This window comes from Bacillus haynesii (genome assembly GCF_001969855.1).
In the GTDB taxonomy this organism is placed as follows: domain Bacteria; phylum Bacillota; class Bacilli; order Bacillales; family Bacillaceae; genus Bacillus; species Bacillus haynesii.
In genome coordinates, this window is record NZ_MRBL01000020.1 from 1 (window position 1) to 57298 (window position 57298).

Annotated in this window: 61 protein-coding genes and 1 pseudogene (1 of these 62 cut by a window edge); 36 read left to right on the forward strand and 26 right to left on the reverse strand. The window is 44.2% G+C overall.

Going from position 1 to position 57298, the window contains the following annotated elements; translation table 11 throughout:
• Positions 1–371: 371 nt before the first annotated feature.
• The 5 genes from BTA31_RS23095 (at position 372) to BTA31_RS17350 (ending at position 3872) form a co-directional block, all read left to right on the forward strand.
• The gene (locus tag BTA31_RS23095; protein WP_023857597.1) at positions 372–512 is read left to right on the forward strand and encodes a hypothetical protein; all 141 of its coding nucleotides are present in this window, start codon (positions 372–374) and stop codon (positions 510–512) included.
• Complete coding sequence (locus tag BTA31_RS17335) at positions 505–1338, forward strand: prohibitin family protein (protein WP_043926438.1); 834 nt, start codon at positions 505–507, stop codon at positions 1336–1338. The genes BTA31_RS23095 and BTA31_RS17335 overlap by 8 nt, the downstream gene beginning before the upstream one ends.
• Before the next feature lie 88 nt (positions 1339–1426).
• Complete coding sequence (locus BTA31_RS17340; protein ID WP_076793307.1) at positions 1427–2188, forward strand: hypothetical protein; 762 nt, start codon at positions 1427–1429, stop codon at positions 2186–2188.
• Between the two features lie 59 nt (positions 2189–2247).
• Positions 2248–3087: a thymidylate synthase gene (locus tag BTA31_RS17345; RefSeq protein ID WP_076793389.1), complete on the forward strand. Its 840-nt coding sequence runs from the start codon at positions 2248–2250 to the stop codon at positions 3085–3087.
• Between the two features lie 356 nt (positions 3088–3443).
• The gene (locus BTA31_RS17350) at positions 3444–3872 is read left to right on the forward strand and encodes a NucA/NucB deoxyribonuclease domain-containing protein (RefSeq protein WP_043926440.1); all 429 of its coding nucleotides are present in this window, start codon (positions 3444–3446) and stop codon (positions 3870–3872) included.
• 191 nt (positions 3873–4063) lie between these two features.
• Here the strand turns inward: BTA31_RS17350 and lexA are convergent, their stop codons facing one another.
• Positions 4064–4687, reverse strand: a complete 624-nt coding sequence (gene lexA, locus BTA31_RS17355) for a transcriptional repressor LexA (protein WP_020451591.1) — start codon at positions 4685–4687, stop codon at positions 4064–4066.
• 152 nt (positions 4688–4839) lie between these two features.
• On the opposite strand from lexA, the gene yneA reads away from it, so the two are divergent.
• The 6 genes from yneA (at position 4840) to BTA31_RS17385 (ending at position 9181) form a co-directional block, all read left to right on the forward strand.
• Positions 4840–5151: a cell division suppressor protein YneA gene (gene yneA, locus BTA31_RS17360; protein ID WP_076793308.1), complete on the forward strand. Its 312-nt coding sequence runs from the start codon at positions 4840–4842 to the stop codon at positions 5149–5151.
• 18 nt (positions 5152–5169) lie between these two features.
• Positions 5170–5817 (forward strand): YneB family resolvase-like protein, encoded by a 648-nt coding sequence (locus BTA31_RS17365; RefSeq protein WP_043926443.1) that lies wholly within the window; start codon positions 5170–5172, stop codon positions 5815–5817.
• A 65-nt stretch (positions 5818–5882) separates the two neighbouring features.
• Entirely contained in the window at positions 5883–6116 is a 234-nt protein-coding gene (locus tag BTA31_RS17370; RefSeq protein ID WP_003182231.1) for a DUF896 domain-containing protein, read from the forward strand.
• A gap of 166 nt (positions 6117–6282) precedes the next feature.
• The gene (gene tkt, locus BTA31_RS17375) at positions 6283–8286 is read left to right on the forward strand and encodes a transketolase (RefSeq protein WP_076793309.1); all 2004 of its coding nucleotides are present in this window, start codon (positions 6283–6285) and stop codon (positions 8284–8286) included.
• 154 nt (positions 8287–8440) lie between these two features.
• Complete coding sequence (sirA, locus tag BTA31_RS17380; protein ID WP_076793310.1) at positions 8441–8878, forward strand: sporulation inhibitor of replication protein SirA; 438 nt, start codon at positions 8441–8443, stop codon at positions 8876–8878.
• Between the two features lie 84 nt (positions 8879–8962).
• Positions 8963–9181 (forward strand): YneF family protein, encoded by a 219-nt coding sequence (locus BTA31_RS17385; RefSeq protein WP_003182236.1) that lies wholly within the window; start codon positions 8963–8965, stop codon positions 9179–9181.
• A gap of 80 nt (positions 9182–9261) precedes the next feature.
• Here BTA31_RS17385 and BTA31_RS17390 read toward each other — a convergent pair whose 3' ends face one another.
• Positions 9262–9423: an aspartyl-phosphate phosphatase Spo0E family protein gene (locus BTA31_RS17390; RefSeq protein ID WP_154495889.1), complete on the reverse strand. Its 162-nt coding sequence runs from the start codon at positions 9421–9423 to the stop codon at positions 9262–9264.
• 242 nt (positions 9424–9665) lie between these two features.
• Here BTA31_RS17390 and BTA31_RS17395 point away from each other — a divergent pair, with 242 nt between their 5' ends.
• From BTA31_RS17395 to BTA31_RS17405, 3 genes are all read left to right on the forward strand, one after another.
• Positions 9666–10373, forward strand: a complete 708-nt coding sequence (locus BTA31_RS17395) for a cytochrome c biogenesis protein CcdA (protein ID WP_043926447.1) — start codon at positions 9666–9668, stop codon at positions 10371–10373.
• Positions 10374–10455: 82 nt separating this feature from the next.
• Positions 10456–10827, forward strand: coding sequence for a response regulator (locus BTA31_RS17400; RefSeq protein ID WP_043926448.1), 372 nt, complete (start codon positions 10456–10458; stop codon positions 10825–10827).
• A 73-nt stretch (positions 10828–10900) separates the two neighbouring features.
• The gene (locus BTA31_RS17405; protein WP_094777448.1) at positions 10901–11395 is read left to right on the forward strand and encodes a CcdC family protein; all 495 of its coding nucleotides are present in this window, start codon (positions 10901–10903) and stop codon (positions 11393–11395) included.
• A gap of 35 nt (positions 11396–11430) precedes the next feature.
• On the opposite strand, the gene BTA31_RS17410 is transcribed toward BTA31_RS17405, so the two are convergent.
• The 4 genes from BTA31_RS17410 to sspO form a co-directional block, all read right to left on the reverse strand.
• Positions 11431–11859: a DUF2621 family protein gene (locus BTA31_RS17410; protein ID WP_076793311.1), complete on the reverse strand. Its 429-nt coding sequence runs from the start codon at positions 11857–11859 to the stop codon at positions 11431–11433.
• A gap of 203 nt (positions 11860–12062) precedes the next feature.
• Positions 12063–12470: an Hsp20/alpha crystallin family protein gene (locus BTA31_RS17415; protein WP_076793312.1), complete on the reverse strand. Its 408-nt coding sequence runs from the start codon at positions 12468–12470 to the stop codon at positions 12063–12065.
• 143 nt (positions 12471–12613) lie between these two features.
• Complete coding sequence (locus BTA31_RS17420; RefSeq protein WP_003182250.1) at positions 12614–12760, reverse strand: small acid-soluble spore protein P; 147 nt, start codon at positions 12758–12760, stop codon at positions 12614–12616.
• Between the two features lie 41 nt (positions 12761–12801).
• Positions 12802–12948 (reverse strand): small acid-soluble spore protein O, encoded by a 147-nt coding sequence (gene sspO, locus BTA31_RS17425; protein WP_043926452.1) that lies wholly within the window; start codon positions 12946–12948, stop codon positions 12802–12804.
• A gap of 234 nt (positions 12949–13182) precedes the next feature.
• Between sspO and acnA the strand changes: the two genes are divergently transcribed.
• The 7 genes from acnA to BTA31_RS17460 all read left to right on the forward strand — a co-directional run bounded on the left by acnA (position 13183) and on the right by BTA31_RS17460 (position 17982).
• The gene (gene acnA, locus BTA31_RS17430) at positions 13183–15909 is read left to right on the forward strand and encodes an aconitate hydratase AcnA (protein WP_076793313.1); all 2727 of its coding nucleotides are present in this window, start codon (positions 13183–13185) and stop codon (positions 15907–15909) included.
• A gap of 71 nt (positions 15910–15980) precedes the next feature.
• A complete protein-coding gene (locus BTA31_RS17435; RefSeq protein ID WP_076793314.1) occupies positions 15981–16487 on the forward strand; it encodes a redoxin domain-containing protein in 507 nt (168 codons plus the stop codon).
• 71 nt (positions 16488–16558) lie between these two features.
• Positions 16559–16684 (forward strand): FbpB family small basic protein, encoded by a 126-nt coding sequence (locus BTA31_RS17440; RefSeq protein WP_003182259.1) that lies wholly within the window; start codon positions 16559–16561, stop codon positions 16682–16684.
• A gap of 68 nt (positions 16685–16752) precedes the next feature.
• On the forward strand, positions 16753–16896 hold the full coding sequence (locus BTA31_RS17445; RefSeq protein ID WP_003182261.1) for an acid-soluble spore protein N: 144 nt from the start codon (positions 16753–16755) through the stop codon (positions 16894–16896).
• 25 nt (positions 16897–16921) lie between these two features.
• A complete protein-coding gene (gene tlp, locus BTA31_RS17450) occupies positions 16922–17158 on the forward strand; it encodes a small acid-soluble spore protein Tlp (protein ID WP_076793315.1) in 237 nt (78 codons plus the stop codon).
• Between the two features lie 105 nt (positions 17159–17263).
• Positions 17264–17680, forward strand: a complete 417-nt coding sequence (locus BTA31_RS17455; protein ID WP_076793316.1) for a YbgC/FadM family acyl-CoA thioesterase — start codon at positions 17264–17266, stop codon at positions 17678–17680.
• Positions 17680–17982, forward strand: a complete 303-nt coding sequence (locus tag BTA31_RS17460) for a hypothetical protein (protein WP_043926457.1) — start codon at positions 17680–17682, stop codon at positions 17980–17982. Before BTA31_RS17455 ends, BTA31_RS17460 begins: the two co-directional genes overlap by 1 nt.
• A 266-nt stretch (positions 17983–18248) precedes the next feature.
• Here the strand turns inward: BTA31_RS17460 and BTA31_RS17470 are convergent, their stop codons facing one another.
• From BTA31_RS17470 to plsY, 4 genes are all read right to left on the reverse strand, one after another.
• A complete protein-coding gene (locus BTA31_RS17470; protein WP_043926458.1) occupies positions 18249–18608 on the reverse strand; it encodes a YxeA family protein in 360 nt (119 codons plus the stop codon).
• 582 nt (positions 18609–19190) lie between these two features.
• Positions 19191–20222: a YdcF family protein gene (locus BTA31_RS17475; RefSeq protein WP_076793318.1), complete on the reverse strand. Its 1032-nt coding sequence runs from the start codon at positions 20220–20222 to the stop codon at positions 19191–19193.
• Positions 20223–20544: 322 nt separating this feature from the next.
• Positions 20545–20832, reverse strand: a complete 288-nt coding sequence (locus BTA31_RS17480) for a HesB/YadR/YfhF family protein (protein WP_076793319.1) — start codon at positions 20830–20832, stop codon at positions 20545–20547.
• 101 nt (positions 20833–20933) lie between these two features.
• Complete coding sequence (gene plsY / locus BTA31_RS17485; RefSeq protein ID WP_043926460.1) at positions 20934–21527, reverse strand: glycerol-3-phosphate 1-O-acyltransferase PlsY; 594 nt, start codon at positions 21525–21527, stop codon at positions 20934–20936.
• Between the two features lie 178 nt (positions 21528–21705).
• Here plsY and BTA31_RS17490 point away from each other — a divergent pair, with 178 nt between their 5' ends.
• From BTA31_RS17490 to parC, 3 genes are all read left to right on the forward strand, one after another.
• Positions 21706–22119 carry a CoA-binding protein gene (locus BTA31_RS17490; protein WP_076793320.1) on the forward strand — a complete coding sequence of 138 codons (414 nt, stop codon included), beginning with the start codon at positions 21706–21708 and terminating at the stop codon, positions 22117–22119.
• A 322-nt stretch (positions 22120–22441) separates the two neighbouring features.
• Positions 22442–24409: a DNA topoisomerase IV subunit B gene (gene parE, locus BTA31_RS17495; RefSeq protein ID WP_076793321.1), complete on the forward strand. Its 1968-nt coding sequence runs from the start codon at positions 22442–22444 to the stop codon at positions 24407–24409.
• A 4-nt stretch (positions 24410–24413) separates the two neighbouring features.
• Complete coding sequence (gene parC, locus BTA31_RS17500) at positions 24414–26828, forward strand: DNA topoisomerase IV subunit A (protein WP_076793322.1); 2415 nt, start codon at positions 24414–24416, stop codon at positions 26826–26828.
• A 377-nt stretch (positions 26829–27205) separates the two neighbouring features.
• On the opposite strand, the gene BTA31_RS17505 is transcribed toward parC, so the two are convergent.
• A complete protein-coding gene (locus tag BTA31_RS17505) occupies positions 27206–28297 on the reverse strand; it encodes a GntR family transcriptional regulator (RefSeq protein WP_076793390.1) in 1092 nt (363 codons plus the stop codon).
• Between the two features lie 352 nt (positions 28298–28649).
• Here BTA31_RS17505 and BTA31_RS17510 point away from each other — a divergent pair, with 352 nt between their 5' ends.
• From BTA31_RS17510 to BTA31_RS17530, 5 genes and pseudogenes are all read left to right on the forward strand, one after another.
• Positions 28650–30257: a xylulokinase gene (locus BTA31_RS17510; RefSeq protein WP_076793323.1), complete on the forward strand. Its 1608-nt coding sequence runs from the start codon at positions 28650–28652 to the stop codon at positions 30255–30257.
• 13 nt (positions 30258–30270) lie between these two features.
• Entirely contained in the window at positions 30271–30966 is a 696-nt protein-coding gene (locus tag BTA31_RS17515) for an L-ribulose-5-phosphate 4-epimerase (RefSeq protein WP_043928967.1), read from the forward strand.
• A gap of 55 nt (positions 30967–31021) precedes the next feature.
• Positions 31022–32446 (forward strand): L-arabinose isomerase, encoded by a 1425-nt coding sequence (gene araA / locus BTA31_RS17520; RefSeq protein ID WP_076793324.1) that lies wholly within the window; start codon positions 31022–31024, stop codon positions 32444–32446.
• A gap of 285 nt (positions 32447–32731) precedes the next feature.
• A complete protein-coding gene (locus tag BTA31_RS17525) occupies positions 32732–34126 on the forward strand; it encodes a sugar porter family MFS transporter (RefSeq protein ID WP_076793325.1) in 1395 nt (464 codons plus the stop codon).
• Positions 34127–34244: 118 nt separating this feature from the next.
• Positions 34245–34421, forward strand: a pseudogene (locus BTA31_RS17530) (hypothetical protein); the annotation flags it as partial.
• An 83-nt stretch (positions 34422–34504) separates the two neighbouring features.
• Here BTA31_RS17530 and BTA31_RS17535 read toward each other — a convergent pair.
• The 3 genes from BTA31_RS17535 to BTA31_RS17540 form a co-directional block, all read right to left on the reverse strand.
• Positions 34505–35287: a (S)-acetoin forming diacetyl reductase gene (locus BTA31_RS17535; protein ID WP_043928961.1), complete on the reverse strand. Its 783-nt coding sequence runs from the start codon at positions 35285–35287 to the stop codon at positions 34505–34507.
• Between the two features lie 305 nt (positions 35288–35592).
• The gene (locus tag BTA31_RS23580; RefSeq protein WP_255204407.1) at positions 35593–35718 is read right to left on the reverse strand and encodes a hypothetical protein; all 126 of its coding nucleotides are present in this window, start codon (positions 35716–35718) and stop codon (positions 35593–35595) included.
• Between the two features lie 28 nt (positions 35719–35746).
• Positions 35747–36091, reverse strand: coding sequence for a hypothetical protein (locus BTA31_RS17540; protein ID WP_076793327.1), 345 nt, complete (start codon positions 36089–36091; stop codon positions 35747–35749).
• A gap of 327 nt (positions 36092–36418) precedes the next feature.
• On the opposite strand from BTA31_RS17540, the gene BTA31_RS17545 reads away from it, so the two are divergent.
• Complete coding sequence (locus tag BTA31_RS17545) at positions 36419–37831, forward strand: alanine/glycine:cation symporter family protein (protein ID WP_076793328.1); 1413 nt, start codon at positions 36419–36421, stop codon at positions 37829–37831.
• 43 nt (positions 37832–37874) lie between these two features.
• Here the strand turns inward: BTA31_RS17545 and BTA31_RS17550 are convergent, their stop codons facing one another.
• From BTA31_RS17550 to BTA31_RS17590, 9 genes are all read right to left on the reverse strand, one after another.
• On the reverse strand, positions 37875–38219 hold the full coding sequence (locus BTA31_RS17550) for a hypothetical protein (RefSeq protein WP_043928958.1): 345 nt from the start codon (positions 38217–38219) through the stop codon (positions 37875–37877).
• A gap of 111 nt (positions 38220–38330) precedes the next feature.
• Positions 38331–39017, reverse strand: coding sequence for a respiratory nitrate reductase subunit gamma (gene narI / locus BTA31_RS17555; protein ID WP_043928957.1), 687 nt, complete (start codon positions 39015–39017; stop codon positions 38331–38333).
• Entirely contained in the window at positions 39014–39556 is a 543-nt protein-coding gene (gene narJ, locus BTA31_RS17560; RefSeq protein ID WP_076793329.1) for a nitrate reductase molybdenum cofactor assembly chaperone, read from the reverse strand. The genes narI and narJ overlap by 4 nt, the downstream gene beginning before the upstream one ends.
• A 17-nt stretch (positions 39557–39573) precedes the next feature.
• Positions 39574–41043 (reverse strand): nitrate reductase subunit beta, encoded by a 1470-nt coding sequence (gene narH, locus BTA31_RS17565; RefSeq protein WP_020451629.1) that lies wholly within the window; start codon positions 41041–41043, stop codon positions 39574–39576.
• Complete coding sequence (locus tag BTA31_RS17570) at positions 41033–44719, reverse strand: nitrate reductase subunit alpha (protein WP_076793330.1); 3687 nt, start codon at positions 44717–44719, stop codon at positions 41033–41035. The genes narH and BTA31_RS17570 overlap by 11 nt, the downstream gene beginning before the upstream one ends.
• A gap of 173 nt (positions 44720–44892) precedes the next feature.
• Positions 44893–46134, reverse strand: a complete 1242-nt coding sequence (locus BTA31_RS17575; RefSeq protein ID WP_076793331.1) for a DUF438 domain-containing protein — start codon at positions 46132–46134, stop codon at positions 44893–44895.
• Complete coding sequence (locus BTA31_RS17580; protein ID WP_043928972.1) at positions 46131–46373, reverse strand: DUF1858 domain-containing protein; 243 nt, start codon at positions 46371–46373, stop codon at positions 46131–46133. The genes BTA31_RS17575 and BTA31_RS17580 overlap by 4 nt, the downstream gene beginning before the upstream one ends.
• Positions 46374–46461: 88 nt before the next feature.
• Complete coding sequence (locus BTA31_RS17585) at positions 46462–47565, reverse strand: TIGR04053 family radical SAM/SPASM domain-containing protein (protein WP_076793332.1); 1104 nt, start codon at positions 47563–47565, stop codon at positions 46462–46464.
• Positions 47566–47679: 114 nt separating this feature from the next.
• Positions 47680–48147, reverse strand: coding sequence for a cyclic nucleotide-binding domain-containing protein (locus BTA31_RS17590; RefSeq protein WP_076793333.1), 468 nt, complete (start codon positions 48145–48147; stop codon positions 47680–47682).
• A gap of 149 nt (positions 48148–48296) precedes the next feature.
• Here BTA31_RS17590 and BTA31_RS17595 point away from each other — a divergent pair, with 149 nt between their 5' ends.
• Entirely contained in the window at positions 48297–49019 is a 723-nt protein-coding gene (locus BTA31_RS17595) for a YwiC-like family protein (protein ID WP_043928164.1), read from the forward strand.
• Between the two features lie 45 nt (positions 49020–49064).
• Here BTA31_RS17595 and BTA31_RS17600 read toward each other — a convergent pair whose 3' ends face one another.
• On the reverse strand, positions 49065–49778 hold the full coding sequence (locus tag BTA31_RS17600; protein WP_076793334.1) for a Crp/Fnr family transcriptional regulator: 714 nt from the start codon (positions 49776–49778) through the stop codon (positions 49065–49067).
• Between the two features lie 144 nt (positions 49779–49922).
• On the reverse strand, positions 49923–51119 hold the full coding sequence (locus tag BTA31_RS17605; RefSeq protein ID WP_076793335.1) for a nitrate/nitrite transporter: 1197 nt from the start codon (positions 51117–51119) through the stop codon (positions 49923–49925).
• Between the two features lie 221 nt (positions 51120–51340).
• Between BTA31_RS17605 and BTA31_RS17610 the strand changes: the two genes are divergently transcribed.
• The 3 genes from BTA31_RS17610 to BTA31_RS17620 all read left to right on the forward strand — a co-directional run bounded on the left by BTA31_RS17610 (position 51341) and on the right by BTA31_RS17620 (position 54803).
• Entirely contained in the window at positions 51341–51580 is a 240-nt protein-coding gene (locus BTA31_RS17610; RefSeq protein WP_076793336.1) for a DUF2164 domain-containing protein, read from the forward strand.
• A 43-nt stretch (positions 51581–51623) separates the two neighbouring features.
• A complete protein-coding gene (locus tag BTA31_RS17615; RefSeq protein ID WP_043928168.1) occupies positions 51624–52292 on the forward strand; it encodes a Crp/Fnr family transcriptional regulator in 669 nt (222 codons plus the stop codon).
• A 156-nt stretch (positions 52293–52448) separates the two neighbouring features.
• Positions 52449–54803 (forward strand): nitric-oxide reductase large subunit, encoded by a 2355-nt coding sequence (locus BTA31_RS17620; protein WP_076793337.1) that lies wholly within the window; start codon positions 52449–52451, stop codon positions 54801–54803.
• Positions 54804–54847: 44 nt separating this feature from the next.
• On the opposite strand, the gene ric is transcribed toward BTA31_RS17620, so the two are convergent.
• Positions 54848–55561: an iron-sulfur cluster repair di-iron protein gene (ric, locus tag BTA31_RS17625; protein WP_076793338.1), complete on the reverse strand. Its 714-nt coding sequence runs from the start codon at positions 55559–55561 to the stop codon at positions 54848–54850.
• 165 nt (positions 55562–55726) lie between these two features.
• On the opposite strand from ric, the gene BTA31_RS17630 reads away from it, so the two are divergent.
• Together BTA31_RS17630 and BTA31_RS17635 are read left to right on the forward strand one after the other, a co-directional pair.
• Positions 55727–56098, forward strand: a complete 372-nt coding sequence (locus tag BTA31_RS17630) for a DUF1360 domain-containing protein (protein WP_003182336.1) — start codon at positions 55727–55729, stop codon at positions 56096–56098.
• A gap of 428 nt (positions 56099–56526) precedes the next feature.
• Positions 56527–57298, forward strand: partial view of a cellulase family glycosylhydrolase gene (locus tag BTA31_RS17635; RefSeq protein ID WP_076793391.1) — the start only. It continues 773 nt past the right edge of the window; the window shows 772 of its 1545 coding nt (coding positions 1–772); the start codon lies at positions 56527–56529; the stop codon falls past the right edge of the window.

Genomic DNA, 57298 nt, shown 5'->3' on the forward strand with positions numbered 1-57298 from the left:
ATTGGACAAAAATAGGTCGGATTATAAAAATCCGACCTATTTTGTCAACGGTCTGAAAAGAGCCAATCATTTGGCTCTTTTTTTAGTATGTGCTCAGGCTTATAGTTGCTTCCGCTGAATAAAGGCAGCATGCCGCTTCTCTTAGTTTGTGCGAACACGCCATGATATACGCGGCATAAAGAGTAACATATCCGACATATCCTATAACGATGCCATATAGGAGGAATAACTGCTGATTTCGCACTGATCAATTTTTTTCTATTAAATTTTAAAAAAATGAAACTTTAAGTTCATATGAACGTAAACATAAGTGAAATGATTTTATTTTAGTCATACGATCAATCAACAAATGCAAAAGGGGTGAAACAAAAGTGAAAGTCATGATTGGTTCGATCATATTGCTATCCATTATAGGGTTTGGCGTATGGCTTATGTTAAGCCCGCTTTTTAAAAAAGTCGGAAGCGGGGCGAGCAAAATAAAGAAAACGCTGGAGGATGACAAAGATGAATGAAAAACAACCAAAGAAAAATAAAAGCAAAACGCTGCTCGGCGGAATCATTGTCGCTGCCGCTTTAATTATTGGAGGATTCACGGCTTCCCTGTTCATCGAGAAAATTCCGAACGGATATGTCGGCGTCGTTTATTCCCCGAATGGCGGGGTGAAATCGGAAACGCTGGATCAAGGCTGGCATTTAGTCGGGCTGTTTGACAAAGTCACAAGATATCCGGTGCGGATGCAGACTGTAAACAATCAGGATATTCAAGTGGCTACTTCTGACGGCAAAAACATCTCAATGGACATCGCCTACAACTATGTCGTTCAGCCTGATAAAGTCGTAGAATTGTTTAATAAATTCGGAGCGGTCGATATTGAATCAATCGAAAACAGCTACTTGAAAACAAGGCTGTGGGACGCTGCAAGAAAGTCGATTTCCAAATACTCCGTCATTGATACATACGGACAAAAATCATCAGATGCCGCTGCAGAAATCCAAAAAACATTTGCAGATGATATGAAGGGACTCGGCTTCGTCATTGACGATTTAACACTCGGTGTGCCAAAGCCTGATAAAGCGACCCAGGAAGCGATTGACGCGCGCGTGAAGTCGTCGCAGGAACTGGAAAGAACGCAGACAGAGCTGAAGATCGCCGAAGCAGAAGCGAAAAAGAAAAAGATCGAAGCCCAAGGTATTGCCGAGTACAACGAAATTATTAAAAAGTCGATGTCAGATGAAATGATCAAGTATCAATGGATCCAAAAATGGGACGGAAAAATGCCTAAAGCGACCGGATCCAATTCCCTGATCCAGATTCCGACCGATGAAAAAGGAAAATAAAACGAAAAAATCCCTTGCCAAGGGATTTTTTTCATCTCGGGCGCCCGTATATAATGGTGTTGACAATCACTTCTGAACAGGGGGGAAGATGATGTTTGCTCCGGACGCCATTCTCCGTACGTGGAGAAAATTCGATGCTTTTCCGATGGAAACGCTGACAAAGGCATGGTTTTATCATCAGGCCGGGGATAAGAAACAGCGGAATGTATCGATGATGAAGGAACACTATCAACAATACGGCATTTCCGGCAATTGTTTTGACCTTTCGATTTGGCTGCTGGATGAGTTTACAAAAGACGGAGTGGAAGCTTTTCCGATCGGCTGTTCGTTCAAAACAGAACGCGCGCATGCCGCAGTCATCGCTCTTGATGAAAGAGGGCGGCGCTTTTTGTGTGACCTGGGAGACCAATGGCTGCAGCCGATTCTGATCGACTGCGAAAGTGAAGATTATACCAATGAAAAGCTGGGCGATTTTTTCCCGGCTGCACAAGTTCAAGTTATGCCGACAGCCGGCGGAGTTGAGGTCCTTTACCATCGGCCGAACGGAAAGGTGTCAACTCAAGCCTACTCTGCAGACCCTGTTGACATGTCCGTTTTTTTGGAGGCGGCTGAATACTCGCAAGCGGAATTGAAACCTGCGCCTTTACTGGAATGCAGAATACAGTTTCAACATGAAATCGCGCATTGGGAATTCAGCGGCTGGGACATATATCTTAGCACGAGCAAAGGATTATACAGAGAAGCGAAGCCGGACACAATCGAAGGCTGGACTGAGAAAATCCATAATGTCTCAGGATACGATAAACATGTTCTCAAGAAAGCATTGGAGATTTATCAAACCCGCACATGATCTTAAACCTTGAAAAAAACTCATTTTATACATATCATGTGGAAAGAGGAGAGGATAAGATGAGCCATTATGACCAGCAATACAATGCAATCATTGAAAAAATTATTGAATCAGGGATCTCCGATGAAGAATATCAGGTTCGGACGAAGTGGGATTCAGACGCAACGCCGGCTCATACGCTGAGCATCATGAGTGAAAAAATGCGGTTTGACAATTCAGAAGTGCCGATTTTGACGACGAAGAAGGTGGCGTGGAAAACGGCCATTAAAGAGCTGCTTTGGATTTGGCAGCTGAAATCCAATGATGTTCAAGTTCTGAACGATATGGGGGTTCATATTTGGGATCAATGGCGGCTTGAAGACGGCACAATCGGAGCAGCGTACGGCTATCAATTAGGGAAGAAAAACAGAACGGTTAACGGTCAAAAAGTCGATCAAGTGGATTATTTGCTCCATCAGTTAAAGCATAACCCGTCTTCACGCAGGCATTTGACCATGCTGTGGAATCCCGATGACTTGGACGGCATGGCCTTGACGCCCTGCGTCTATGAGACGCAATGGTATGTGAAAGAAGGAAAGCTCTCTTTGGAAGTAAGAGCGAGAAGCAATGACATGGCACTTGGCAACCCGTTCAATGTCTTCCAATATAATGTCTTGCAGCGCATGATCGCTCAGGTCCTCGGTTATGAGCTGGGCGAATACATCTTCAATATCGGTGACTGCCACATCTATACCCGTCACATCGACAATTTAAACATTCAGATGAAACGCGAGCAGTATGAAGCGCCGAAGCTGTGGATCAACCCGGACATCAAAAACTTTTATGACTTTACAATCGATGATTTTAAATTAATTGACTATAAGCACGGCGACAAGCTGACATTTGAAGTTGCCGTATGAACAGGCGGATTTGCCGCCTGTTTTTTTATTGGGGGAATGAATCATTTTCTGAACATACGTTGATGAAAAAATTTGCGTATCTGGCTGCCGCATGTTGACTGACGGCAGCCGTGTTTACGTGTAGAGCGACGCAAAAGTACGTGCAGTCTAAAAAAGCTCGCTATCGAGGAATTCTTTCACGACGGAGGATTTATCTTGAGAAATGTAAAGACCGGAGAGATTTTCGTCATCATAGAAGAATAAACATTCATTTACACAATCTAAACGTCTTTTTCACAAAGAGCCCGAAAAGCAAAAACAATTCTCTCTTAATCTGTTAATGAAACCAGCATATACTAGAGGAGGTTGTTTTTGTCATGATCAAAAAATGGGCGGTTCATCTGCTGTTTTCCGCATTGGTACTGCTTGGGCTTTCGGGAGGCGCCTCATATTCTCCTCAGCATGCCGAAGGTGCTGCAAGGTATGATGACGTATTGTATTTTCCGGCATCGCGCTATCCTGAAACCGGCGCTCATATAAGCGACGCAATCAAAGCGGGTCATTCAGATGTCTGCACAATTGAAAGATCGGGAGCAGATAAACGCCGCCAGGAATCATTGAAGGGGATTCCGACTAAGCCGGGCTTTGACCGTGATGAATGGCCGATGGCCATGTGTGAAGAAGGGGGCAAAGGAGCTTCGGTCAGATATGTCAGCTCATCGGATAACCGCGGAGCCGGCTCCTGGGTCGGGAACAGGCTGAGCGGCTACGCCGACGGGAAGAGAATTTTGTTTATCGTTCAATAACCGGCGAACACCAAAAAATCTTTCCTTAGGGAAACATTTTTGTTGACGCAAAAACCTTTTTGGGGGATAATGGTAATGTAAGCATATTATCAATCCCTCTGTTTCAGGTTCGCATCCTTGCCGAATGGATGTGAGCCTGTTTTTTTGTGAAAAAAACCGCCGGTCGGCGGTTTTGCTGATGAGTCCGATTTTTAATGAACGGTGCGGAAAACGCCGATGACTTTTCCGAGAATCGTCACATTCTGAAGGATGATCGGCTCCATCGTCGGGTTTTCCGGCTGAAGGCGGATATGGGTTTCTTCCTTGAAAAACCGCTTAACAGTCGCTTCGTCGTCTTCCGTCATCGCAACGACGATATCTCCGTTGTTTGCGGTGTTCTGCTGCTTAACGATCACATAATCTTGATCAAGAATTCCGGCATCGATCATGCTTTCTCCCATGATCTCCAGCATGAAGACGTGCTCATCCGGCGGTGCCAGGCGGTCGGGAAGCGGAAAGTATTCCTCGATGTTTTCGACTGCGGTAATCGGTGTACCGGCCGTTACCTTTCCGATGACCGGAACATTGACAACCTGGTTTTTCGGAATGTGAATTTCTTCCTCTGTATCGAGAATTTCGATCGCTCTCGGCTTCGTCGGATCCCTTCTGATCAATCCTTTCGTTTCAAGCCTTGCCAAGTGGCCGTGTACCGTCGAACTTGACGCCAGGCCGACCGCTTCTCCGATCTCCCTGACGGAAGGCGGATAGCCTTTGCGCTTCACTTCTTCTTTAATGAAACGCAAAATATCAAGTTGTCTTTTTGATAGCTTCGTCATTTTTTGCACCTCAAAACGTCGATTTTAGCTAGATTATAGCATGTTTTTCCTTTGAGTACAAACATAGGTTCGAAAAAAACGATTGACAGAAACATTTGTTCGTATGTATACTGAAATTACGAAAACCGAACAAACATTCTGGGGTGATGGATATGAAAAGAGAATCATTGATTTTTGTCAGTCTGTTTACTGCTGTGATCAGCTGCTGTATTCTGTTTGTGTCTTTTGCCGGTAAGATCGAAGAAAGAAAGCAATATGTTAAAATAGAAGTGCAAGAAGGCGATACATTGTGGGAGCTGGCCGACCGGATCAAAGGCGGAAAACCCGCTGACAAACAAAAATTCATTGAATGGGTCGCCGATAAAAACAATCTGCCGACCTCTGTCATTCAACCAGGCGATGTCTTGATTCTGCCGGTAGCCAAACAGCACTCCGATCAATATCAGCTTGCAGTTGTAGAATAAAAGATTGAGGGGATTTCCATGAATGCGATTATTTACACCAGGGTCAGCACTGCGAAGGAGCAGCAGGAAACCTCATTAAAGCGGCAGGAAGAAGAGCTTCAGTCGCTTGCCGCCGAACACGGGATGAACGTCGTGAACGTCATTTCCGAGCAGGCGAGCGGATATGAAATGGACCGCGACGGCGTCTTCGATCTGCTCGAGGAAATCAAAACATCAGACATTGACGCGGTTTTAATACAGGATGATACGCGGCTTGGAAGAGGGAATGCCAAAATTGCCCTTCTTCACTGTTTATATAAAGAAGGCGTTCAAATCTACACGCTGGCTCACCGCGGAAAGCTTGAGCTTTCCGAAGCGGACTCGATGGTGTTGGAGATTGTCGGCATTGTTGAGGAATACCAGCGGAAAATACATAACCTGAAGATTAAGCGGGGAATGAAGAAGGCGGTCGAAAACGGCTACCGCCCGGAAAGGAACCTGAAACACCGCAATGAAGGCGGCGGGAGAGAGCGAATCGAAGCGCCTCTTTCGGAAATCGTCAGGCTCAGGGAGAACAAGTTGACGTTTGCGGAGATTGCAGCCGTGTTGAGAGGATTCGGATACAGCATTTCAAAAGCAACCGTTCACCGCCGCTACCAGGAGTATAAGGACGGCCTTGCAGACTAATCTGTTGTCAAACGAAAGCGGATTTAGTAGTATGATGGATATATACCGAATCAAAGGAGTATCTTATGATTTCTAAAGAAAAAATAGCCAGAATTAACGAGCTTGCCAAAAAAGCAAAGAGCGGATCTTTAACAGACGAAGAAAAAGCTGAACAGCAGAAGCTTCGCCAGGAATACCTTCAAGGCGTCCGCGCGTCTATGAAAAACACGTTGAAAACTGTGACGATTGTTGACCCTGAAGGTAATGATGTGACTCCTGAAAAGCTTAAACAGGAAAAAAGAAACCGCCGATTGCATTAATTTTAGGGAATACGCCGATATCGTATTCCCTTTTTGTATATACTACAATTTAAAATGAAGGCAAAGATTCGTCATTTTTCACTCAGCTTTTGAGCTGAAATGGTTGTGAAAACCGATGGGTAGATTTATGATAAGAAAGTAGAGTCCATACAGGAAGGGGATCATAATGAAAACGATTGAATTAAAATCTGTCGCAACAATACGAACACTCTCCATAGACGCGATTGAAAAAGCTAAATCCGGTCACCCCGGCATGCCGATGGGGACTGCTCCGATGGCTTATGCGCTTTGGACAAAAATGATGAATGTCAGCCCTGAAAATCCGAATTGGTTTAACAGGGACCGCTTTGTGCTGTCTGCCGGTCACGGATCAATGCTTCTGTACAGCATGCTTCACTTAAGCGGATATGACGTTTCAATTGAAGACCTCAAGAATTTCCGCCAATGGGGAAGCAAAACTCCCGGGCATCCGGAATTCGGACATACTCCGGGTGTAGATGCGACTACAGGTCCGCTTGGCCAAGGAATCGGAATGGCTGTCGGAATGGCGCTTGCTGAACGTCACCTTGCGGAAACTTACAACCGTGACGACTATCGCGTCGTTGATCATTATACATACAGCATTTGCGGTGACGGAGACTTGATGGAGGGAATTTCATCGGAAGCGGCTTCGCTTGCGGGACATTTGAACCTCGGTCGTCTCATCGTGCTTTATGATTCAAATGACATTTCGCTTGATGGTGAATTAAACCGCTCATTCTCTGAAAATGTGAAGCAGCGCTTTGAAGCGATGAATTGGGAAGTGCTTTATGTTGAAGACGGCAACAACATTGCCGAAATTACGGCGGCCGTCGAGAAAGCGAAACAAAATGAAAAGCAGCCGACATTAATTGAAGTGAAAACAACGATCGGTTTCGGTTCTCCAAACCGTGCGGGAACATCCGGCGTTCACGGCGCTCCGCTCGGCTCAGAAGAGGCGAAATTAACGAAGGACGCGTATGAGTGGACATACGAAGAAGATTTTTATGTTCCTTCCGAAGTGTACGAACACTTTAACGAAACAGTGAAGGAAGCGGGCAAGAAAAAAGAGGCGGAATGGAACGAAATGTTCGCCGCATACAAGAAAGCCCATCCGGAACTTGCCGAAGAGCTCGAACTGGCGATGAAAGGCGAGCTTCCTGAAGGATGGGATCAGAAAGTACCTGCATATGAGAAAGGAAGCAGCCTTGCTTCACGTGCATCCTCAGGTGAAGTGTTGAACGGAATCGCTCAACAAGTGCCGTTTTTCTTTGGCGGATCCGCGGACTTGGCCGGCTCCAACAAAACGACAATCAAAAACGGCGGAGATGTTTCAGCGAAGGATTACGCCGGCAGAAATATCTGGTTCGGTGTACGGGAATTTGCGATGGGGGCAGCTTTGAACGGAATGGCTCTCCATGGAGGCCTCCGCGTATTCGGCGGAACGTTCTTTGTTTTCTCCGATTACCTGAGACCTGCGATCCGTCTTGCTGCATTAATGGGGCTTCCTGTCACATATGTGTTTACACATGACAGCATTGCCGTCGGAGAAGACGGACCGACTCATGAGCCGATTGAACAGTTGGCATCACTTCGTGCGCTGCCGAACTTGTCCGTCATCAGACCTGCCGACGGAAATGAAACAGCAGCAGCCTGGAAGCTGGCGCTTCAATCAAAAGATCAGCCGACTGCGCTTGTGTTGACACGCCAAAACTTGCCGACAATCGATCAGTCTGCTGAAACAGCTTATGAAGGCGTTAAAAAGGGTGCATATGTCGTTTCGAAAAGCCAAAACGAAAAACCGGAAGCGATCTTGCTTGCAAGCGGATCTGAAGTCGGCCTTGCGCTTGATGCACAAAGCGAGCTGCAAAAAGAAGGCATTGACGTATCCGTTGTCAGCGTTCCGTCTTGGGATCGTTTTGACAAGCAGCCAGCTGAATATAAAAACGCTGTTCTTCCAACCGATGTGACAAAGCGTCTCGCAATTGAAATGGGATCGCCGTTCGGATGGGAGAGATATACCGGCACTGACGGGGACATTCTCGGAATCGACCAGTTCGGTGCATCAGCTCCTGGCGAAACGATCATGAAAGAATACGGTTTTACGCCTGCGAATGTAGTTGACCGGGTGAAAAAACTGTTAAATCGCTAATCGGGCATATGAAAGAGAATGATCTGCGGATCATTCTCTTTTTTTCGTTTCGACAAAATTAGTCGCTTCTTTTATCATCATCAGACAATTATTTCTAACCCCCTTTTGTATAATAGAAAGCATATATTCTTCGATACAGGGGGATGAGACAGTGATGGAACGCCATTATTATACGTATTTGATAGAAGAGGAATTTGCCGGCCATTATTTTGGAAGAGAGTCTGTCATGTTCAAGCTGTTTTACGATTATCATTGGACGAGCCCCGATCAAAAGTCTCAATTAGCCGCGAAACAGATCGAGTTTATTACAAAACCGATTCCCGCTGCCCATATACACAAAAGAATGAAAATGAACCTCTGCCGGGAAGACTATACACAGGTTGACTATGTATACAGATTGATTGTTCCAAAAGGAAGCGCTTCTTTTATTATCAAAGACTGTCATATTGAGATTTTGGCGAAGGGTCCATTCGATGCCGAAACGGTTTTCTTTGAGGTATTGCGAAAAGTCAGTCCATGTTTTCTTGCGATGGATTTTAATATGAAACGTTACGGCTGGCTGAACCCTGTGAAAGAAAGAAATTTTGTATAAAAAAAAGAATTTGGACTGTAAATGTTGTATAATAGCGTTTGGTTTAGTACACTTTATACGAGACAACATGAAGGAGGAAATTAAATGGATTTATGGGTTGTCATCCTAGTGGGCGTTTTAGCATTGCTCGCAGGTGTTGCACTCGGATTTTTTATTGCTCGTAAATATATGATGAACTATTTGAAAAAAAATCCGCCAATTAATGAACAAATGCTGCGCATGATGATGATGCAGATGGGTATGAAACCATCCCAGAAGAAAATTAATCAAATGATGAAAGCCATGGAAAATCAAACGAAATAATACGAATGCGATTATGACATAGAAGGAACATGGTTATAAAATAAAAAACCCGCTTCCGGGTTTTTTATTTTGATCTATGATTATTGTGTATTTCCGAGAGATCGTTTTTGGTATTCCAAGAGAAGGATATCCAGCTGCTGGCTGTGCTGAATGGTGATATGTGAAGTCATGCCGTTTGTCATGACGATTTTTAGCAGCTCTTTTCTTTTTTCCTCAATTTCATGAAGCAGATTTTCTTTCATCACAGGAATTTATCCTTTCTTCTGTAAAAATCATCTTTTTGTTGCCTACTAAATGCTATTATATCCATATATAGGTTTCTTTTCAATTCTGAAGGTGATAAGGGTAAATTGTCAAAATTGATTATATAAAGAAATTCGTGAAATCAACATCCTTTTTTGTGATATGTTAGGAAATTGAAATGTAATTGTCATATCAAATGATTTTCTTTCATGGTATTCCAAAAAATAGAAGGGAGAATGAGATGGCTGATATCAATTATATTCTCGCTTTCGGTGCAGGGTTTCTATCGTTTATTTCGCCATGCTGCCTGCCGCTTTATCCCGCTTTTTTATCATATATTACCGGTGTCAGTATGAGTGAAATCCATTCTGACAAACTTATGTTTCAAAAAAGGAGCCTGATACATACCATCTTTTTCCTGATCGGCTTTTCGATGATCTTTGTGGCTCTCGGCTATAGCACATCGCTTGTCGGGTCCTTTTTTAAGGATTATCATCAGCTCATCAGGCAGCTTGGCGCGGTTTTTATCATCTTTTTCGGATTTGTCACACTGGGGGTTTTTAAGCCCGAATTTTTAATGAAAGAAAGGCGCCTCCATTTTAAAAACAGGCCCGGCGGTCTGCTCGGTTCTGTCGGAATCGGAATGGCATTTGCCGCCGGTTGGACGCCGTGTACCGGTCCGATTCTTGCAGCGGTCATCACACTCGCCGGAACGAACCCGATGTCGGCTGTGCCGTATATGGTGCTTTATGCGCTTGGATTCAGCCTGCCGTTTCTGCTCCTGTCTTTTTTCATTACAAAGATGAAATGGCTTCAGAAGCATCAGCTCATCATCATGAAGATCGGCGGAGTTGCGATGATTGTAGTCGGAATCCTGCTGTTCTTTGACTGGATGACGAAAATCATTATCGTATTGTCAGGCCTGTTCGGCGATTTCAGAGGCTTTTAGAAACTTGGCTCAGAACCGCCTAGTTTTTTGTTACAATAGGACTTATTCACAGCAAAATTGAATAATGATGTTGGAGGGGAGTATGACAAGGGTTTTAATTGTTGATGATGCAAAATTTATGAGAGATAAAATTAGAGAAATACTTGAAACAGAAGACTTGCAAGTCGCGGGTGAAGCCGAGAATGGGGAGGAAGCTGTTTTGCTTTATCAAAAGCTTCAGCCTGACTTGGTTATCATGGATATTACGATGCCTGTGAAAAACGGGATTGAAGCTTTAAAGGACATGATCCAGCTGAACCCGAAAGTGAAAGTGATCATGTGTACGGCCATGCGGCAAAAGCGAATCGTCGTTGAAGCGATCGAGGCCGGAGCCAAGGACTTTATCGTCAAGCCTTTCGAGGAAACGAAAGTCGTCGAAGCGATTCGGCACGTGCTCGGAAATTCTTGCAGCTGATAAACCTGAACATGGTATTTTTCTTCGTTTTAGAGTATAGTAACAAGTAGAGAAATTAGCTTTAGAAAAAGGGATGATATGTATGATGATCGTCGTTTCATCTATACTTGCCGTCGTGATGGCCGTCATTGTCATGGCTGTCCGAATCAAGTCATCTGAAAAACCGGCTACGGCCAAAAAAATTATACTGCCTCCGATTTTTATGAGCACCGGTGCTCTCATGTTTTTATTTCCGATGTTCCACGTAACCGGTGCTGAATTTTTGGAAGCTCTCACCGTGGGCATGATCTTTTCTATTTTCTTAATTAAAACCTCAAAATTTGAAATCCGCGATGATAAAATCTATATTAAACGCTCCAAATCGTTTGTGTTTATTTTAATTGCGCTGCTCGTCATCCGGATCGTGATGAAGAGCATATTAAGCACAACGATCGATTACGGCGCACTGAGCGGAATGTTTTGGATTCTGGCTTTCGGGATGATCGTTCCTTGGCGAATTGCCATGTATTTATCGTTCAGAAAGCTTTCAAGCCAGATTGAAGCGTCAAATCACATACAGGTCAATTAAAACAAAACCTTTCCTGAAAGAAGGAAAGGTTTTGTTTATTTAAAAAGCTCTTGATATGAAGAGTGATCAATATTTTTTTCTTTTAAACGCTTCACGAGGAACTTATGGTCTCTTTTCGGTGTGGCCATAATATAGCCTCTCACGATTAAATCCCGGTCGATTGTACCCGCTTTTTCTGTCAATGCAAGCTCTCCGATCTTTCCGGCGATTTTCGCTTTTGCTACATCGCGAAACAGCTCGGGGACGGGTGAAACCAATTCTTCAAGCAGCTCTTTTTCTTCGTCGTTCCACAAATGCCTTGTCTGTTCAATATAATAATCCTGCCAGTCCAGCTCAGATTTCCCATCTTCTTTAGGCAGCCTTTTTAAAAATTTGCGAAACATGAAAAAACCGCCGATTGACAAGAGGACGATCATGATGACGATCCAAGCGAGCATCAGCCATAAAAACCATCCTTCCAGCATCTCTCATCACTCCTTTGTCTATAACCTATTTTACATGAAGGCGTTTTAGAAGAACATAGAAAAAATAATATAAAATGGGACAACAGCCTGGTCAAAAGAGATGCTAGAACATAATCTATTGTATGGCAATTCCCTAATCGGCCATAGAGAATTGCTAGAGGATATTTGACGAACGAACGGAAAAACCCGGATGGCAAAGTGTTTTACGCGCTGTCCGGGTTCTGCTTGTTGTGCAGGTATGATATAAAAGGAATATTGATTGAAAACGAAACGTCATCTTTGCTTGCTTCCTTATTGATTTTAACTGCAAGAATGTTGTTTTCGCATTCCGCTTCGATCTGTTTGTCATTCAAAAAGAAAGGAAGCATCAGCGATTTTTCGTAAAGCTGTTCATCGGTTTTAACGGCAAGCTTAAAATCGTAGCCTGAAAACGTCAAGTCAAGTTGCCGGACATTCAAGCGGCTTAAATCTGCTTCAATTATATATTCAGTGCTCGTTTCATAAAGGTCAATCGGTAAAGTTTCATCATAGAGGAGAAAAGGGTCGTCAACAAACTGTTTCATCCATTCTTTATCAAAATCTGCGGAATCGAAACGTTTTGTATTTGTCATTGGAGCATTCCTCCATAGCTAGCCTTACCATTAGATTATGCGCAGCTGTGAATTCATGTGAAGGAGGTGATTCGAAGGGGGGCAACGCCTGAGGATGACGCGCGGTAAAGCAAAAATCCGCGCCGTGAAAGACGCGGAACATGTTACATATCGTGACTGGAATTGTGTTTTTGTCTCGTATGGTTCCGGTTTTTAACTTTTTTGCTTCCGCTCAAGGGCTCTGGCTGCCCCGGCTGAGCTCCTTTCGGTGCGTTTTTGCGCATGTCTTTGCCGTCGTTTTTATTTGTCAATGTCTTAACCTCCTAAGGCATTCATGAAGGATCTTTCGTATTTATTGATTGGTTTTCCGTTTTTTATTGTTTTGGCGTTCCGCCTCAGTGAGAATGTGCTGATCATCTTCAATATATCCCGCGCCGTTTCCTTGGCGTTTAGCATTGTTCATGCCATTGATTACATGATTTGCTTTTCGTTTGGACAATTTCGATCACCTCAGACTGTAGTATAGCCTTAGCGGGTGTATTGTATAAAAAAATGTATTTCCAGTAAAATAAACTTTTTTCCGTATATAAGGCATTCTTATTGAATTTAATAAAAACATTGATATTTACTTATGTTTAAAATTGTTTTAAGATTAAATTGTGAGAAAATTGTGGTGAAATATGCCGATTTTTCTGGCGTATGATCTTGATCTTTAAAGGGGGATTTTGGAGAAATGGCGAATCAGCAACAAGTCGCAAAAAAAGACGCTTTTCAATCAAGAAAAACGTTTACAGTACAAGGCAAAACGTACAGCTATTATTCTTTAAAAGCATTAGAGGATCAAGGAATCGGAAACGTATCAAAACTGCCTTATTCCATTAAAGTTTTGCTCGAATCCGTTCTTCGTCAAGTAGACGGGAGAGTCATTACAGAGGAACACGTTGAAAACTTGGCAAAATGGGGCACTGCCGAATTAAAAGATATTGACGTTCCTTTCAAACCATCACGCGTTATTTTGCAGGACTTTACCGGCGTTCCAGCCGTTGTAGACCTTGCTTCATTAAGAAAAGCGATGGCTTCAGTCGGCGGAGATCCGGATAAAATCAATCCTGAAATACCGGTAGACCTTGTCATCGACCACTCCGTACAAGTTGACAAAGCGGGTACGGAAGATGCATTGACAATTAATATGGACCTTGAATTCCAACGAAATGCAGAGCGTTACAAATTTTTAAGCTGGGCTAAGAAAGCGTTTAATAACTATCAAGCTGTTCCCCCTGCTACAGGTATTGTTCACCAGGTGAACCTTGAGTATTTGGCAAACGTTGTCCATGCTGTTGAAGAAGACGGCGAGATTGTCGCTTATCCTGACACGCTTGTCGGTACTGACTCCCATACAACGATGATCAATGGAATCGGCGTTCTCGGCTGGGGCGTCGGCGGAATTGAAGCTGAAGCAGGCATGCTTGGCCAGCCTTCATATTTCCCTGTACCTGAAGTAATCGGAGCGAAGCTTGTCGGAAAGCTGCCGAACGGCACGACGGCGACGGACCTGGCGCTTAAAGTGACACAGGTGCTGCGTGAAAAAGGCGTTGTCGGAAAGTTCGTCGAATTCTTCGGACCGGGTGTTGCAGAACTTCCGCTTGCAGACCGTGCGACAATCGCAAATATGGCTCCTGAATACGGCGCGACTTGCGGTTTCTTCCCTGTTGATGAGGAAGCGCTGGCATACATGCGTTTAACAGGCCGCGATGAAGAACATATCGCTGTTGTGAAAGAATATTGCCGTCAAAACGGACTGTTCTACACGCCTGATCAGGAAGATCCTGCATTTACCGATGTCGTTGAAATTGACTTGTCAAAAGTTGAAGCGAACCTTTCAGGTCCGAAGCGTCCTCAGGATCTCATTCCGCTGACTGACATGAAAGAGACGTTCCACAAGCATTTGGCAAGCCCTGCGGGCAACCAGGGATTCGGTTTAAACGCAAGTGAGGCTGACAAAGAAATCAAATTCAAGCTTGAAAACGGCGAAGAAGCCGTCATGAAAACGGGTGCGATCGCAATTGCGGCGATTACCAGCTGTACAAATACATCAAACCCTTATGTCTTAATCGGTGCAGGCCTTGTCGCCAAAAAAGCGGTTGAACTGGGATTGAAAGTACCGAACTATGTGAAAACATCCCTGGCTCCGGGTTCAAAAGTCGTAACAGGTTACTTGGTCAATTCAGGCCTGCTTCCATACATGCGCGAGCTTGGATTTAACATCGTCGGCTACGGCTGTACGACATGTATCGGGAACTCCGGACCGCTTGCGCCTGAGATCGAAAAAGCGGTTGCCGAAAACGACCTGCTGATTACGTCTGTTCTTTCCGGAAACCGTAACTTTGAAGGCCGGATTCATCCGCTTGTCAAAGGAAACTACCTGGCGTCTCCGCCGCTTGTCGTCGCTTATGCATTGGCAGGTACAGTAGATATTGACTTGAAAAACGAACCGATCGGCGTCGACAAAGACGGTCAAAACGTGTACTTCAACGATATTTGGCCGACGATGGACGAAATCAATTCCGTCGTGAAGCAAACCGTTACTCCTGAGCTGTTCAGAAAAGAATACGAGCGCGTGTTTGATGACAATGAACGCTGGAATGCGATTGAAACAACGGATGAAGCCCTGTATAAATGGGATGAAGAGTCCACTTACATTCAAAACCCACCGTTCTTCGAAAACATGTCAGTTGAGCCTGGTACGGTTGAACCGCTTAAAGGCTTGCGCGTTGTCGGTAAATTCGGAGATTCTGTCACGACAGACCATATTTCTCCGGCGGGAGCGATCGGCAAAGACACGCCGGCCGGAAAATATCTGCAGGAAAAAGGCGTTTCTCCTAGAGACTTCAACTCATATGGTTCAAGACGCGGAAACCATGAAGTCATGATGAGGGGAACATTCGCCAACATCAGAATTAAAAACCAAATCGCTCCTGGTACAGAAGGCGGTTATACAACGTATTGGCCGACCGGAGAAGTGATGTCCATTTATGATGCCTGCATGAAGTATAAAGCAGATGGCACAGGTTTGATCGTCATTGCCGGAAAAGACTACGGAATGGGTTCTTCCCGCGACTGGGCGGCAAAAGGAACAAATCTGCTCGGCATCAAAACCGTCATTGCAGAAAGCTTTGAAAGAATTCACAGAAGCAACCTTGTGCTGATGGGCGTTCTTCCGCTGCAATTTAAAGAGGGAGAAAACGCTGAAACGCTCGGTTTGACCGGAAAAGAAACGATTGAAGTTGACGTGAGTGAGACGGTGCGTCCGCGCGATCTCGTTCAAGTCAAAGCGATTGCCGAAGACGGCACAGTCAAGTCGTTTGAAGCTGTTGTCCGCTTTGACAGTGAAGTGGAAATCGATTATTACCGTCATGGCGGAATCCTGCAAATGGTGCTCCGCAATAAAATGAAGCAGTAATTGAATGAGGAAGAGAGAGCCTTTAGCTTTCTCTTCTTTTTTCAGCGTGATCCTGAATGTGGAGGATGCCGATGATGAAAAAATTGCTGGCTGCCGCGTTTCTTTTCGTTTTGGCCGGTCTTGCGGTTTGGAACTTTACAGGGCAAAAAGAAGCCGAAATCGGCATTGCGAAAGGAGACAAGGCGCCTGATTTTACGCTTCCGTCATTAATAGATGGAAACGATGTATCTTTATCAGACTTTAAAGGAAAAAAAGTGCTGTTAAATTTTTGGGCCACCTGGTGTAAACCGTGTGAAACAGAAATGCCTGCAATGGAAGAACTCCAAAACGAAAATCAGGACATTGCCGTTTTGGCCGTCAACTTTACATCTTCCGAGAAAAATGAAAAGTCGGTCAAAACGTTTGCCGAAAGGCACGGCTTACATTTCCCCATCGTCTTAGACCGAACGGGCATCAATGCGAAATACGAGATTTTTTCATATCCGACGACATTTATCATTGATGAAAACGGAGTCATTAAAGATATCGTCCTTGGGACGATGTCGAAAAAGAATATGGAAGAAAAGCTGGGATTATAAAAAATCCCGGCTTTTTTGCTTATATTGCCCAAAAAATGGTGAAAATGAAAACAAGCTGGAGGTGATTCAACATGAAAAAAGCGAAAAGGCGAACATTTGAAGAACTTGTCTCGGAAAACAAAAAAGAGCTCATGACCAACCAGGAGTTTCTTGATCGGCTGGAAGATAAGCTTGAAGAGAAATTTAAGCTGAAGTGACTTTTTAAAAATCGATTCATGTTTACGCTCCTTTTTGAGAATCCTAATGCTGAAAAGGAGGGATAGACATGCCGAGAGAACATGACAAACAGTCTAAATTTGCCCCGAGCCACCTTGGGACAAAACCGGTAGAATATAAGCGCAACAAAGGAAAAAAGATGCATGATAAATCAGGGGAAACGCCGATTATTATGCAGACAAAAGGCGAGTAAAGATCAAAAGGAGGCAGAGACCCGAATGACACAACAAAAACATCATCCGGATGACAGATCAGACAACGTGGAGAAGCTTCAAGACATGGTGCAGAACACAATCGAAAACATCGAGGAGTCTGAAGAGCAGCTGTCTTTTGCCGGCGAGGCGGAACAGGAGCAGATCCGCGAAAAAAATGAACGCCGAAATGAAAGCGTTGAGGCGATGCGCAATGAAATCCATGACGAGGCGGAAGCCCGCAAAAACAGATATCATCAATAAACCAGGGCGACCTGGTTTTTTTGCATGAAGCCGTCCGTCGTGTTTTTGCCCATTGTATATGCTAGAATTGGATTATATACATTGTGAAAAGGGAGTAGAGGGAATTTGTACGTCTCAAAAAAAGAAATAGAAGTCCGCTATGCCGAAACAGACCAAATGGGTATCGTCTATCACGCCAATTATTTGATTTGGATGGAGGTAGGACGGACGGCTTTAATTAAAGAACTCGGCTTCTCTTACGCCGAAATGGAGAAAGACGGCATCCTGTCGCCTGTCGTGGATATCAATGTCCGCTATGTCAAACCTCTTCGCTACGGTGACACAGCGACAGTACATACGTGGATTGAAGATTACAACGGCTTTAAAACGGTATATGGGTATGAAATCTTTAATTCCGCTGGTGAAACCGCTGTGAAGGGCACATCGTCCCATATTTGCGTTGACGGGGACAGCTTCAAACCGGTTCAGTTCCGTAAGCTTTATCCAAAGTGGCATGAAGCTTATGAAGAGGCCAAAAAGTAATGGCGTTCGGTATTAAAAGAAACGAGCTGAACGAATGGAAGCGCGCCGTTTTAAACGACGAAGTTGCGTTTCTTACGCATTACTGGCTCGATGACAGGTATCCGGATGTCAAAACGGTGACAAAAGCGGGGTGCGCGAACATTGATAAGCTTGCAGAGTGGGGTAAACAGTACGGACTGAAAAAAGAGTGGATCGATAAAAGAAGCAAATTTCCCCACTTTGATTTATTGGGAGAGAAGCAGATCATGATTTTAAAACAAGAAAAGCTCTCAAGCCATATCAAGCGTTTCAGGCTTGAATAATCCGGTGTTTTAGAGAAACTCGGACATCCTTGAAACAAGCAAGCATCGTTCTTGCTTGTTTCATTTTGATGAGCAAAAATTGAAGGAGAAAAAACTGAACGATATCTTTAGTTTCAATTATGTCGTCATCATCATCATCTGTTTCAATAACAAAGTTCACCTTTACCTCAGTGTTTTTCATGCCTTGATAAGGCCGCAGTCATTATATTTTTCATAAAAAAGTCCCTAAAACAAGGAAGTTTTAGGGGGACGGAGTGAGCGGCTAATTAATTTTGGTTGTTTAATTTATCCAGGATGTCCTTATCTATTTGCTTCTCGCTTGCTTTTTCCTGGCTGGATATTATTTCTCTTCTATCTTCCCAATGAATAATATAATACTGACCTTTCTGCATTTTGTCTTGAGAAGAGAGCTTTAGGCTTTTGGGCTTCCCGCCTTTATCATAACCCGTAACATCATAGTTATAATTTATATATGTGTATCCATCACTTGCTTTTTCTTTAACGACTTTTGGATCTGTTGTAATTTTGACATAATAATCTTCCGTTGAATAATATCCGGAATATAAAAAATAGCCTGCGCCCAAAATTATCAGCCCTGCCGTTAAAATTCCTAAAAACCATTTCATCATTTATCACCTCGAACCCATCATATTTAAAATTTCCAAACGAAACCATTGATTTATCTTACATTTTCCTTTCACGTTTGTAAGCATTAAAAGAAAGTTGTCGATTCGAAGGTATGAGGTGAAAATAACGGAGAAAAAAGATGTGTAGCCTGATGAGAATTGGAGCCAATACAAGGGGCTATTCCGCAGGAAGCATTGAGAAAAAATGAATCCGTTCACCATTAGATCTGATCAAGATAAATTGGGGCTTTAACATTTGAGAAAATCACTTTTATTCAGTTGTGGCTTGTTTCAGATCACACATATCTAGATACGTCTAAAAGTGCTGATTTCTGCCGGTGGGGGGTATTTAAATGGACGTTCTCCATTCCATCAATCGCTGTTATGAAAATTGGAATTATCAACATGATTTTGTAAAGAAATTATACTTCCCAAGCAAAGGACATCTTTCTGTTGAAGGTGTCCTTTAAACATAGACCATCATAATCTATTGAGGCTTTCATCTGCATCCTGAGGATGGCTGTAAAAGAAAGTGTGCCATCCGGACAAACCAAAATCTTAAGACGCAATTTTGAAGTTTTTTTAATCAATAAAAAAATTAAATGCGGTCAAAAGTATAGAAAAACCCAAAATAGTTCCTACGACAATACTATGCCGTTTACGGTTCATTACAACAACAGCGATATATTCGCGGATCATGGCGTTCGGCCAATAATAAAAAGCGGTTTTTGAACCGATCCCATGGCTCTTTAAACCTGCTCGTTTTGCATATAGGCTGGCGCGGAACAGATGGAAATTGTTTGTTGTGAAGATGCTGTTGTATTTGCCGTCTGTTAATGAGTCCATCAGTTGTTTGGAGAAAAGCATATTTTGATATGTATTTACAGAACGGTCTTCTTTCAAAGTGTGCTCTTCAGGTATCCCTTTTTTTAAAGCATATCTTTGCATGGCTTCTGCTTCAGAAAGGTTTTCATCAGGTCCTTGCCCGCCGGAGAAAATAATTTTCGGCGGAGAAGCAACAGCTGTTTGTTTCCGATAAAAATCGACAGCCTTATTTATCCTGCTTGCTAAAAGCGGGGGTACTGTATCGTTAATTAATCCACTTCCGAGAACGATGATGTAATCCTGATTAAGCTTCGGTCTGTTAAATTGATATAGAAAATAGGCTGTTAAGAAATTTGTTAAATGAAAGAAGAAATAGACCGCAATAAGCGATGATCCCGCAAACAATGGCTGAACATTTGGCGATAAAAAACGAGCGGGTTCAATCACTGACAATAGGAAAAATATGATAATGCCTAGCCCGGTCATTAAAGTCAAACAATTAGACAATCGTCGTCCTTCTCTTTTGATAAGAATTCTCGCATTCAGAAATAACCCGATTATTAAAGCAAATAGACCAAACGTTAGGATAAAGAAAAAGATCAGCAGCGGTACAATGACGAACAGTCTGAAAAAGCCAATTCCGACAACGTATGCCAGATAGTAGGACAGAACAAGAAATGAACAAAAAAATAGATTGAATAAAAAACCGTTGATGATCCTTCTTCGGTCCGTTAAATAAAAGGTCAGAAAAACAGCTAGTAAAATAAAGGTTGTCACACCGTAAACCATGTCTAAACACCTCGATGTAAATAACGCTGCTCATGATCAAACAAGAGTGTGAAAAATCTTAATAGAATGGGAAATTCTCGCCGTTTTATTTTAGACGAATTGTATTTTAGATATACAGAATCTATACTCAGTTATTCGTGTTGCTGCCCCGGATATACTGTCCTTTACTATTCATAATGGAGGTGTACCCAGCTCACGGAGAAATATTGTGTGTGCATTTGCCGCACACTCATCAAAGCCTTCGATTCCTTCATTAAGATGAAAAATAAAAAAAACTTGCAGAAAAACAAAGGTTTCTCTACAAGCTGAAAAATACTCTTTTTTACTGATATTCAAAAACAGGCTCTTCAGATGATTCATTAAAGGAAACAAGCAGATCATGGCCGTCGAAATACCATACATCGCTTTCTTCCACGAAAAACGTAATGCCGTCTTTTTCCGCGCTCACACCGATTTGCTGCGGCTCATCTTTTGAAACCCCAAGGGAGAAGCCTTTTTGAACATTGCTGCATCCTCCGTAGCGGACAAAAAAGCGAACCTGATCTCCTTCTTTTAAATCAAGCTCGTCCTTATACCATTTAAGCGCATCTTCATTAATTTTCAAATTCACGGGCAATCACTCCTTCATCATTTGTTCAAAGCATGCTGAATCTATTTATAGTATATAACGTTTATGTCCGATCATGAAAATATAATGTTTTTCGGATAGGCTCATTTTTTGCCGGACATCCATTTGATTTTAGGCTCGGTTTTATCGATGATGCGTCTAATGTTCGTTCTGTGTCTGTATACGACAAACGCCGTAAGAAAGGCGACGACTGCCACCAATAAAAGGTCTTTCGTAAACAGGCTGTAAACCGTTGTATACAAGCCGGTTAAAATAGAAGAAAGCGATACATATTTTGTGATATACAAAAACAGAAAGAACACCGCAACCATTGTGACAAACAGAAGAGGCTGATAGCAAAGCAATACGCCTCCGGAAGTAGCGACAGCTTTTCCGCCTTTAAATTTTGCGAATACAGGGAACATATGCCCGATGACTGCGGCTACACCGACCAACAAAGGGTGTACGCCGATGTGCAGGATGGTAGGCAGAAAGGCGGCGAGCGTCCCTTTCAAAATATCCGCAGCCACAACGATGGAGCCGGCTTTTACGCCGAGTGTCCGGAATGCGTTGGTGGCGCCAAGATTGCCGCTGCCGTGTTCCCTGATGTCGATTCCTTTGGCGGCCTTTCCGACAATCAAGCCGGACGGAATGCTGCCGAGTAGATAGGCTAAAACAAATAATAAAGCAATTAACATTTCATTTCTCCTTTTTAGATGATCCCTTCTCTTTATTTTAACATGAGAGGCGCCTTTCATGACGGCTTTTCTTTAAAAGTACCGTATATATCATACAAGATAATGCGCGCTAATCATATGAAAATTTTGATTATCGCCTTTGTTTTCGTGTAAACTGAACGTAAAAGGAGTGATCGGCATGGAAAACCCTTCTAAACAGGAAATCAAAAGCATTCTTGAAAACAGCAAACGAATCGCGGTAGTCGGCCTGTCCGACAACCCTGAAAGAACATCGTACATGGTATCAAAAGCGATGCAGGATGCGGGATATGACATCATCCCTGTCAATCCGACCATAGATGAGGCGCTGGGCGTCAAGGCTGTCGCATCCTTAAAAGACATTGAAGGACACGTTGATATCGTCAATGTGTTCAGAAGATCCGAGCACCTACCTGATGTCGCAAAGGAATTCCTGGAGATAGACGCAGATGTGTTTTGGGCGCAGCAGGGGCTTGTCAACGAAGAAGCTTACCGGCTTCTGAGCGGAAAAGGCTATACAGTGATCATGGATTTGTGCATAAAAGTGGCACACGCGTTAACAAAATCGGCATAAAAAAGACAAAAATCCTTGTTTTTTCAAGGGTTTTTGTCTTTTTTATGCGAGAATATGTTTGCGAATTGCTGTGAAAAACGGCTACAATAAGTCTTGGACAGTTTTTTTAAGAATGATTTTCCAATTGCGATTGGGAGAGCCTTGTACTGCGGGGGACGAATCGTGTAAAATGACGGCTGTGCAAAATAGCGGCTTTCATTTTAACATTTCCCGACAATGATTGAAGCGATTGGAAAAGAATCGGATAATACTTTGCTTTACATGACAGAGTGTGTATTATTCTTTATAAGCAATGTTTGATTTTTGAAAGGGGTTTATGCATTTGGTTAAGAAACAGCAAGTTGACTATAATGATGATTCCATACAGGTGCTCGAAGGCCTGGAAGCGGTCAGAAAACGCCCCGGTATGTACATCGGTTCGACAGACAGCCGGGGCCTGCACCATCTCGTATATGAAATCGTCGATAATTCCGTCGATGAAGTCCTTGCGGGCCACGGGGATCACATTATAGTAAAAATACATAAAGATAACAGCATATCGGTGCAAGACAGAGGCCGGGGAATGCCAACAGGAATGCATAAGCTCGGCAAACCGACTCCCGAAATTATTTTGACAGTGCTGCATGCCGGAGGAAAGTTCGGCCAAGGCGGCTATAAAACGAGCGGGGGGCTGCACGGCGTCGGTGCATCCGTTGTAAACGCCCTGTCCGAGTGGCTGACGGTCACGATTGAGCGGGACGGAAATGTCTACAGGCAGCGTTTTGAAAACGGTGGCAAACCGGTGACATCCCTTGATAAAATCGGAACGACCAAAAAGACCGGCACCCTGATTCATTTCAAGCCTGATCCTACGATGTTCAGCATGACGACGTTTAACTTTGAAACGCTTTCAGAGCGTCTGAGAGAATCAGCCTTTTTGTTAAAAGGGTTAAAAATCGAATTGATCGATGAACGCGATCATACAAAAGAAACGTTTTTATACGAAAACGGAATCGAAGCTTTTGTCGCTTATTTAAATGAGGAGAAAGACGCGCTTTCTGAAGTGGTCTCATTTGAAGGAGAGCACAACGGCATCGAGGTTGACTTCGCGTTTCAGTTTAATGACGGCTATTCCGAAAACATCCTGTCGTTCGTCAATAATGTCAGAACGAAAGACGGAGGAACCCATGAGTCCGGTGCCAAAACGGCGATGACGAGAGCATTCAACGAGTATGCGAGAAAGGTGGCCCTTTTAAAAGAAAAGGACAAAAACCTTGAAGGAACGGATATCAGGGAAGGCCTGTCAGCCATCGTTTCCGTCCGGATTCCGGAAGAGCTTCTCCAATTTGAAGGACAGACAAAAGGAAAGCTCGGCACAAGTGAAGCAAGGTCAGCCGTTGATGCGATCGTCTCTGAGCAGCTCGCTTATTTCCTTGAAGAAAACAGGGAAACGGCAACATTGCTTGTCAAAAAAGCGATTAAAGCCTCTCAGGCAAGAGAAGCTGCGAGAAAAGCAAGAGAAGAGGCAAGAAGCGGAAAGAAAAGAAAGAAATCCGAAGCGACGCTCTCCGGCAAGCTGACGCCTGCACAATCAAGGAACCCGTCCAAAAACGAATTGTACCTCGTGGAGGGTGACTCTGCCGGAGGATCAGCAAAGCAGGGAAGAGACCGGAAATTCCAGGCTGTCCTGCCGCTCCGCGGAAAGGTTATCAATACGGAAAAAGCGAAGCTGGCCGATATTTTTAAAAATGAAGAAATCAATACGATTATTCACGCGATCGGCGGAGGGGTCGGCGCCGATTTTGACATTGAGGACATCAATTATGACAAAGTCATCATCATGACAGATGCGGATACAGACGGCGCTCATATCCAAGTGCTGCTCCTGACTTTTTTCTACCGCTATATGAAGCCGCTGATCGAGCACGGAAAAGTGTTTATCGCACTGCCGCCGCTCTATAAAGTAAGCAAAGGGTCGGGCAAAAAAGAAATCATTGAATATGCCTGGTCTGATGAGGAAATGGATGACGTCCTCAAAAAAGTCGGAAAAGGATATACGATCCAGCGCTATAAAGGTCTCGGCGAAATGAACGCTGACCAGCTTTGGGAAACGACAATGAACCCCGAGTCAAGAACACTTGTCAGGGTTAAAATCGATGACGCGGCCCGTGTTGAACGGCGCGTGACGACATTGATGGGCGACAAAGTTGAGCCGAGGAGAAAATGGATTGAGAAAAACGTCGCTTTCGGACTTGATGAAGAAAGCAACATTTTGGAAAACGAGAATTTATCGGTCGCTGAGGAGGTTTAAATAAATGGCACAGCCAGAGATTTATCATGATTTACCATTGGAAGACGTGATCGGCGACCGTTTCGGCCGATACAGCAAATACATTATTCAGGACCGGGCGCTCCCTGATGCGCGCGACGGCCTGAAGCCTGTTCAAAGAAGAATCTTATACGCCATGCATGCGGAAGGGAACACACACGATAAGAATTTCCGCAAGGCCGCAAAAACGGTCGGTAATGTGATCGGGAACTATCATCCTCACGGAGACAGTTCGGTTTACGAAGCGATGGTGCGGATGAGCCAGGACTGGAAGGTTCGCAACGTGCTGATTGAAATGCACGGAAACAACGGAAGCATCGACGGTGATCCGCCGGCTGCGATGCGTTATACAGAAGCAAGGCTCGCGGCGATCGCTTCAGAGCTTTTGCGGGATATTGACAAAGAAACGGTCGAGTTTGTACCAAACTTTGATGATACGAGCAAGGAGCCTGTCGTCCTTCCGGCGATGTTCCCGAACCTGCTTGTCAACGGATCGACAGGGATTTCCGCCGGGTATGCGACTGACATTCCGCCGCATCATCTCGGGGAAGTGATCGATGCCGTGATCAAGCGGATCGACTCGCCGAACTGCAGTGTGGATGACCTGATGGAGATTGTAAAAGGTCCGGACTTTCCGACCGGAGGAATCATCCAGGGTAAAGAAGGCATAAAAAAAGCCTATGAAACCGGAAAAGGAAAAATCATCATCAGGGGCAAAGCTGAGATCGAAACGATCAGAGGCGGCCGCCAGCAAATTGTCATTACTGAAATTCCGTTTGAAGTTAACAAAGCGAATTTAGTGAAAAAAATGGACGAATTCAGGATTGAACGGAAGGTCGAAGGGATTTCCGAAGTCCGTGACGAGACCGACCGGACAGGCCTCAGAATCGTGATTGAACTGAAAAAAGAAGCGGATGCACAAGGCATTTTAAATTTCTTGTATAAAAACTCGGATTTGCAGATTCCGTACAACTTTAACATGGTGGCTATTCATAACAGAAGACCGATGCTGATGAATCTCACATCGATTTTGGACGCTTATATCGGCCACCAAAAAGAAGTCATCACCAATCGTTCTCAGTATGAGCTGAAAAAAGCGAAGGAAAGGCATCATATCGTAGAAGGCTTGATGAAAGCACTGTCCATTTTGGATGAGGTCATTGCGACGATCCGCTCTTCCAATGACAAGCGCGATGCCAAAAACAATCTGATCGAAAAGTTCGCATTTACTGAGCCGCAGGCTGAAGCGATCGTTTCCTTGCAGCTGTACAGGCTGACAAACACAGATATTACGGCCCTCCAGGAAGAAGCAAAAGAACTGGACGAGAAGATCAAAGAGCTGGAAGAGATCCTTTCCAATGATAAGAAACTCTTGAAAGTGATCAAAGACAGCTTAAAAAAGGTGAAAAAAACCTATGCCGGTCAAAGGCGCTCTGTCATCGAAGAAAAAATCGAAGAAATCAAAATCAACCTTGAAGTGATGGTAGCGTCTGAAGACGTTTATGTGACCGTGACGAAAGACGGTTATATTAAACGAACGAGCCAGCGGTCTTTTGCTGCATCAAATGGCCAGGACTTCGGCATGAAAGATACCGACCGTCTGCTCTGTCAGCTGGAAATGAATACGACAGACGTTCTGCTCTTGTTTACAAATAAAGGGAGCTATGTGTATTGTCCAGTCCACCAGCTTCCTGATATTAGATGGAAAGATTTAGGACAGCATATAACGAATATCATATCGATTGACAGCGATGAATCCATCGTCAAGGCGATTCCTGTCAGAGAGTTTTCCGAATCTGAATACCTGCTGTTCTTTACGAAAAACGGAATGGCGAAAAGAACTCAGCTGATGCAGTATAAAGCACAGCGCTATTCAAAAGCACTGGTTGCCCTTAATTTAAAAGGCGACGATGAAGTGGTCGATGTTCATGTAACGGACGGAACGAAAGATTTGTTTATCGCGACACATTCCGGCTACGGTCTGTGGTTCTCAGAAGATGAGGTCAGCGTCGTCGGCGCAAGGGCGGCCGGTGTCAAAGGCGTCAATTTAAAAGACGGCGACTTTGTCGCCAGCGGCCAGGTTTTAGAGGAATCGGATGTGCTCGTGCTCGTGACCCAGCGCGGATCTATTAAGCGGATGAACCGCACCGAATTTGAAAAAACGTCAAGGGCGAAACGAGGGGTCCTCATGCTGAGGGAACTGAAGAAAAAACCTCACCGTATCACCGGGCTGCTCGCATGCTCATATCATGATCAAATCACGCTTCAAACCGAAAAAGGCATCACAGAGGAGATGCTTGTCAAAGATATCAAGCTTCATGACCGGTACAGCAACGGTTCTTTCATCATCGACGAAGATGAGGCAGGGGAAGTAACGGATGTATGGATTAGCCAAACATGAACTGGTGTGACACCCCAATTGTAATTCAATATCTAGGGGTAGCGATTTCTGCAAGATAACGATGAATGCAACAGAAAAAGAGCATGCCAGATAAACCTTAAACAGGTTCATTTTTAAACATGTTACTTTCTTGTGACACAAGTAGACAGCACCCAATATATCAAAGACTGTCTTTCTCGTATGGTGCGATTTTCGCCCGTTTTTCTGATTCAAAATTAAATAGTAATGACCATTGTTGGGCTTCTTTTTGGTGATGAGTAAGCGTCAAATGCATGAAAGTTCTCTGCTGCTTAATTGATAACAGAGTAAAATAAAACCCAGTCCGTGATCACGACTTTAGTGAACATGGACTGGGTTTTTCCTTGATCACACCAAGATTATTGTACTTCTAACTTTTTGACCGTTTCGCCTTCAATTAACACAGGTTGATAGTAGGTTTCGTTTGGTAAATCCTTCTTTCCTTGTAATTTCTTAATGACCCAATCAGCTGCATCGTGCCCCATTTGTTCTTGAGGGTGTGTCAATGTTGTAAGTTTGATGTTCGCATTTTTGGCAATATACGAATTGTCTTGACCAATAATTGACAATTTGTCCGGGATAGAAATATTAAGTTGTCTGCATACATTTGCTACTTCCAACCCTACTTCATCGTTATAGCAAACAATTGCAGTCAACACGTCTCTATTTTCATGTAGAAACTTCTTCAGGTTTGTGTATAGGTCCAGCTTCGTCTCTGTATTGTACGAAAGCACATGCTCAGGTTGAAATCGTAATTTGGCTTCACCAAGCGCTTTTATATACCCCTTCATTCGATACTTTCCTTGTAAATCATCCATTTTTGAAATGAGAGCAATTTGTGTATGTCCTTTTGATATTAATTCTTTTGTTGCGAGATAGCTTGACTGCACGTCATCGAGACAAAGAAAAGGAACATCTAATTCTTCATAATAAGCATTGATCATGATGAAAGGAGTATCTTGTTCCTTAAACGATAGATAGTAAGCAATATTAGGATTGTATAGATTACTTTTCGTAGGTTCAACAATTAAACCATCTACGCCAAATGACAGCATCATTTCCAAAGCTTTTTTTTCTTGTTCGACATCATTATTTGTACTAGCTAATAGTAGCGAATAATTAGCCTCATTCAATCTCCCTTCAATTCCACGAATAATGGAAGGGAAAATGTAATCAGAAATGTAGGTCGTGATTACACCGATTATTTTGTTATTGGAATTCCCACCGGCTTTTGATTGATACTGGTTACTAACATAAGTGCCAGACCCTTTTTCACTTCTTAAGAACCCCTCGTTCGATAGTTCTAAAATGGCCTTTCGAACAGTGTGCCGGCTGACTTTATACTCTTCTTGTATGGCGGATTCAGTAGGAATTTGTTCTCCCACTCTGTAAACTCCTGAAAGGATTTTACTTTTTATGTCATTAATGATGACCTTATACTTTGGTTTCATTTCACTCACTTCTTTCACAGTTGTTCGCATTCTAATTTTTTTAATTGAATGATTTGTGTGGACATATTTTATCATGGCTTTCAATGAATGAAAAGATTCCGCCTTATTTTCGTGAAAATTAACTAGCAAGTATAAATTTTTTCTTTAGGTTTTATGTTATTCAAATACCTTTTATTATAAACATTAAGAGAAAAATAACAGAAAATATCGTTGTGATATTTATATGAACATATTATATTTTGGATTGACATATGTACGTACAAAAAATATACTAAGGTTGTAATAAAGTTAAGCGGAAAGGAAAATGCCTTCTTTCGTATAATAATGAAATCGCTATCAGAGGGGGGATTACGTGAAAGCGAATCGAGTAAACATCAAGCAAGCCATAACTGAGGGAGAAACATCACTTGGGATTGAATTCGGATCCACACGTATTAAAGCAGTGTTGATTGATAGTCGTTTTGAAACAATCGCATCTGGAAGTTATGAGTGGGAAAACCTCTTGGAAGATGGATTTTGGACGTACAACTTATTGGATATTATCACTGGATTGCAAACAGCTTATAGTGAAATGAAGAATGAAGTTGAACGAAATTATGGCATCACCATTCGCAAAATCGGTTCTATTGGATTTTCTGCAATGATGCATGGGTATATGGCTTTTGACAACACAGGGGAGCTGCTTGTTCCGTTTCGAACTTGGCGTAACTCAACAACCAGTGCTGCAGCAAAAGAATTAACTGATCAATTTCAATTCAATATCCCCGAACGGTGGAGTATTGCTCATTTATATCAAGCAATATTAAATGAAGAGAAGCATTTGCCTCGCATTGATTATATCACCACTTTAGCTGGGTACATTCACTGGCTACTGACTGGTAATAAAGCAATTGGCATTGGAGATGCTTCAGGCATGTTCCCGATTGATGAATCAACGCAAAATTACAATGAATCGATGGTCAAGCAGTTTGATGAACTGATTTCGAACAAAGGCTACCCTTGGAAGCTGAAGGATATTCTTCCTAAAGTTTATATTTCGGGCGAGCAAGCTGGTGAATTAACCGAAATTGGTGCAAAAATTCTGGATCAATCAAAAAATTTACAACCAGGCATTCCGATTTGTCCACCGGAAGGCGATGCTGGAACAGGAATGGTTGCTACGAATAGTGTGAGGAAACGCACTGGAAACATCTCAGTAGGAACTTCAGTTTTTGCCATGATTGTATTAGAGAAAGAACTATCAAAGGTATATCCAGAAATTGATTTGGTAACAACGCCAAACGGCAGTCCGGTTGGAATGGTTCATGCGAATAACTGCTCAAGTGATATTAATGCTTGGCTAGGATTGTTCCGTGAATTTTTTGAGGCAATGGGACAAAAAGTTGAAGCGAATAAATTATTCGAAGTGATGTTAAATAAAGCATTGGAAGCTGACTCAGATGGCGGCGGTTTACTAAGCTATGGTTATTTCTCTGGTGAAAATATTACAGGATTAGAAAAAGGCCGGCCATTATTTGTCCGCTCACCAGAGAGTCGTTTCAATTTAGCAAACTTCATGCGGACACACCTTTTTACAGCCTTTGCTGCTTTGAAAATCGGAATGGATATTTTGACCAAAGAAGAAAAAATTGAAATTGATAGCATTTTAGCTCACGGTGGTTTATTCAAAACCCCTCTTGTCGGACAAAAAATTGTTGCAGCTGCAATGAATACGCCGGTATCAGTTATGGAAACAGCCGGAGAAGGCGGTGCGTGGGGGATGGCTATTCTTGCTTCTTACATGATGAACAAAGGTCATGAAGAGAGCTTAGAAGACTTCCTCGACAAAAAAGTCTTTGAAGAGGATGCCGGGCAGGAAATTTACCCTGATCAATTAGATGTAGAAGGATTTGAAGCATTTATCGAACGGTACAAAAAAGGTTTAATGATTGAGCAGGCCGCTGTAGACCATTTGATTTAATGGAGGGATTGACGTGCTAGAACAACTGAAAGAAGAAGTATTACAAGCGAATTTGGACTTGCCTAAATATGGACTCGTGAAATACACATGGGGAAATGCAAGTGCCATTGACCGTGAAACGGGTTTATTCGTTATCAAACCAAGCGGTGTTGATTATGAAACGATGAAAGCTAGTGATATGGTGGTTGTTGATTTAGATGGCAATGTTGTTGAAGGAGAGCTGAGGCCTTCATCAGATACAGCGACTCACGCAGTGCTTTATAAGCACTACCCTGAAATTGGAGGAATTGTACACACTCATTCAACTTGGGCGACAATCTGGGCTCAAGCAGGCCTTGATCTTCCAGCGATGGGGACCACTCATGCAGACACATTCTATGGTTCCGTGCCATGTGCCCGTTACTTGACACAAGAGGAGATTGATCGTGGTTACGAAGCAGAAACAGGTCATGTGATTATCGAAACATTTGAAGAGCGTGGGTTAGATATTTTAGCTGTTCCTGGTGTCTTACTTCATGGTCATGGTCCATTTACTTGGGGAAAAGATGTAAAATCAGCAGTATTGAATAGTGTGGTGTTGGAGGAAGTTGCGAAAATGAATTTATTTACACGAGAATTAAATCTTTTTGCAAAAGAATTACCACAACGTATTTTAGATAAACATTATTTACGGAAACACGGTAAAAATGCTTATTATGGTCAAAAGTAATATCAATTCTATCAAACTATTAATTATCACATTAATTTAAGAAAAGAGGGTTATGATGTTAACAACAGGGAAAAAAGAATTTTGGTTTGTCGTAGGTTCACAACATCTTTATGGGGAAGAAGCGTTAGCAGAAGTCAGAGCGCACGCGCAAGCCATGACCGATGCATTAAATGAAAGCGCTGTTTTGCCATACCCGCTTGTATTGCAAGATTTAGCTGTTAATGCAGATAAAATCACAAGCATCATGAAAGAAGTAAATTATCGTGATGAAGTTGCCGGTGTTATCACTTGGATGCATACTTTCTCACCTGCGAAAATGTGGATTCGCGGAACAAAATTATTGCAAAAACCATTACTTCATTTAGCGACACAATTTAATGAAAGTATTCCATGGACAACGATTGACATGGACTTTATGAACCTCAACCAATCTGCTCATGGTGACCGTGAATACGGTTTTATCAATGCCCGTTTGAAAAAACAAAATAAAGTTGTCGTAGGTTATTGGGAGCGCCCTGAAGTGCAACAGCAAATTGCAGAATGGATGGACGTAGCGGTTGCTTATAACGAAAGCTTCAACATCAAGGTCGCTCGATTTGGTGACAACATGCGTAACGTTGCTGTTACTGAAGGAGATAAGATTGAAGCGCAAATTCAATTTGGCTGGACAGTTGATTACTTTGGCATTGGTGATCTTGTTCAATACGTGAATGCGGTTACAGATGAAGAAATTAATCATTTGTTTGCAGAATACGCAGACCTTTATGAATTTGATTATGGCACTTACAGTCGGGAAGATTGGGAGAAGAGCGTAAAAGTACAAGCAAGCTATGAAATCGCTATTAAACGTTTCCTGGATGATGGTGGTTACAATGCTTTCACAACTAACTTTGAAGATTTATATGGAATGAAACAGCTTCCGGGTCTTGCCGTCCAACGTTTGATGGCGCAAGGATATGGCTTTGCTGGTGAAGGAGATTGGAAAACCGCAGCGCTCGATCGCTTGCTCAAAGTGATGAGCCGTAACCAATCAACTGGTTTTATGGAAGATTACACATATGAATTAGCTGCCGGTCAAGAATCAATCCTTCAATCACATATGCTTGAAGTTGACCCATCTTTAGCAAGTAACAAACCAAAAATTATCGTATCTCCATTAGGTATTGGTGATCGTGAAGACCCAGCACGCCTAGTGTTCGATGGAAAAGCAGGAGATGGTGTGGTTGTTTCAATGGCAGACTTTGGTACACACTACAAACTGTTGATTAACGAAGTTTCTGCATTTGAACCAACTGTTCCAGCACCAAACCTTCCAGTGGCACGGGTACTTTGGGAAGTGAAGCCTAACTTCCAAGATGGAGTGAAAGCATGGCTTGAGAATGGCGGCGGTCACCATACAGTCGTTTCATTAAATTTAACAACAGACCAAATGATCACTTATGCAAAGCTCGTTGACTTGGAATATGTAGTGATTAAGTAATGTCTCTAACCTCCGAGGGGGTTCTGCTTCCTTGGAGGTGAAAAATAGGTATATCAGATTTCAAAATATTCATGATTTTGTAAGCGTTATCGCGATTTCAGGAAAAATTGAAAGCGTTTAATAATAGGCGAATGAAACCATGAGATTTACGGAGAAATCCCAACAAATAATATCCTAGCAGTATTTGCAGTTTGAAAACGCTTTTATGATTTCTTGAAAAGCCATCAATATTTTAGTGGTGGGATTTTTACACAATTTCATTTCTACCTTGAGGAGGGAACTTTAATGGTTAATGAAAAGAAAATCTCAAGTGGCTTCATTTACTTTTTCGGGGCTTTTGCAGGCATTCTTTTCGGTTATGATATCGGCGTTATGACGGGTGCTTTGCCTTTTCTGCAACATGACTGGAACCTTCAAGACAACGCCGGGGTTATTGGATGGATTACCTCTTCAGTCATGTTAGGCGCTATTTTTGGAGGCGCCCTGGCCGGACAACTTTCTGATCGTTTGGGACGGCGCAAAATGATTTTAATTTCCGCTATCATTTTTGTTGTTGGATCCATTTTGTCAGGAATAGCACCTCATAATGGGATACTATTTTTGATTGTTTCTCGGGTTTTATTGGGATTGGCCGTTGGTGCCGCTTCTGCATTGGTCCCAGCCTATATGTCGGAAATGGCGCCTGCACGTTTACGTGGACGGCTGTCAGGAATTAATCAAACAATGATTTGTTCTGGAATGTTGCTTTCTTACATTGTTGATTTTCTATTGAAAGATTTGCCGGAAACAATGGCATGGCGGTTGATGCTTGGTTTGGCTGCCGTACCTGCTTTGATCTTATATGTTGGAATGTTAAAGTTACCCGAATCACCACGTTTTTTAATCAAGAACAATAAAATTGATGAAGCTCGCAAGGTGTTGAGCTATATTCGCTCTAACAAAGGAGAGATTGATTCTGAAATCACACAAATTCAAGAAACTGCCAGAGAGGAGGCAAAGGCAAATCAAAAAGCATCATGGGCTACACTCTTAAGCAATAAATATCGTTTTTTATTAATTGCCGGTGTGGGTGTTGCTGCTTTTCAACAATTCCAGGGTGCAAACGCAATTTTTTATTACATTCCTTTGATTGTAGAAAAAGCAACAGGGAATGCAGCAAGTTCAGCGTTGATGTGGCCGATTATTCAGGGAGTTATTCTCGTGCTAGGTTCATTACTATTCATCATGATTGCTGATAAATTTAATCGCCGTACTTTATTAACAGTAGGCGGAACAATTATGGGGCTGTCCTTTATTTTGCCGGCAATATTGAATATATTAATTCCTAATGCGAATCCGATGATGATGGTTGTCTTTTTAAGTATCTATGTAGCACTTTATTCATTCACATGGGCTCCTTTAACTTGGGTCATAGTTGGAGAAATTTTCCCGCTGGTCATTCGCGGGCGTGCGTCTGGTTTAGCTTCATCATTTAACTGGATTGGTTCTTTCTTGGTTGGATTGCTATTTCCTATTATGACCGCTTCGATGTCTCAAGAAGCTGTGTTTGCAATCTTTGGTGTGATTTGTTTACTTGGAGTTGTATTTATCCGGACACGCGTCCCTGAGACTCGAGGTCGCAGTTTGGAGGAAATTGAAAAAAATGGAGAAAATAAACGAGTAGACGGAAAAAGCGCGTAAATTAAACCTATGAGACTTTGAGTAGAATTCAAAGAAGATAACTTGGGTGCCGCTTATCGCAGGGGAAATCCTCGCACTAGTGCATCTTGAAACAGGGGTTTCAAAAGATCGTAAACATATTGGCAGTAAACGCGGTATTGATGCGATTCAAAAAGCAAATTCGGGATACTCAGGTTTGCCAATGGCTGAGGCACCAACGGCTTACGTTCCTTGGTCAAAATGTTTAAATGTGAATCCTGAGACAGGGTGTGGTTGGACGAACCGTGACCGTTTCATATTCTCAGCTGAACACGGTTAAGCCATGCTATATAGCTTGTTATTCAATCCTAAATATGGAGGTGGAAAACTCCGCTCTCCATATTTAGGATTATTTTAAACTTAATTAAACACCATTCCGCCATCAATGATAAGAGACTGGCCGGTCATATAATCTGAATCTGGCCCTGCAAGGTAAGAAACGCATGCTGCTACATCTTCCGGCTCGGATAAACGTTTTAATGCAATATTTTTAGCGAATTGTTCCATGCCCCATTCAAACGGCTTGCCCGCTTCATCAGCGGTTTGCTGTGCAATCCCCATCATCATAGGAGTTTTAACGATACCCGGACAAAAGGCGTTTACAGTAATACCGAATTCAGCTAGATCTTTTGCCGCAGTTTGGGTAATCCCGCGAACAGCGAACTTTGTTCCGCCGTAAACCGCTAAGCCCGGGTTGCCGACTTGACCGGCTTGAGAAGAAGCATTAATGATTTTTCCGCCGTGTCCAAGCTCTTTAAAGGCTTTTACAGCTGCTTGTATTCCCCAATAAGTACCACCAACGTTGACATCATAGACTTTCCGATAATCTTCATATGTAATGCTTTCAATAGGTGTGGTTGGTCCAAGACCTGCATTGTTGATCACCACATCAAGACCGCCAAGGCGTTTTACCGTTTCATCGACAGCTTTAAAAACATCATCACGATCAGCGACATCCACTTTAACCGCGATTGCTTTACCGTTCAGTTTGTTAATGTCCTCAGCAACTTGTGTTGCAGTTTCTACATTATAATCGGCAACTGCAACAGCGAATCCGTCTTCTGCCAAGCGTTTGCAGATTGCTTCCCCAATTCCTTGGCCTCCGCCAGTAACAAAAGCAATTTTTCCAGATACTTTACTCATATGAACATCTTCTTTCTATAAGTAATTGGTATTTAATTGGTACAGGGATATTATATCTTATATATTTGTAGATTTGAAATAAAGCCGCGGCATTTGTTGAAAAGATGTTTAAAATTTTTCGAAAAAATTTAATAGTTTTTGAAGGAGGCTGAAAAACTGTATGTAAGACTATGAATGGAAATGTTCCGCTTTTAAAGACGGAGGAAGACCAAATGAAAAGGCATGAGACCGAACAATGCCGGACTCATGCCAATCAAACTGTTTCATAAAATGTTATTGTCTAGCTTTTTTAGATCGCTTCAAATTCAGCTGTCCTGGCGATTGAAAAGATCGGTAATCGCGTGCATGAATTCAATTCCTTGAAAAACAAACAAATTGATTGCTGTCAATGAAAATAGTCCGATAATCACCATTCTTATGATATATAACATGTTAAAACCTCCCGTTTTTTTCGTATGGTTATGGTTTTAAAACATGCGCTTTATCGAAATAAGAAGAGTGATAGAACACCGCGAGCATAAATGCCTTCAGATGCTCTTTCCGCCTGTTCATTATGAACGCTTGGCCGGAAGCGGCAGCTAAGATTAAGAGAAGGATGGATTCAGCTCCGAAACCGGGTGAATTCCATGATGATTTCGCCTTTTCTTCACCATATTTGCCGGCTGTCAGTTCATGAAGTTCGTCTCCTGAAACAGCGGCTTTTTGCGCATGGTGATTTGTCGGCATCTGGGGCATTGAGAACGAATGAAGGCTCGCAATGACTAAAAAGAATATGGACAGTTGCAGAAAAAATGTCTTTTTCATTTGATCTCATCCCCTTAGTATCTCATCATCTTAGCATATTTCATTATATAATAAAAGATGATTATTTTGTGACAGTTTGCGAATATTTATTGACAACATTAATTTTTTCGCAGCGCATTCGGAATGAAAGCGCATTTTTATGTATGAATAAAGATGATACTCTGCTATAATGAGCATTGGGTCTAAAGTAATAATGATGCCATCAGCCTTTATGTTTAAAAAACAGAAAATTCTATCTAGTTTTTCTTGCGTCATTATTATGATATAATCCTATCATGTTAGAAAACTTAACATCAAAACAAAATTCGTTTGTTTCAGGAGGGTGCTATGGAAGAAATTTTAAGCGAAATCATTAATGTCCCGAGCGGTTTTATTTGGACTTATTTAGTCTATATATTAATAGGAATAGGCCTGTTCTTTACGTTTAAATTGAAATTCGTTCAATTCCGCTATTTCATCGAGATGTTTCGTATTGTCGGACAAAAGGAGGAGAAAGGAAAAGGCGTCTCGTCTTTACAGGCTTTCTTTATTTCCGCCGCTTCGCGTGTCGGCACGGGGAACCTGACCGGTGTGGCGCTTGCTGTTGCAACAGGCGGACCGGGAGCGGTCTTTTGGATGTGGGTCGTCGCGCTTGTCGGAATGGCTTCCAGCTTTGTGGAGAGTACGCTGGCTCAAGTCTACAAGGTCAAAGACGGCGATCATTTCAGAGGGGGCCCTGCTTATTACATGGAAAAAGCGCTGGGCGCCAGATGGATGGGGATTATCTTTGCCGTTTTAATTACGATTACATTCGGATTGATCTTTAATGCGGTTCAAGCCAACACGATCGTCGGTTCGATGCAAGGGGCTTTCAACCTTGATAAAACAACGGTCGGCATTATTTTGGCGGTATTGACCGGATTTATCATTTTCGGCGGTTTGAAACGCGTGGTCACAGTTACGCAATTGATCGTCCCGGTTATGGCGGTCATCTATCTTGCACTGGCTTTATTTGTCGTGCTGACGAATATCTCTCAAATACCGGCCGTTTTCGCAATGATTGTGAAAGATGCCTTCGGGATCGAGCAGATTGCAGGTGGTACGCTCGGCAGCATCATTATTATCGGTGCGAAGCGCGGTTTGTTTTCAAACGAAGCCGGAATGGGAAGTGCGCCGAACGCAGCGGCGACTGCCAATGTCTCTCATCCCGCGAAGCAAGGTTTTATCCAAACGCTTGGCGTATTCTTTGATACGATGGTCATCTGCAGTGCGACAGCCTTTATGATCCTGCTGTTCAATCTGACGCCGGGTAAAGAGCTTGACGGCATTCAGATTACACAAGCAGCCATGCAGCATCACATTGGAAGCTGGGCGCCTGCATTTGTCGCAGTGGCGATTTTCCTGTTCGCTTTCAGCTCGATCGTCGGAAACTACTATTATGGTGAGACGAACATTGAATTTATTAAAAAGAGCAAGACGGCGCTTGCTGTTTACCGTACAGCCGTTGTTGCAATGGTTATCTTCGGATCTGTATCCGGTTTCCAGCTTGTGTGGGACATGGCGGATTTATTTATGGGATTAATGGCGATCATTAACCTGATTGCGATTCTGCTTCTTTCCGGAATTGCTGCGAAAGTGCTGAAAGACTATACTGAACAGCGCAAAGCAGGAAAGAACCCTGTCTTTAAGGCAAGTTCGATTCCAGGTCTGAAAAACACGGAGGCTTGGGAAGACGAGAAGGAAACATTGCAATCGAAATAAACCATATTAAAAAAGGCGTCCTTGGGGCGCCTTTTTCTTATTTTTACTGACAGCTGAAAGAAGTGATTTCGTTCAAGTCAACACCAAAGTAAATCCAGCGGAATTGACGCGGCCTCCAGCGGTAGCCGGCAATTGAATAACGTCCGACGAAAACCGGGAAGAACCAAAAGCGGCTGCCGTTTCTTAAGCGGATGAACGTGTATTTAAACAGGCATCTTCTGATTCCGCCAGGATCAACGGCAAATACCGAAGGGCCGGTGTCTTGCGGAAATTGGCTCGGCGGCGGGGGAAGTAGCTGCTGTTGCTGCTGTCCTCCTGCTCCCGGAGGCGGACCCGGCGGAAATTGCTGGCGATACGGATCATATAGTGAAGGATCGTATGGATACAATAAAAACGCTCCTTTCTGATGGTTTGCTTTATCGTATGATTGATTGGGTATATGGGTAGCTTGCCTATGGAGAAAAAATCCCTAAAGCCGTTTTAGCTTTAGGGAAAATGTTTACATGCTTTTGCGGGGCGCCCGTTTCCGGTAAACAACATAGCTTCTTGTCAAATATTTTAGCGGCATGCTGAATACGTGGACGAGCCGAGTGAACGGCCAGACGATGAAAATGACGTAGCCCATAATAATGTGAAGCTTAAACCAGAGAGGCACGTTCGCCATTAGCCCGGCATCCGGCTTGAATAAGAAAATATTGCGAAACCAAGGGCTGATTGTTGTCCTGTAGTCGAATCCTTTTGAATCGATGTTCAAGAAGGTTGCTGCAAGCCCTGTCGTCATCACGAATAACAAAGCGACCAGCGTGATTAAATCACCGGCAGAGCTCGTTTTTCGAATCCGTTTGTCCGTAAATCGGCGGTAGGTCAATATGAGAAGCCCTGACAGCGCGGCGATGCCTGCGGGCAGTCCGAAACCGATCGCGATTTTATGGTACATATGCTCTGAAACGCCGAGCGCCTGATAAAGGCTTTCCGGAATTAAAATTCCCATCACATGCCCGCCGATGACAAAGAAGATTCCCCAGTGAAAAAGACTGCTGCCAAGCGCCAGTTTTTTCTTTTCGAGCATCTCGCTTGATTTGGCCGTCCAGCCAAACTGATCATGTTGATAGCGGTATATATGCCCTCCGATAAAAATGGTGATGACGATGTAGGGGAGGATGACCCACAGTATTTGTTCGATCATGGCTGTACATTCCTTTCAACACCAATTTCCTCTAAAATCATCATTAATCCGTCCAATAACGGTGTATAGATGCTTTCATTTTCTGAAAGCTGCAATCCCAATTCTTCCAGGTTTGCTGCGTATTTTTGGAAAACAGCCGCAGCTTTTTCACGATCGGCGACTGCAGCAAATTCAAGCATGAGCGGCAGATAATCCGGCAGTTCTTTGTCTGTCGGCTGAAAACCGGACTGCTGATACAGATCTTTCAGCTGCAGCAATTCAATTCCGCGCTCCCTTTGTTCGCCGGAGTTGAAATAGGTGACATAAAGGTTCGTTTTTTTACCGAAATCAAACGTATATACGTATGTTTCGATCAATTCTTCAGACGAATAGGAAGCCGCGCTTTCCAAGAAGGCAAGCAGATGCCCTTTCAGCGCTTCATGCTCGATTTCGCCGATGATCTGCTGCCATTCGGAACATTCTTTTCTCCACTCTTCATCAGGGTAGGAGAGGAGGTAAGAAAGAGCGGCAAAAACGGTTTGTTTGTCTGTTCCATCCATGAAGCTTCCCTCCAGTGTTATATGTTTTGGCAAGAGCCGGGTCCTCCGGCAAATGATAATCCGCAGCTTCCTTGTTCCATGTACAGATCCGCGACTTCTTCGCGATGGGTTTGCGGGATGACAAATCGGTCATCATATTTGGCGATCGCAAGCAGACGGTACATATCTTCAATCTGCTCTTCAGTCAATCCGGTATCTTGAATCAAAGCTGAATCGATCTGTTTGTTCGTTTGGGTCGCTCGCATGTACATACGCATCACAGACATTTTCTTCAATGTCGTTCTAATATGGTGCGTATCACCGGCAGTCAGCAAATTGGCCAAATATTCGATCGGAATCCGCATTTCATCAATGGCCGGGAAGATATCTTCCGCTGATTGGGCCGTTCCTTTTCCTTCAAACATATTCATAATCGGACTGAGCGGAGGAATGTACCATACCATCGGCAATGTCCGGTATTCAGGATGCAGCGGCAAAGCGATTTTCCAATCGATGATCATTTTGTAGATCGGAGATTTTTGCGCTGCTTCGATCCATTCAAGCGGAATGCCTTGAGCTTTTGCTTCTTCTGCGACAGCGGGATCATTCGGGTCAAGGAAAATCTCCAGCTGTGAGTGATATAAATCTTTTTCATTTTCGGCTGAAGCCGCTTCTTCGACTTTATCTGCGTCATAAAGCATGACTCCGAGATAGCGGATTCTGCCGACGCATGTTTCAGAGCAGATTGTCGGCAGTCCTGCCTCAAGACGAGGGAAGCACAATGTGCATTTTTCCGCCTTGTTTGTCTGCCAGTTGAAATACACTTTTTTATAAGGACATGATGATACACAGTGTCTCCATGAGCGGCACGCATTTTGATCGACGAGAACGATCCCGTCTTCTTCGCGTTTGTACATCGCTCCCGAAGGACAGGAGGAGACGCAGGAAGGATTGATGCAGTGTTCGCATATCCTTGGCAGATACATCATAAAGACGTCTTCAAATTCAGTCTTGATCGATTCTTCCATTTTTTTGACGTTTGGATCTTGAAGGCCTGTAATGTGGCCGCCGGCAAGATCGTCTTCCCAGTTCGGACCCCATTCAAGGTTCATGAAGTCTCCCGTAATGGAAGACTTCGGCCTTGCAACAGGCTGGTGTTTTTTCTCCGGACTGTTTGTCAGCGTTTCATAATCATAGTTCCAAGGTTCATAGTAGTCATCGATTGTCGGCTGATACGGGTTGTAGAATAAATTCATGAGCCGCGTTGTTTTGGCGCCCGATTTGAGCTGGAGCTTGCCTTTTTTCAGCTCCCAGCCGCCTCTGTATTTATCCTGGTCCTCCCATTGTTTAGGGTAGCCGATGCCCGGTTTTGTTTCGACGTTGTTGAAGTACATATATTCTGCACCGGAACGGTTTGTCCAAGTGTTTTTGCATGTGACGCTGCATGTATGGCAGCCGATGCATTTATCAAGGTTCATTACCATTCCGATTTGCGCTTTAATCTTCAAGCCAATCGACCTCCTTCAATTTTCTGATCACGACATTGAGGTCGCGCTGATTTCCTGTCGGCCCGTAGTAGTTGAATCCGTAGCTGAGCTGTCCGTAGCCTCCGATCATCTGCGTCGGCTTGACATGGATGCGGGTCGGGCTGTTATGGGTTCCACCGCGGTTATTCGTCAGCTTTGTTCCCGGCACATTGATATGCCGGTCTTGGGCATGGTGCATAAACGCCATTCCTTTTGGAATCCGGTGTGATGTCACGGCCCGTGCGACGACGACTCCGTTTCGGTTAAAGCACTCGATCCAGTCGTTGTCCTGAATGTCGGTTTCTTCCGCATCGTCTTTATTCATCCAGACTGTCGGCCCGCCTCTGAAAAGGGTAAGCATCGGCAGGGAATCAAAATACATGCTGTGAACCGACCATTTATTATGCGGTGTTAAGTAGTTTAAAACGATTTCTTTTCCTTCCTGATCCGGACGCTTGTTCAAGAAAGGGCGGTGGATCAGAATCGGCTTGAATGTCGCCATGTTTTCGCCGAATTCTGTCATCATTTCATGATCAAGGTAAAAAGACTGTCTGCCGGTTAGCGTTCTCCACGGAATCAGTTTTTCAACGTTCGTCGTAAACGGAGAATAGCGCCGTCCGCCTTTTTCAGAACCGCTGAAAGCAGGGGAGGTGATCACCGTTTTCGGCTGAGCCGAAATTTGCTCAAATGTGAAGCATTCCTCTTCCCGTTCTTCAGCTAAATCTTTCAACTCCAGATTCGTTATTTTTTCAAGCGATTCCCACGCTTTAACGGCTACTTTCCCGTTTGAAGTGGAAGAGAGGGTCAATACCGCTTCAGCAGCTTGTCTTGCATCACTGATGTCAGGACAGCCTTTGGCGATCGTATCGTCTTTTACGACGCCGAGCGTTTTTTTGAGAGAATCATATTCCGCTTCAACAGACCAGTTCATACCTTTCGTACCAAACGGCTGTTTGACAACATTCGGCCCGAGCGATGTCATCTTATTGAAAATCTGCTTGTAATCCCGTTCCACGACGTGAATTTGCGGCATTGTTTTGCCTGGAACGGCAGGGCAGTCGCCTTTGCTCCAATCTTTGATTTTCCCGAGCGGCTGCGCCATTTCTTGTGGAGTGTCATGGAGGAGAGGAGTCGCAACAGCCTCTTTTACAGGTTCCATGTCCACTTCTTCAGCCAGGTCGGAAACCGCTTTTGCCAACGCTTTAAAAATATCCCAGTCAGACTTCGCTTCCCACGGCGCGCTGATTGCCGGGTTAAACGGGTGGATGAACGGATGCATATCCGTGCTGCTGAGATCGTGTTTTTCGTACCAGGTGGCAGCAGGGAGCACGATGTCTGAATAAAGGGCTGTTCCCGCCATCCGGAAATCGAGATTGACCAGTAAGTCGAGTTTGCCTTCAGGCGCTTTATCACGCCATGTGATTTCTTCAGGACGGATGCTGTCCTGATCATCGTTCATCAGTCCGTTTGTCGTGCCGAGCAAGTGCTTCAGAAAATATTCATGACCTTTGCCGGAGCTCGAGATTAAATTAGCTCTCCAGACAAATAGATTTCTCGGGAAGTTCTTTTCATTGTCAGGATCTTCAATCGAAAACTTGAGCTTTTTCTCCTCAAGCTGTCTGGCAATATAGCTTCCGACTTGCTGAGCGTTCTCAGCGCCTGCTTTTTCTGCTTCTTTATACAAGTCGATGCCGTTTTTCTCAAACGTCGGATACGATGGAAGCCAGCCGAGTCTTGCCGCCAGCACATTGTAATCAGCATGGTGCTTGTAGCGCGATGTTTTTGCGATTGGGGAAGCGAGCCCGCTGATTTCCTGATCTTCATAGCGCCACTGGTCGGTAGCGAAGTAGAAAAATGATGTGCCGTTTTGCAGTTTGGCAGGGCCTCCCCAGTCTTTGGCCATCGCGATTGTCTGCCATCCTTCGGCCGGTCGGAGTTTTTCCTGGCCGACATAGTGGGCCCAGCCGCCTCCGTTAACCCCTTGGGCTCCGACGAGAAGCACAAGGTTTAGCACAGCTCTGTAAATGGTGTCTGAATTGAACCAATGGTTAATCCCGGCGCCGACAATGATCATTGAGCGGCCCTCTGTGTCAATCGCATTTTGCGCGAATTCCCTTGCGATCTTGATCACCATTTCACTTTTAATGCCAGTAATCGGCTCTTGCCAAGCCGGTGTAAACGGTTCAGGATCATCAAATGATGCCGGCGTCTGTCCGCCGATTCCTCGGTTGACGCCATAGTTGGCGAGAGTCAGGTCGAAAACGGTGGAAACAAAGACTTCCTCGCCGTCCAGGATGACTTTTTTGATCGGAAGCGGTCTTTCAAGCACTTTATTGCCTTCATGTGAGAAGTAAGGAATGTTGACCGAGCCGATCATATCTTCATGTCCAAGCATGGAAAGCCGAGGTGTGATCGGTTTTTCTGAATCCTCATCAACCATGCGCAAGTTCCATTTTCCTTGGCCGTCCCAGCGGGAGCCCATCGTGCCCTGCGGAATTGCAAATCCATCTGTGTCTTCATCCCAAACGGCAGGCTTCCACTCTTCATGCTCTGTCGCACGCCCGATATCTTTAGCGTGGAGGAAGCGGCCTGCTGTGAACGTTCCGTTTTCCTCTTTCAAAGTCACCAAAAACGGGAAATCGGTATATTGTTTTGCATAATCAATAAAACGTTCCGTCTTCTGATTGACATAAAAGTCTTGCAGAATGACATGGCCCATCGCCATGGCCAGTGCGCCGTCCGTGCCTTGTCTGATGCTCAGCCAATCATCGGAAAACTTTGAGGACTCGGCAAAGTCCGGACTGATCGAAATCACTTTTGCTCCTTTATAGCGGGCTTCGGCTAAAAAGTGAGCGTCAGGCGTTCTGGTAAGCGGAACATTAGAACCCCATGTCATGATGTAGCCTGAATTGTACCAATCGCTGCTTTCCGGAACGTCGGTTTGATCTCCCCAAATTTGCGGTGAAGCAGGGGGGAGGTCGGCATACCAGTCATAGAAGCTCAGCATCGGCCCGCCGATCAGGGACATAAAGCGTGACCCTGCTGCATGGCTGAGCATCGACATGGCCGGAATCGGCGAGAAACCGACATTGCGGTCAGGACCGTATTTGGCAATGGTGTACAGAAGGGAAGCCGAAATCAGCTTCAGCACTTCGCTCCATTCGGCGCGGACAAATCCGCCTTTTCCGCGCGCCTGTTTATAGGCTTTCGCTTTTTCAGGGTTTTCGACAATCGATTTCCATGCTTCCAGCGGATTTTTGCTGCTGTTTAGCGCCTCGCGCCACATCTGGATCAGCACACCGCGTACATACGGGTATTTCACGCGGAGCGGGCTGTATATATACCAGGAAAAGCTGGCTCCCCGCGGACAGCCGCGCGGTTCAAAGTCCGGCATATCAGGGCCTGTCGAAGGGTAATCGAGTCGCTGCCCTTCCCATGTGACGATCCCGTTTTTGACGTAGATATTCCAGCTGCAGGATCCTGTACAGTTCACTCCATGGGTAGAGCGAACCACTTTATCATGCTGCCATCTATTTCTGTATACATCTTCCCAATCCCGGTCTTCATAAGTGGTTTGGCTGTGTTGATTAGAATGGTGTTCAATAGGGGAGAAATAATTTAATCTCCTGAAAATGGGACTCTTTTTCTTTTTTTTCATTGCTGGTTCACTCCTTCTGAGTCATTGATGCTACCCTCACTATATATGGAGGAGGCGCTGCACCTTGTTAAATTTGTCACATGGTTTCGGTTTTTCACAAATTTGTCACATTTTTAGGAGGGGAAAAGGGAGGACAAAAAAACAGCCTGCATGGAAGCGGGCTGTCGAATGGTTCAATCGCTCGTGTTCATTATTCTCTTTTCCCCGGTAATCTCCTGAATCGGGGCGATGTTCTGGGTGAATTCCAAAGTGCCGATATAGCGGCCGTTTTCATCGCGTACGGCAAAATAGCGAATGAACACGTATTTGTCTTTAAATTTGATCCAAAAATCTTCAACGTCTTTTTTGCCTGATTTAAAGTCGTCAAGAAGTTTGTTGACGATGTGGACGCTTGCCGGCGGATGGCAGTTTTGGACGGTCCGGCCGATTACGGCTTTTGTCCGGGCGAAAATCCGTTCCTTTCCGTGTGAAAAATAGCGGACGACATCGTTTTCATCGATGAAGGTGATATCGACCGGAAGATGGTTCATCATGTGCTCAAGCTGAACCACGGACAGAATACCTGTAGGGAGCCTCACATATCCGTCAGCCGCCTCTTCGCTTGTTTTGAGCTGATGGCGTTCAGGCTTCCACACCGTTTCCGGAGCAGTCAGGCAATATCCGATCTCGTCGCTTTCAGCTGCGATTTTCAGCCATTCATCTTCTGTCAGCGTTCTGAGCGCCATCGGCAAGAGGATATTTTCTTCTTTATAAATCATTTCCGTGCCTTCTTGAATGATAAACGTGAGTTCACGGATGACCTCATCTTTTTTGTCCGGCGTATATTCCTCTAACAAACGCTTCACTTCTTTAATGCTCTTGCGGATAAAATCGTCGACAGCCCACATCACTTGGCTGGGCCCTGTAATTCCGTACTTTTCTAAATAGGGGAACAGAAGATTTTCTTTTCTGCTGTAATGTTTGTCGACGTCAGCGAGCAAGTTTAAGTCTGCGAGCAGTTTGAGAATGTTGTCGTGATGATCTTCTTTTTCGAAGCGTTCCAAATGAAGCTGCATTTTAAAGTTCAAAAGGAGGTCGATTTCTTTATTTTCTTTCATAAATGTATGAACGGGATGGCCCGGCTGCTTGTCGGCGTCAGCGCGGTGAATGTCTTCAATCGATCCTTTAAACACAGCGGCGTGAACGGAACAGAGCTCCTGGATTTCTTCAGGTGTAATGCCTTCTTCCTTCATTAACGCCTGTTCCAGCTGAGCGATTTCTTCGGCATTGACTGAACCGAATGCCTTTTCAAACCGTTTTTTGACGTCGGCAAGCGGTTTTCCTTTATGAAGGTCGATGATGATCTCTTTCAGAAGCTGCTTTTTTTCCTCAGGCAGACCTTGCTGTGTTTCCCGGTTGTTAATGATTTCGCTCATTGTTTTTCTCCTTTCCAAACGGGGTCAAATCCGTGTGCTTTCAATATGTCTAAGACATGGGACCATTCGATTTGCATCATTCGTGCGCCTTTTGGAATCGTCATAATGCGCCCGGCTGTTTCCAGCATGCCGGGCTTTGTTATGTTTTTAAACCCGGCTTCCTTCATCACGGCTTTTAGTTCAGGATGCAATGTGCAAAGTTCGTATACGGAATCATTCAAATCAATTTTTTTATGCAGAGGGATCACATCCTTTGATAGTGATGATCATTCTCATCTATACCGTAATACAACTATGCCGAAAAAAATGTGACGTACATCACATTTTTCAGCGCAAAGCCTTCGGAATATAAATACAGCTCGGGTCGCTTTCCAGATAATCGCCCGTCAGAGCATAGGCGCGCGAGCGCGAACCGCCGCACACATGGTGGAATTCACAGACGCCGCATTTCCCTTTAAATCCGTCCGGATTTCGCAAATCCTTAAAGATCGGTGATTCGCGATAAATCTCAGCCAGCGGCTGTTCGCGAATGTTTCCGGCTTTAATCGGCAGGAGTCCGCTTGGATAGACATCACCGATATGGGAGATAAACATGAACCCGTTGCCATCGTTCACACCTTTCGGGGCCCGGCCCAATCCCCCGATCACATCCATTTTCCCTTTCTGCAATGCGTGTTCATAGCGGATTTTCATGTTGGGGTCTTTTGCTTCCCGCATTTTTTGCTGAATGACAACCCGCCGGTAGTGCTGGGCTGCTGTCGTTTTGATGTCAAAAGGCGCTTCTTTTGCCAAACGGCTGAGCCAGAGAAAGACTTTTTCATGGTCCACCGGAGAAATCATATCTTCCCGCTTCGCGCGGCCTGTCGGGACGAGAAAAAACACACTCCATAATACGCAGTTCAATTCTTCGATCAGCTTTGCCATTTCATCCAGGTAATCGATGTTATAAGCGGATATGACGGTATTAATCTGCAGAGGCAGCTGACATTCATGGATGTAGCGAATCGCTTTCATGGTCAGGTCAAAGGAACCGTCTGTTCCTCGAAAATGATCATGAATCTCCCGGGTCGGGCCATCCAAGCTGAACGCCCATCGGGATAAGCCGATTTCTTTTGCTGATTGAATCGCTTCTCTTGTAACATTCGGTGTGGCACTCGGGGTCATGGAGACGCGAACCCCTTTTTGGACGGCATACTCAATAATGGCGAATACGTCGTCTCTCATTAAAGGGTCACCCCCTGTCAGCACGAGGAGCGGATTGTCCATCGCATGAATTTGATCGATTAAATCTTTTCCCTCTTTCAGGGAAAGCTCCCGCGGATCGCGTTTATTTTGAGCCGATGCCCGGCAATGAAGGCACTTGAGCTCGCAAGCCCTTGTCAGCTCCCAAATGACGATAAACGGAGACTTGTCGAAATCGCAATGTATCATCTTGCATCTGTCCTTTCGTTTGCATTCATCTGTATCGTAGCGGAAATGTAAGAGAAAAAAAGTTAAGTAGATCACATTTGGAGAAAAGAAGAGAAAGAAGGGGAGAGGCCCTTCTCACGCGTCGTCTTCTGCGGAGGAGTTGAGGTAACGCAAAAAAAGCTGGTAGGAAAAAAATAAATTCTGCTGAAGCAACATGAGAAAGTTCGTCTGTAATTGGCGGTTATAAGTCATCATTTTTTTGAAATTATGAAACGGTATTTCAAGTACGGCGGTTTCAGAGGCAGTGTTGACTGAAATAAACGGAGATAAGAAAGGCTCGCCTTTTTGATCGATAGGAAAAACATCGCCTTTTTCCCACTCGGCGATCGTCCGTGATTCTTCCGGAAGCCTTCGGTCAGAAAAATGCACTTCTCCTTTTAAAACAAAATAGACGGATTGCGAATGAAGGAACGATCGCGAATGCTGAGACGGCTGGATATCGATCACCTTACCGTTCTTCAGCAGCTTTTTGATGATCGGGAGGGGCACCCCGAAAAACATAGGAAGATTTTTCAGAAACAATAAGTAGTCAAACCGGTCCATGGTATATCCTCCTTCTCTATATTAGCTTTTAGTATAAAGCGCCGGGTTGCAGGACGCAGTGATTTAGTTCACACGCCTGTATGCAAAATGTCACTGTCTAAGAGGGACGAAACTTTTATAATGTAATAGAAAAGAAGGGAGGATGTGTGATGAAAGTGTTCATACCGAAGCAGCACGGCGCCTGGGCGATGCTTGTGATCCCGTTTATTCTCGGCATGTTCGCTGGGGGCGCAGATGTAAAGCATATTCCGCTGTTCTGCGGATGGCTGTTTCTATATCTTGCGGCATTTCCGGCTACGATGATGGTGAAGAAGAAAAATATTGTTTACTATCAAAAATGGGTTCTTGTCTATGGCATTCCGGCCGTCGTTTTCCTGCTCATTTCGGTCTGGTTGGAGCCGCGGCTCGTTTTTCTCGGTCTGCCGCTGTTTCCGCTTTTTCTCATTAATCTTTATTACGCAAAAAGAAACAACGACAGGGCGCTATTAAATGATATTGCGGCAATCCTTGTTTTCAGTGCGGGCGGGCTGGCGAGCTTCTGGATGGGAGCGGGGAAGCTTGATGGTGAGGCATTGTTTGTTTTTATCCAATCCGCTTTGTTTTTCACAGGGAGCGCCTTTTATGTCAAGTCGATGATCCGCGAAAAGAAAAACAATCGGTTTAAACTTTATTCATGGGGCTACCACGTTTTCCTGCCGTTCGTCTCGCTGGCCGCAGGGGCAGAGTGGGCGGTGATCGGCGTAGTGCCGAGCAGTCTTAGAGCATGGTTTTTCCACGGGAGGAAATTGTCGATTAAAACAATCGGAATCTCTGAGCTGGTCAATGCCTGTTTCTTTATGGCCGTGTTGATCGTTTTTCTGCTGCAAACGTAAAAAACAAGGACACTGTGCTTCATGTCCTTGTTTGTTTTCGCTTTTTCAGTCGATATTGCAGATTTCGAGCGGGCAGTTTTCACAGTCGATTTCGCGTTTTAAATAGTTGAGCTTGTGGATGACGATTTTTCCCGAGTCCTCAATTGAAATGACACCGTTCTTCCGGAGGTCGCTCAGCATGCGGTTGATGCTCTCTCTTGCAGCGGCACAAAATTTCGCCAGATCCTGGTTCGTCAGCACAATATTGATGAGAATCCCGTCGCTTCTTGTGATGCCGTAGCTGTTAGCGAGACGGATCAAGGTGGAGTAAAGCGCGCCTTTTTTACCATTCAGCAAAAGGTCGCGGATTTTCGATTGAATCTTTCGCAAATGCGTGCTCATCCATTTCATAAACTCAAACGTCAGCGCACCGTTTTGAATGAGTTCTTTTTCAAGCCTATCTTTATTGATGACCAACACTTCGCCATCAGAGAGGATCTTTGCGCTCAGCATATATCTCGCATCTTCTGTAAAAAGCGTAAGCTCCCCGACAATATCATTTTTTTTGCACATTCTAAGTGTCAGTTCTTTGCCATCGGACGTCAATTTGCCGATCTGGACAAGCCCTGACTGAATAAGATACAGTTCCTCCGCATCCATCCCTTCTTGAAAAAGGAATGTGTCCTGCCTGATTTTTCGTCGCGTACTGATCGATTCCAGCAAGTGATGCAGATCGTCTGAGAGCAAATCTGTGTCTGATTTTCTAACAGAAATGTTCATTGAGCGTCACCCCTTTTGCAGTTCTTATTTTAACGTTAAATAAGGCAGAGTGACCTTTTAAATATAAACAATATTGTGAACATATGAATATAGTCCTGAAAAAAGCCTGAGCACATCGGCTCAAGCTCTTTTTGCAGGAAGGGCTTATAAATGGTCCACCTTCGTTTTGGATGATGTTTTGGACGATGTTTTGTTCACTTCCTGAAAATACATCCAGACCACGATCACAAAGCTTGCAAGGGCCGCTTCTGACAGCGCCATGAAGCCGATCGCATAATGGCCGGTTACCTGAAAAACGCTTGATAGGATGAGTGGCGGGAAAAATCCTCCCAAGCCGCCCATCGCTGATACAATCCCATTGACGATGCCGGCCTGATTTGAAAAATAAAGCGGCACGAGCTTAAAGATGATCCCGTTTCCGAGGCCGGCGCAAACGGCAACGGTTAATACCCCAAACCCGTAAAGTCCAAGGTTCGGCGAGAAGGCCAATAAAATCCCTGACAAGGTACAGCCGGCAAATACATACATCAACAGCTTCAAAGGGTTGAATTTGTCGGCGAGCCAGCCGCCGACAGGTCTCAGAAAAGTGGCGACAGCGATAAATCCGGCGGTTCTAAGCCCTGAATCGACGGGATCGAGCCCGAAGTGATTAACAAGAAAGTTCGGAAGATAAATCGTAAACGCGACAAAAGATCCGAATGTAATGAAGTAAAACAAGCTTAAAAACCATAATGTCTGATTTCGGTAGACTGCCTTCATTTGCTCTTTTACAGATACCGTAACTTTTCTTTCTTTTCGATCTCCAAGGATAAAGTTCAATAAAGCGAATACGGCGACTAACACGATGTACATCCGCACCGTATTTTCCCACCCGGCGGTCTTTGCCACAACAGGAGCGGCAAACGTGGTAATCGCTGTACCGACGTTCCCAGCGCCGTAGATCCCATTGACAAACCCGTGCTTTTCTTTAGGGTAGTATTTCGGCAGTGATGTGACCCCGATGGAAAAGACTGCTCCGCCGATGCCGAGGAAGAATCCGCCAAGGATCAAGTCGAACAGCGAATCGGCTGTGCTGATCCAAAAAACCGGAAACAGAAGCAGCAAAAAGCTGATCATGAATGTGATTCTTGCTCCGAATCTGTTCGTGTAGTAGCCCAGCGGAATCCTGAGAAGCGACCCGAGTATGACCGGAATGGCCGTGACAAGGGATATCTCGCTTTCTGTCAGGGCGATGTCCTGCTTAATGTGGGGCATTAAAGAGGAAATCAATACCCAAACCATAAATCCTGCGACTAAACTAAATGACTGCAGCGGTAATTGTATTTTTTGACGATTTACCATTGCGGTTTTGCTCCTTTCAAAGGGAAAAATGAATAAATCAATCAGCATGTTTATCTTACAAAAAGTCTTTTTAAAACATTGTGAATTACGTCACACGGTCAGTCGCTTGTTTCGTGTTTAATATCGGTAAGTGACGGAGAGTAAACGGATGTAAAAAAATAAATTGTTCATTTGCGGACTTTATCGTTTATCATGGAAATAAAAAAAGGAGTGCCGCTTTTATGTTTATAAAGCTTACCCAAGAAGAAAAACAAGCGATCATCGATGAAATCAAACGCTTTTATGTTGAAGAAAGAGGAGAAGAGGTCGGAGACATTGCGGCGATTCAAATGTTCGAATTCGTAAAGGAAAAGCTCGGACCTTACTTTTACAATCAGGCCTTGAAGGACAGCCGCAGAGTGATGGAAGAGAAGGCAGCGGCGATTGAAGAAGAGCTCTTTGCACTGGAGCGCCGTCTGTGACAAACCGCTCTTCTTTAGCAAAACCGAAGGGATTGAAAGACCAATGGAGTTTCTGAAGCAATTTATGATTTTCAGCGGGCTGAATGATGAAGAGTTCAAGCAAATCGAGCAGATCGCGGTCAAGCGCACCTATCAGCCGAGAATGTTTGTTTTTATGGAAGGGGAAGAGAGGGAAGCGGTATTTTTCATCAAATCCGGTCTTGTTAAAGCCTTTAAAATCGATGAAGACGGCAATGAACAAGTGATTTCAATTCTGCAAAACGGGGATATGTTTCCCCATGTCGGCTTTTTTGACCGCTCCCCATACCCGGCAACAGCCGAAGCCGTTCAAGAAACCGAATTGATCGTAATCCGCATCGCCGATTTTAATGAACTTTTGATGAAATTTCCGGAAATGACGATAAAAGTGATGCAAATCATGGGGAAAAAGATTCTCGATTTGCAAGAGCGGATCCAGGGTTTTATCTCAAAAGACGTCCAGCACCGCTTGACACATGTATTAATGAAGCTTGCTGCTGAACACGGCATTCCTCAAGAAAAAGGGGTCTACATCAGCCTGCCCATTACCAATCAGGATTTTGCGAACATGGTCGGAACGTCAAGGGAAACGATTAACCGCACATTAAATGAATTGAAAAAGAAAAATCTGCTGACAGCTGACAGGAGCGGCATTTTCATTCATGATACAGACTGGCTGAACGGCTGCAATTAAGGCATGAGTTTAAGGCTTTCCATTGAACGACAGATGGAAAGCCTGTTTTTTATTTTGTTCACAAATCCGCCATTATTTAAGTGATCTGGTTCACAACCGGTATGCTGCATATCCAGTATGTTAGGACATGCAAAATCAAAAAAGGAGTGAACCGCAATGGAAGTTCAAAGAAAGACGGTGCCCGTTAAAAAAGCATCAAAAAACGGTTTTTTGAAATCTGTTCTCGTCTTTACTTTAATCGTAAGTTTTTCGGTGCTGCTTTTAGGAGGCTATTGGATCTTCAAAGGACTTGCACCAAGACCTGTTGAAGTGTCCGGGCCAAACGGAGAGGTGCTCATGACAAAATCGTCCATTTCAGGCGGCCAGGCCGTATTTCAAAAATACGCGCTGATGGACTATGGAACGATTTTGGGGCACGGATCTTATATGGGGCCTGATTACACGGCCGAAGCCCTGAAAATCTATACGGAAGGGATGCAGGATTTTAAGGCGGAAAGGAAATACGGCAAACGCTTTAAACATCTTTCAGATGAAGAGCAGTCCATCATCCGGAATCAAGTCATCCGCGAAATGAGAAAAAACCGTTATGATCGCGCATCAGATACATTGAAGCTGACAGACGCGCAGGTCTATGGCTTGCATCAAGTGCGCGATCATTACCGCAAAGTCTTTACCAAAGGAGACGGCTGGGGGCTTGAGCCCGGTTTAATTAAAGAAAGCCACATGCCCAAACGTGACAGGGCGTGGGTTGACAGCGAAGACCAAATCACGCAGATCTCCGATTTTATCTTTTGGACGGCATGGCTTTCCAGTACATTAAGGCCGGGCGACGACATTACGTATACGAACAACTGGCCGTACGATGAAGATGCCGGCAACACGATGTCATTCGCCGCCGTTTGGTGGAGCGGCGCAAGCGTCACCATCCTTATTTTATTTGTCGGCATTATTTTATTTGTGTTTTACCGTTACAAGCTTGGAATGAAAGAAGCTTACCAGGAAGGGGCGTTTCCGGTATTTGATCTGGATAAACAGCCGCTAACGGCTTCACAGGTTAAAACCGGAAAATATTTCGCCGTTGTGTCGCTGCTGTTTTTTGTTCAGGCGATGTTCGGAGCTTTGCTTGCCCACTATTATATTGAGCCGGACAGCTTTTTTGGGATCGATTGGATCAGGGAGCTGCTGCCATTCAGCATATCTAAGGGATTTCACCTCCAGCTGGCGATCTTCTGGATTGCGACTTCATGGCTCGGCATGGGCATTTATGCGGCGCCGCTTGTCGGAGGACGCGAGCCGAAAAGGCAGGGGCTGCTTGTCGACATTCTGTTTTGGGCGCTGATCGTCCTTGTCGGCGGAAGCATGGCCGGCGAATGGCTCGGAGCAAAGGGCTTTTTAGGAAACAACTGGTTCTTATTCGGTCACCAAGGAATGGAATATATTGAACTCGGCCGCTTCTGGCAGGTCATTCTTGCACTCGGCATGCTGATTTGGCTGTTTATCGTCTTCAGAGGCATTAAGAGCGGCCTCAAGCGGGAGTCTGATAAAGGCGGTTTGATTCATCTGCTGTTTTATTCTTCGATCGCCATTCCGCTGTTTTACGGTGCAGCCTTTTTCTTTAATCCCGGCACTAATATTACAATGTCGGATTTTTGGCGGTGGTGGATCATCCATCTTTGGGTGGAAGGGATTTTTGAAGTTTTTGCCGTCGTGGTCATCGGCTTTTTGCTCGTGCAAATGAACCTGGTGACGAAAAAGTCGACTGTCAGAACGCTCTATTTTCAATTGACGATCCTGCTGGGGAGCGGTGTCATCGGAATTGGACACCATTACTATTACAACGGGTCTTCCGAAGTCTGGATCGGCCTCGGTTCTGTCTTTTCATGCCTGGAAGTCATCCCGCTTACCCTGCTTGTATTGGAAGCTTACGAACAATACAAGATGATGAAAGACGGCGGACATCACTTCCCGTATAAAGCAACGTTCTGGTTCTTGATTTCAACGGCGATCTGGAATCTGGTCGGTGCAGGGGTATTGGGCTTTTTGATCAACCTGCCTGCCGTCAGCTATTTTGAGCACGGGCAGTTTTTGACACCTGCCCACGGGCACGGGGCGATGATGGGCGTGTACGGCATGTTTGCCATTGCTGTCTGGCTGTATACGCTGCGCAATATCACCAAAAAAGAAGCATGGAATGATAAATGGCTGAAAATAGCCTGCTGGTCGCTGAACATCGGCCTGTTCGGAATGGTGTTTATCAATTTGCTGCCGGTCGGTTTTCTTCAATTGAAAAAAGCGTTTGAAGACGGGTACTGGAGCTCAAGGGCGCCTGAGTTTTTACAGCAGGATGCAGTGCAAACGCTGCTGACTTGGAGGGCGGTGCCGGATACGATCTTTTTAGCCGGAATCGTGATTTTGGTTGTATTCAGCATCAGAGCATTATTCCATCTCCGCAAACCGACGCATCGGGAAGGAGAAGCGCTGCCTGTTAAAGACATTGCTTCAGATGAATAGATAAACAAAAAGACAGAGGAAGTAAAATCCTCTGTCTTTTTGTTTTATTGATTGGCTTCCGCTTCAAGCCGCGGGAACAAAATATTGTTTTCCAGGTGAATGTGCTGAAAAAGATCCGTTTCCAATTCATCAAGCTTTAAGTAAGTCAGTGTATATGTTGTGCATGCCCCTTCAGGAAGGGTATAGTCATTGGCCACTCTTCTCAGTTCCTTCAGGATGCTGCCTGCGGCTTCATGCTCTTGTTCAAGGACGTCGATCGTCTGAACCGCTTCCGCTAAGCGGTCCATTGATCGCGTCTCTTCATAAGCCATCACTTTCGGGAAAATATGTTCCTCTTCCTGGAAGAGATGATGTTCGAGTTCTGTTTTCAGCTGATGGAACAATTGATGGACCTGGGCGAGCTCCGGATGATGGATGCCGTGAACCCGGTATACTTTTGTAACAAAGCCTGACAGTTCAGGAAGCACCTCATACAGGTAAGCATGGTGCGTATGAATCACATGGTCGATCAGCTGTGAATACGGGGCTTCACTCCAGTTCGTCTCTTTTGCGTTTAATGCTTTTGTCTCTTGATATAATGTATTGATTCTAGCTAAGATCTCTTCTTCATTTAAATCCTGTTCTTTTATCGCTTCACCGATCGGACGGTTGCCCCCGCAGCAAAAGTCGATGCGATATTCTTTCAGCAGCCGGCTGGCTCTTGGAAAATGGGTAACAATATCACCCGTTTTTGTGTTTTGATCAAAAACTGTTTCCATTTGTAAAACCTCCTGAAGTGTTTTTTATGCTATGGGTTAAATGTAACGGGTTCACCGAAGGAAAATCGTGATCTACATCACATTCTGAAAAAATGACGGAAAAAGCAATAAGTCAGAAGAAATTGGGAAATAGCTATAGATAACTTTTCATGTTGGAGGCCCGCAATGGAGCATATATCCTGGCTTACATTTACGATGCTGATTCTCGCCAGTTACCGGTTAACTCATTTAATTGTTTTTGATAAGATCACGGAGTTTATCCGGAAACCGTTTATGAAGAAAAAGCAGACGGTTGATGAACAAGGGCATGTAGAAACGAAAAAAGTGCCGAAATCAAACTTCGGCTATTTGCTGAATTGCTATTGGTGTGCAGGGATATGGTGCGCTTTGATCATTGCTGTCGGGTATCTGATTGTCCCAAAAGCGATATTCCCGTTGATTTTGATTTTGTCGGTCGCCGGGGGACAGGCGATTCTTGAAACGTTTGTCGGTGTCGCAACAAAACTTGTCGGCTTTTTCTCCGATTTAAAGAAGTAAACCATTCCAAGCGGATGGTTTTATTTTTTTGTCAATAAAGTGACACAAACAGCAGAGGAGAACGTGTCGGTTTTATGAACTTTGTACGGTGATTTTTTCCCGGCGGCCGCTTTTTAAGATGAGAGGAGGCGTTATTTTGAAGCGAATCTGGTTTTTAAAATTTCGAATTGAAAGAATAAGAATGTGCAAAGTCCCCGTTCATACTTTTTAAGCATTTAAACATTAGCGCTCAGACCTTCCATTTTATAAGAAAAGAGGAAATAGATAGATTTTTAAAGCGATAAAAAACGAGAAATATGGTTGATAGACAATCGATGAATAGTTTTTTTACAATCAGTTCGTGCTACAGGCCAAGAAAGGAGTGAAAAATGTCTGTCAGAAAAGTATTTTTGGAAAATAACATCATTGGAGGAAAAAGAATGTCATATATGAAACGTTCCATTTCTGTCTTCATCGCTTGTTTCATGGTAGCGGCACTCGGCATCAGCGGTATCATAACACCTAAAGCGTCTGCCGCTTCTAAAACACCCGTTGCTGTAAACGGGCAGCTCACCTTGAAAGGTACGCAGCTCGTCAATCAAAACGGAAAAGCGGTTCAACTGAAAGGAATCAGCTCTCACGGTCTGCAGTGGTATGGCGATTATGTCAACAAAGACTCGTTAAAATGGCTGAGAGACGACTGGGGCATCAATGTTTTCCGCGCAGCCATGTATACAGCTGAAGGCGGCTATATTGACAATCCGTCGGTTAAAAACAAAGTGAAGGAAGCCGTCGAAGCGGCAAAAGAACTCGGAATCTATGTGATCATTGACTGGCACATACTGAGCGATGGCAACCCAAACCAAAACAAAGCGAAAGCTAAAGAGTTTTTCAAAGAAATGTCGAGCCTTTACGGCAAGACACCAAACGTCATTTTTGAAATTGCCAACGAGCCGAATGGCGATGTCAACTGGAACCGCGACATTAAGCCTTACGCCGAAGAAATCCTGTCCGTGATCCGCAAAAATTCTCCGAAAAATATTGTGATTGTCGGGACAGGCACTTGGAGCCAGGATGTCAACGATGCGGCGGACAATCAGCTAAAAGACAGCAATGTCATGTACGCGCTCCATTTTTATGCGGGTACGCACGGTCAGTCTTTGCGGGATAAAGCCGATTATGCACTCAGCAAAGGAGCGCCGATTTTCGTCACAGAATGGG

Bases quoted from the DNA above. Each gene is read 5' to 3' on its own strand.
- BTA31_RS23580 (WP_255204407.1), bottom strand. From the start codon at position 35,718: ATGTTATATATCATAAGAATGGTGATTATCGGACTATTTTCATTGACA.
- BTA31_RS17545 (WP_076793328.1), top strand. From the start codon at position 36,419: ATGGAAGAAATTTTAAGCGAAATCATTAATGTCCCGAGCGGTTTTATT.
- BTA31_RS17460 (WP_043926457.1), top strand. From the start codon at position 17,680: ATGGCGTTCGGTATTAAAAGAAACGAGCTGAACGAATGGAAGCGCGCC.
- BTA31_RS17370 (WP_003182231.1), top strand. From the start codon at position 5,883: ATGATTTCTAAAGAAAAAATAGCCAGAATTAACGAGCTTGCCAAAAAA.
- BTA31_RS17440 (WP_003182259.1), top strand. From the start codon at position 16,559: ATGAAAAAAGCGAAAAGGCGAACATTTGAAGAACTTGTCTCGGAAAAC.
- parC (WP_076793322.1), top strand. From the start codon at position 24,414: ATGGCACAGCCAGAGATTTATCATGATTTACCATTGGAAGACGTGATC.
- BTA31_RS17475 (WP_076793318.1), bottom strand. From the start codon at position 20,222: ATGGTTTACGGTGTGACAACCTTTATTTTACTAGCTGTTTTTCTGACC.
- BTA31_RS17585 (WP_076793332.1), bottom strand. From the start codon at position 47,565: ATGATACATTGCGATTTCGACAAGTCTCCGTTTATCGTCATTTGGGAG.
- BTA31_RS17445 (WP_003182261.1), top strand. From the start codon at position 16,753: ATGCCGAGAGAACATGACAAACAGTCTAAATTTGCCCCGAGCCACCTT.
- BTA31_RS17405 (WP_094777448.1), top strand. From the start codon at position 10,901: ATGATATGTATGATGATCGTCGTTTCATCTATACTTGCCGTCGTGATG.
- sirA (WP_076793310.1), top strand. From the start codon at position 8,441: ATGGAACGCCATTATTATACGTATTTGATAGAAGAGGAATTTGCCGGC.
- BTA31_RS17410 (WP_076793311.1), bottom strand. From the start codon at position 11,859: ATGCTGGAAGGATGGTTTTTATGGCTGATGCTCGCTTGGATCGTCATC.
- BTA31_RS17435 (WP_076793314.1), top strand. From the start codon at position 15,981: ATGATGAAAAAATTGCTGGCTGCCGCGTTTCTTTTCGTTTTGGCCGGT.
- BTA31_RS17415 (WP_076793312.1), bottom strand. From the start codon at position 12,470: ATGACAAATACAAAACGTTTCGATTCCGCAGATTTTGATAAAGAATGG.
- BTA31_RS17385 (WP_003182236.1), top strand. From the start codon at position 8,963: ATGGATTTATGGGTTGTCATCCTAGTGGGCGTTTTAGCATTGCTCGCA.
- BTA31_RS17390 (WP_154495889.1), bottom strand. From the start codon at position 9,423: ATGAAAGAAAATCTGCTTCATGAAATTGAGGAAAAAAGAAAAGAGCTG.
- tlp (WP_076793315.1), top strand. From the start codon at position 16,922: ATGACACAACAAAAACATCATCCGGATGACAGATCAGACAACGTGGAG.
- BTA31_RS17610 (WP_076793336.1), top strand. From the start codon at position 51,341: ATGTTTATAAAGCTTACCCAAGAAGAAAAACAAGCGATCATCGATGAA.
- BTA31_RS17505 (WP_076793390.1), bottom strand. From the start codon at position 28,297: ATGAAACCAAAGTATAAGGTCATCATTAATGACATAAAAAGTAAAATC.
- plsY (WP_043926460.1), bottom strand. From the start codon at position 21,527: ATGTTAATTGCTTTATTATTTGTTTTAGCCTATCTACTCGGCAGCATT.
- BTA31_RS17615 (WP_043928168.1), top strand. From the start codon at position 51,624: ATGGAGTTTCTGAAGCAATTTATGATTTTCAGCGGGCTGAATGATGAA.
- BTA31_RS17620 (WP_076793337.1), top strand. From the start codon at position 52,449: ATGGAAGTTCAAAGAAAGACGGTGCCCGTTAAAAAAGCATCAAAAAAC.
- BTA31_RS17335 (WP_043926438.1), top strand. From the start codon at position 505: ATGAATGAAAAACAACCAAAGAAAAATAAAAGCAAAACGCTGCTCGGC.
- BTA31_RS17490 (WP_076793320.1), top strand. From the start codon at position 21,706: ATGGAAAACCCTTCTAAACAGGAAATCAAAAGCATTCTTGAAAACAGC.
- yneA (WP_076793308.1), top strand. From the start codon at position 4,840: ATGAAAAGAGAATCATTGATTTTTGTCAGTCTGTTTACTGCTGTGATC.
- ric (WP_076793338.1), bottom strand. From the start codon at position 55,561: ATGGAAACAGTTTTTGATCAAAACACAAAAACGGGTGATATTGTTACC.
- araA (WP_076793324.1), top strand. From the start codon at position 31,022: ATGTTAACAACAGGGAAAAAAGAATTTTGGTTTGTCGTAGGTTCACAA.
- BTA31_RS17340 (WP_076793307.1), top strand. From the start codon at position 1,427: ATGATGTTTGCTCCGGACGCCATTCTCCGTACGTGGAGAAAATTCGAT.
- BTA31_RS17630 (WP_003182336.1), top strand. From the start codon at position 55,727: ATGGAGCATATATCCTGGCTTACATTTACGATGCTGATTCTCGCCAGT.
- lexA (WP_020451591.1), bottom strand. From the start codon at position 4,687: ATGACGAAGCTATCAAAAAGACAACTTGATATTTTGCGTTTCATTAAA.
- BTA31_RS17605 (WP_076793335.1), bottom strand. From the start codon at position 51,119: ATGGTAAATCGTCAAAAAATACAATTACCGCTGCAGTCATTTAGTTTA.
- BTA31_RS17575 (WP_076793331.1), bottom strand. From the start codon at position 46,134: ATGAGCGAAATCATTAACAACCGGGAAACACAGCAAGGTCTGCCTGAG.
- BTA31_RS17525 (WP_076793325.1), top strand. From the start codon at position 32,732: ATGGTTAATGAAAAGAAAATCTCAAGTGGCTTCATTTACTTTTTCGGG.
- narI (WP_043928957.1), bottom strand. From the start codon at position 39,017: ATGATCGAACAAATACTGTGGGTCATCCTCCCCTACATCGTCATCACC.
- BTA31_RS17535 (WP_043928961.1), bottom strand. From the start codon at position 35,287: ATGAGTAAAGTATCTGGAAAAATTGCTTTTGTTACTGGCGGAGGCCAA.
- BTA31_RS17400 (WP_043926448.1), top strand. From the start codon at position 10,456: ATGACAAGGGTTTTAATTGTTGATGATGCAAAATTTATGAGAGATAAA.
- acnA (WP_076793313.1), top strand. From the start codon at position 13,183: ATGGCGAATCAGCAACAAGTCGCAAAAAAAGACGCTTTTCAATCAAGA.
- BTA31_RS17570 (WP_076793330.1), bottom strand. From the start codon at position 44,719: ATGAAAAAAAAGAAAAAGAGTCCCATTTTCAGGAGATTAAATTATTTC.
- BTA31_RS17345 (WP_076793389.1), top strand. From the start codon at position 2,248: ATGAGCCATTATGACCAGCAATACAATGCAATCATTGAAAAAATTATT.
- BTA31_RS17540 (WP_076793327.1), bottom strand. From the start codon at position 36,091: ATGAAAAAGACATTTTTTCTGCAACTGTCCATATTCTTTTTAGTCATT.
- tkt (WP_076793309.1), top strand. From the start codon at position 6,283: ATGAAAACGATTGAATTAAAATCTGTCGCAACAATACGAACACTCTCC.
- BTA31_RS17600 (WP_076793334.1), bottom strand. From the start codon at position 49,778: ATGAACATTTCTGTTAGAAAATCAGACACAGATTTGCTCTCAGACGAT.
- BTA31_RS17595 (WP_043928164.1), top strand. From the start codon at position 48,297: ATGAAAGTGTTCATACCGAAGCAGCACGGCGCCTGGGCGATGCTTGTG.
- BTA31_RS17470 (WP_043926458.1), bottom strand. From the start codon at position 18,608: ATGAAATGGTTTTTAGGAATTTTAACGGCAGGGCTGATAATTTTGGGC.
- BTA31_RS17365 (WP_043926443.1), top strand. From the start codon at position 5,170: ATGAATGCGATTATTTACACCAGGGTCAGCACTGCGAAGGAGCAGCAG.
- BTA31_RS17590 (WP_076793333.1), bottom strand. From the start codon at position 48,147: ATGGACCGGTTTGACTACTTATTGTTTCTGAAAAATCTTCCTATGTTT.
- BTA31_RS17395 (WP_043926447.1), top strand. From the start codon at position 9,666: ATGGCTGATATCAATTATATTCTCGCTTTCGGTGCAGGGTTTCTATCG.
- BTA31_RS17350 (WP_043926440.1), top strand. From the start codon at position 3,444: ATGATCAAAAAATGGGCGGTTCATCTGCTGTTTTCCGCATTGGTACTG.
- narJ (WP_076793329.1), bottom strand. From the start codon at position 39,556: ATGGATGGAACAGACAAACAAACCGTTTTTGCCGCTCTTTCTTACCTC.